This is a genomic window from Enterococcus sp. 12C11_DIV0727 (assembly GCF_002148425.2).
Lineage (GTDB): Bacteria > Bacillota > Bacilli > Lactobacillales > Enterococcaceae > Enterococcus_L > Enterococcus_L lemimoniae.
On the sequence record NZ_CP147248.1, the window covers coordinates 1,277,912 to 1,335,582 of the forward strand.

The 57,671-nt window shown below is 35.6% G+C and carries 50 protein-coding genes (2 of these 50 running past the window's edge); 12 read left to right on the top strand and 38 right to left on the bottom strand.

Translation table 11 applies throughout. From position 1 onward, the window contains the following. The 7 genes from A5866_RS06135 to A5866_RS06165 all read right to left on the bottom strand — a co-directional run. Positions 1 to 880 carry the 5' portion of a hypothetical protein gene (locus A5866_RS06135; RefSeq protein ID WP_086444074.1) on the bottom strand. Its footprint begins 452 nt before the window's first position, so only the first 880 of its 1,332 coding nucleotides appear in the window; it begins with the start codon at positions 878 to 880; its stop codon lies off the left edge, out of view. A 242-nt stretch (positions 881 to 1,122) separates the two neighbouring features. Further along, positions 1,123 to 2,367, bottom strand: a complete 1,245-nt coding sequence (locus tag A5866_RS06140; protein ID WP_086444073.1) for an MFS transporter — start codon at positions 2,365 to 2,367, stop codon at positions 1,123 to 1,125. A 131-nt stretch (positions 2,368 to 2,498) separates the two neighbouring features. Continuing rightward, entirely contained in the window at positions 2,499 to 3,866 is a 1,368-nt protein-coding gene (gene allB, locus A5866_RS06145) for an allantoinase AllB (protein ID WP_086278834.1), read from the bottom strand. A gap of 257 nt (positions 3,867 to 4,123) precedes the next feature. Beyond that, a complete protein-coding gene (gene allW / locus A5866_RS06150; RefSeq protein WP_086278833.1) occupies positions 4,124 to 5,584 on the bottom strand; it encodes an allantoin permease in 1,461 nt (486 codons plus the stop codon). A 179-nt stretch (positions 5,585 to 5,763) separates the two neighbouring features. After that, on the bottom strand, positions 5,764 to 6,984 hold the full coding sequence (locus A5866_RS06155; RefSeq protein WP_086444072.1) for a dicarboxylate/amino acid:cation symporter: 1,221 nt from the start codon (positions 6,982 to 6,984) through the stop codon (positions 5,764 to 5,766). A gap of 73 nt (positions 6,985 to 7,057) precedes the next feature. Then, positions 7,058 to 8,338 carry an MFS transporter gene (locus A5866_RS06160; RefSeq protein WP_086278831.1) on the bottom strand — a complete coding sequence of 427 codons (1,281 nt, stop codon included), beginning with the start codon at positions 8,336 to 8,338 and terminating at the stop codon, positions 7,058 to 7,060. A 212-nt stretch (positions 8,339 to 8,550) separates the two neighbouring features. After that, positions 8,551 to 9,759 carry a pyridoxal-phosphate-dependent aminotransferase family protein gene (locus A5866_RS06165; RefSeq protein ID WP_086278830.1) on the bottom strand — a complete coding sequence of 403 codons (1,209 nt, stop codon included), beginning with the start codon at positions 9,757 to 9,759 and terminating at the stop codon, positions 8,551 to 8,553. Positions 9,760 to 10,763: 1,004 nt separating this feature from the next. Here A5866_RS06165 and A5866_RS06170 point away from each other — a divergent pair. After that, a complete protein-coding gene (locus A5866_RS06170; RefSeq protein WP_086278829.1) occupies positions 10,764 to 12,404 on the top strand; it encodes a PucR family transcriptional regulator in 1,641 nt (546 codons plus the stop codon). Between the two features lie 76 nt (positions 12,405 to 12,480). Here A5866_RS06170 and arcC read toward each other — a convergent pair whose 3' ends face one another. The 8 genes from arcC to allC all read right to left on the bottom strand — a co-directional run bounded on the left by arcC (position 12,481) and on the right by allC (position 21,878). Beyond that, on the bottom strand, positions 12,481 to 13,419 hold the full coding sequence (arcC, locus tag A5866_RS06175; RefSeq protein ID WP_086278828.1) for a carbamate kinase: 939 nt from the start codon (positions 13,417 to 13,419) through the stop codon (positions 12,481 to 12,483). A 12-nt stretch (positions 13,420 to 13,431) separates the two neighbouring features. Beyond that, on the bottom strand, positions 13,432 to 14,283 hold the full coding sequence (locus A5866_RS06180; RefSeq protein WP_254907531.1) for a DUF2877 domain-containing protein: 852 nt from the start codon (positions 14,281 to 14,283) through the stop codon (positions 13,432 to 13,434). A gap of 3 nt (positions 14,284 to 14,286) precedes the next feature. After that, entirely contained in the window at positions 14,287 to 15,555 is a 1,269-nt protein-coding gene (locus A5866_RS06185) for a DUF1116 domain-containing protein (RefSeq protein WP_086278826.1), read from the bottom strand. 15 nt (positions 15,556 to 15,570) lie between these two features. Continuing rightward, on the bottom strand, positions 15,571 to 17,328 hold the full coding sequence (fdrA, locus tag A5866_RS06190; protein WP_086444070.1) for an acyl-CoA synthetase FdrA: 1,758 nt from the start codon (positions 17,326 to 17,328) through the stop codon (positions 15,571 to 15,573). 154 nt (positions 17,329 to 17,482) lie between these two features. After that, positions 17,483 to 18,532, bottom strand: a complete 1,050-nt coding sequence (gene allD, locus A5866_RS06195) for an ureidoglycolate dehydrogenase (RefSeq protein WP_086444069.1) — start codon at positions 18,530 to 18,532, stop codon at positions 17,483 to 17,485. Between the two features lie 220 nt (positions 18,533 to 18,752). After that, positions 18,753 to 19,820, bottom strand: a complete 1,068-nt coding sequence (gene allD, locus A5866_RS06200) for an ureidoglycolate dehydrogenase (RefSeq protein WP_086278823.1) — start codon at positions 19,818 to 19,820, stop codon at positions 18,753 to 18,755. A 24-nt stretch (positions 19,821 to 19,844) separates the two neighbouring features. Further along, entirely contained in the window at positions 19,845 to 20,630 is a 786-nt protein-coding gene (allE, locus tag A5866_RS06205; protein WP_086444068.1) for a (S)-ureidoglycine aminohydrolase, read from the bottom strand. Between the two features lie 21 nt (positions 20,631 to 20,651). Beyond that, positions 20,652 to 21,878 (bottom strand): allantoate deiminase, encoded by a 1,227-nt coding sequence (gene allC, locus A5866_RS06210; RefSeq protein ID WP_086278821.1) that lies wholly within the window; start codon positions 21,876 to 21,878, stop codon positions 20,652 to 20,654. A 410-nt stretch (positions 21,879 to 22,288) separates the two neighbouring features. Between allC and A5866_RS06215 the strand changes: the two genes are divergently transcribed. Continuing rightward, positions 22,289 to 23,152 carry an alpha/beta hydrolase gene (locus A5866_RS06215; RefSeq protein ID WP_086444067.1) on the top strand — a complete coding sequence of 288 codons (864 nt, stop codon included), beginning with the start codon at positions 22,289 to 22,291 and terminating at the stop codon, positions 23,150 to 23,152. A 79-nt stretch (positions 23,153 to 23,231) separates the two neighbouring features. Here the strand turns inward: A5866_RS06215 and tig are convergent, their stop codons facing one another. From tig to A5866_RS06250, 7 genes are all read right to left on the bottom strand, one after another. Next, positions 23,232 to 24,515, bottom strand: a complete 1,284-nt coding sequence (gene tig / locus A5866_RS06220; protein ID WP_086444066.1) for a trigger factor — start codon at positions 24,513 to 24,515, stop codon at positions 23,232 to 23,234. A 281-nt stretch (positions 24,516 to 24,796) separates the two neighbouring features. Continuing rightward, positions 24,797 to 25,069 carry a hypothetical protein gene (locus tag A5866_RS06225; RefSeq protein WP_086444065.1) on the bottom strand — a complete coding sequence of 91 codons (273 nt, stop codon included), beginning with the start codon at positions 25,067 to 25,069 and terminating at the stop codon, positions 24,797 to 24,799. Positions 25,070 to 25,099: 30 nt separating this feature from the next. Next, positions 25,100 to 26,191 carry a hypothetical protein gene (locus A5866_RS06230; protein ID WP_339099753.1) on the bottom strand — a complete coding sequence of 364 codons (1,092 nt, stop codon included), beginning with the start codon at positions 26,189 to 26,191 and terminating at the stop codon, positions 25,100 to 25,102. 241 nt (positions 26,192 to 26,432) lie between these two features. Continuing rightward, the gene (locus A5866_RS06235) at positions 26,433 to 26,789 is read right to left on the bottom strand and encodes a hypothetical protein (protein WP_086444063.1); all 357 of its coding nucleotides are present in this window, start codon (positions 26,787 to 26,789) and stop codon (positions 26,433 to 26,435) included. Between the two features lie 5 nt (positions 26,790 to 26,794). Further along, complete coding sequence (locus tag A5866_RS06240; RefSeq protein ID WP_086444062.1) at positions 26,795 to 28,288, bottom strand: T7SS effector LXG polymorphic toxin; 1,494 nt, start codon at positions 28,286 to 28,288, stop codon at positions 26,795 to 26,797. Then, the gene (locus A5866_RS06245) at positions 28,278 to 28,652 is read right to left on the bottom strand and encodes a hypothetical protein (protein WP_086444061.1); all 375 of its coding nucleotides are present in this window, start codon (positions 28,650 to 28,652) and stop codon (positions 28,278 to 28,280) included. The genes A5866_RS06240 and A5866_RS06245 overlap by 11 nt, the downstream gene beginning before the upstream one ends. After that, positions 28,649 to 28,930, bottom strand: coding sequence for a TIGR04197 family type VII secretion effector (locus A5866_RS06250; RefSeq protein ID WP_086444060.1), 282 nt, complete (start codon positions 28,928 to 28,930; stop codon positions 28,649 to 28,651). The genes A5866_RS06245 and A5866_RS06250 overlap by 4 nt, the downstream gene beginning before the upstream one ends. A gap of 946 nt (positions 28,931 to 29,876) precedes the next feature. Between A5866_RS06250 and A5866_RS06255 the strand changes: the two genes are divergently transcribed. Then, positions 29,877 to 30,179, top strand: a complete 303-nt coding sequence (locus tag A5866_RS06255) for a hypothetical protein (RefSeq protein ID WP_086444059.1) — start codon at positions 29,877 to 29,879, stop codon at positions 30,177 to 30,179. 86 nt (positions 30,180 to 30,265) lie between these two features. On the opposite strand, the gene A5866_RS06260 is transcribed toward A5866_RS06255, so the two are convergent. Together A5866_RS06260 and A5866_RS17065 are read right to left on the bottom strand one after the other, a co-directional pair. Continuing rightward, the gene (locus A5866_RS06260) at positions 30,266 to 31,231 is read right to left on the bottom strand and encodes a DUF1002 domain-containing protein (protein ID WP_086444058.1); all 966 of its coding nucleotides are present in this window, start codon (positions 31,229 to 31,231) and stop codon (positions 30,266 to 30,268) included. A 146-nt stretch (positions 31,232 to 31,377) separates the two neighbouring features. Beyond that, entirely contained in the window at positions 31,378 to 31,983 is a 606-nt protein-coding gene (locus A5866_RS17065) for a flavin reductase (RefSeq protein ID WP_086444057.1), read from the bottom strand. A 71-nt stretch (positions 31,984 to 32,054) separates the two neighbouring features. Between A5866_RS17065 and A5866_RS06270 the strand changes: the two genes are divergently transcribed. From A5866_RS06270 to A5866_RS06280, 3 genes are all read left to right on the top strand, one after another. Next, entirely contained in the window at positions 32,055 to 32,729 is a 675-nt protein-coding gene (locus A5866_RS06270) for an ArsR/SmtB family transcription factor (RefSeq protein ID WP_086444056.1), read from the top strand. A gap of 130 nt (positions 32,730 to 32,859) precedes the next feature. After that, a complete protein-coding gene (locus tag A5866_RS06275; RefSeq protein ID WP_086278808.1) occupies positions 32,860 to 33,765 on the top strand; it encodes a helix-turn-helix transcriptional regulator in 906 nt (301 codons plus the stop codon). A gap of 67 nt (positions 33,766 to 33,832) precedes the next feature. Beyond that, positions 33,833 to 34,369 (top strand): ClbS/DfsB family four-helix bundle protein, encoded by a 537-nt coding sequence (locus A5866_RS06280; protein ID WP_086444055.1) that lies wholly within the window; start codon positions 33,833 to 33,835, stop codon positions 34,367 to 34,369. Positions 34,370 to 34,437: 68 nt separating this feature from the next. On the opposite strand, the gene ptsP is transcribed toward A5866_RS06280, so the two are convergent. From ptsP to A5866_RS06295, 3 genes are all read right to left on the bottom strand, one after another. Next, a complete protein-coding gene (ptsP, locus tag A5866_RS06285) occupies positions 34,438 to 36,165 on the bottom strand; it encodes a phosphoenolpyruvate--protein phosphotransferase (protein WP_086278806.1) in 1,728 nt (575 codons plus the stop codon). Next, positions 36,165 to 36,431 carry a phosphocarrier protein HPr gene (locus tag A5866_RS06290; RefSeq protein WP_010765749.1) on the bottom strand — a complete coding sequence of 89 codons (267 nt, stop codon included), beginning with the start codon at positions 36,429 to 36,431 and terminating at the stop codon, positions 36,165 to 36,167. Before A5866_RS06290 ends, ptsP begins: the two co-directional genes overlap by 1 nt. A 173-nt stretch (positions 36,432 to 36,604) precedes the next feature. Continuing rightward, on the bottom strand, positions 36,605 to 36,796 hold the full coding sequence (locus A5866_RS06295; protein ID WP_086278805.1) for a hypothetical protein: 192 nt from the start codon (positions 36,794 to 36,796) through the stop codon (positions 36,605 to 36,607). 331 nt (positions 36,797 to 37,127) lie between these two features. Between A5866_RS06295 and A5866_RS06300 the strand changes: the two genes are divergently transcribed. Together A5866_RS06300 and A5866_RS06305 are read left to right on the top strand one after the other, a co-directional pair. Further along, positions 37,128 to 39,383 (top strand): ATP-dependent Clp protease ATP-binding subunit, encoded by a 2,256-nt coding sequence (locus A5866_RS06300; RefSeq protein ID WP_176332543.1) that lies wholly within the window; start codon positions 37,128 to 37,130, stop codon positions 39,381 to 39,383. A 207-nt stretch (positions 39,384 to 39,590) separates the two neighbouring features. Beyond that, on the top strand, positions 39,591 to 39,905 hold the full coding sequence (locus A5866_RS06305; protein WP_086444053.1) for a DUF1827 family protein: 315 nt from the start codon (positions 39,591 to 39,593) through the stop codon (positions 39,903 to 39,905). Between the two features lie 90 nt (positions 39,906 to 39,995). On the opposite strand, the gene A5866_RS06310 is transcribed toward A5866_RS06305, so the two are convergent. The 3 genes from A5866_RS06310 to A5866_RS06320 form a co-directional block, all read right to left on the bottom strand. Then, positions 39,996 to 41,261: an MFS transporter gene (locus tag A5866_RS06310; RefSeq protein ID WP_086444052.1), complete on the bottom strand. Its 1,266-nt coding sequence runs from the start codon at positions 41,259 to 41,261 to the stop codon at positions 39,996 to 39,998. 276 nt (positions 41,262 to 41,537) lie between these two features. Continuing rightward, positions 41,538 to 42,197, bottom strand: a complete 660-nt coding sequence (locus tag A5866_RS06315) for a CatB-related O-acetyltransferase (RefSeq protein WP_086444051.1) — start codon at positions 42,195 to 42,197, stop codon at positions 41,538 to 41,540. A gap of 206 nt (positions 42,198 to 42,403) precedes the next feature. Then, positions 42,404 to 43,981, bottom strand: a complete 1,578-nt coding sequence (locus tag A5866_RS06320; protein WP_086279675.1) for a peptide chain release factor 3 — start codon at positions 43,979 to 43,981, stop codon at positions 42,404 to 42,406. 510 nt (positions 43,982 to 44,491) lie between these two features. Between A5866_RS06320 and A5866_RS06325 the strand changes: the two genes are divergently transcribed. Further along, positions 44,492 to 45,985 carry a helix-turn-helix domain-containing protein gene (locus A5866_RS06325; protein WP_086444050.1) on the top strand — a complete coding sequence of 498 codons (1,494 nt, stop codon included), beginning with the start codon at positions 44,492 to 44,494 and terminating at the stop codon, positions 45,983 to 45,985. A 51-nt stretch (positions 45,986 to 46,036) separates the two neighbouring features. On the opposite strand, the gene A5866_RS06330 is transcribed toward A5866_RS06325, so the two are convergent. The 3 genes from A5866_RS06330 to A5866_RS06340 all read right to left on the bottom strand — a co-directional run bounded on the left by A5866_RS06330 (position 46,037) and on the right by A5866_RS06340 (position 49,173). Continuing rightward, complete coding sequence (locus A5866_RS06330; RefSeq protein WP_086278799.1) at positions 46,037 to 47,416, bottom strand: hemolysin family protein; 1,380 nt, start codon at positions 47,414 to 47,416, stop codon at positions 46,037 to 46,039. A 241-nt stretch (positions 47,417 to 47,657) separates the two neighbouring features. After that, on the bottom strand, positions 47,658 to 48,803 hold the full coding sequence (locus A5866_RS06335) for an AI-2E family transporter (RefSeq protein WP_086444049.1): 1,146 nt from the start codon (positions 48,801 to 48,803) through the stop codon (positions 47,658 to 47,660). 181 nt (positions 48,804 to 48,984) lie between these two features. Next, positions 48,985 to 49,173: a hypothetical protein gene (locus A5866_RS06340; protein WP_086278797.1), complete on the bottom strand. Its 189-nt coding sequence runs from the start codon at positions 49,171 to 49,173 to the stop codon at positions 48,985 to 48,987. 220 nt (positions 49,174 to 49,393) lie between these two features. On the opposite strand from A5866_RS06340, the gene A5866_RS06345 reads away from it, so the two are divergent. Next, a complete protein-coding gene (locus tag A5866_RS06345; protein ID WP_339099754.1) occupies positions 49,394 to 51,418 on the top strand; it encodes a C40 family peptidase in 2,025 nt (674 codons plus the stop codon). A gap of 236 nt (positions 51,419 to 51,654) precedes the next feature. Beyond that, positions 51,655 to 52,089, top strand: coding sequence for a GNAT family N-acetyltransferase (locus A5866_RS06350; protein WP_086278796.1), 435 nt, complete (start codon positions 51,655 to 51,657; stop codon positions 52,087 to 52,089). A gap of 86 nt (positions 52,090 to 52,175) precedes the next feature. Here A5866_RS06350 and bph read toward each other — a convergent pair whose 3' ends face one another. The 3 genes from bph to recX all read right to left on the bottom strand — a co-directional run bounded on the left by bph (position 52,176) and on the right by recX (position 55,134). Next, positions 52,176 to 52,709, bottom strand: coding sequence for a biofilm phosphatase Bph (gene bph / locus A5866_RS06355; RefSeq protein ID WP_086278795.1), 534 nt, complete (start codon positions 52,707 to 52,709; stop codon positions 52,176 to 52,178). 459 nt (positions 52,710 to 53,168) lie between these two features. Next, on the bottom strand, positions 53,169 to 54,344 hold the full coding sequence (gene mutY, locus A5866_RS06360) for an A/G-specific adenine glycosylase (protein ID WP_086444048.1): 1,176 nt from the start codon (positions 54,342 to 54,344) through the stop codon (positions 53,169 to 53,171). Further along, the gene (gene recX, locus A5866_RS06365; protein ID WP_086444047.1) at positions 54,334 to 55,134 is read right to left on the bottom strand and encodes a recombination regulator RecX; all 801 of its coding nucleotides are present in this window, start codon (positions 55,132 to 55,134) and stop codon (positions 54,334 to 54,336) included. The genes mutY and recX overlap by 11 nt, the downstream gene beginning before the upstream one ends. A 137-nt stretch (positions 55,135 to 55,271) precedes the next feature. Here recX and rlmD point away from each other — a divergent pair, with 137 nt between their 5' ends. After that, on the top strand, positions 55,272 to 56,642 hold the full coding sequence (rlmD, locus tag A5866_RS06370; protein WP_086278792.1) for a 23S rRNA (uracil(1939)-C(5))-methyltransferase RlmD: 1,371 nt from the start codon (positions 55,272 to 55,274) through the stop codon (positions 56,640 to 56,642). Between the two features lie 83 nt (positions 56,643 to 56,725). On the opposite strand, the gene A5866_RS06375 is transcribed toward rlmD, so the two are convergent. Next, positions 56,726 to 56,983 carry a zinc ribbon domain-containing protein gene (locus A5866_RS06375; RefSeq protein WP_086278791.1) on the bottom strand — a complete coding sequence of 86 codons (258 nt, stop codon included), beginning with the start codon at positions 56,981 to 56,983 and terminating at the stop codon, positions 56,726 to 56,728. A 303-nt stretch (positions 56,984 to 57,286) separates the two neighbouring features. Beyond that, positions 57,287 to 57,671, bottom strand: partial view of a glycoside hydrolase family 1 protein gene (locus A5866_RS06380; protein ID WP_086278790.1) — the end only. The gene runs 1,040 nt beyond the window's last position; 385 of the gene's 1,425 nt are visible here — the last part of the coding sequence; its start codon lies beyond the right edge, outside the window; the stop codon is at positions 57,287 to 57,289.

A 57,671-nucleotide genomic window follows, 5' to 3' on the forward strand; every position in this document is an offset into this window, starting at 1 on the left:
ATGTGGCATTTTTTTTCTCAACTGGTTGATAGTAACTATTTTGATATTGTACTGTTTGAATAACCTCTTCAACAAAAGCATACTCGATAAACGGTGGTCTTAGGACCCCGGTCCCGTTATTCCAGGCCAATTGATCATAGCCCATCTGATCTCTAAATAAGCGTTGGTATTTTTGATTGACTGGTAACTCCCAATTGAATGGATCATTGAATAAGGTTATCTTGATGACTTGGCTTCCCAACTCTTCAACTGTCTGAACTTGTTGTACTTCCATAAAAATCGGTTTAGGAATAATTTGAGTATATAGACTTGAATAATACATCTTCCAACAAGAGGTCAAACACAACCCTTTGAAATAAACATCGTAACCCGCTAGCTGATTACAATCAATGATCACTACTTTTTTCTGATCATATCGTTTCGGCAATTGTTTGATTTCACTACCTGTTTCAAAGGTTCTTTTTTCAATATTTTCAACATTATTATATAAATATTCATCTAACGAACGAATATATCCATACATGCCATTTTTAACCATTCGAGTATCATAATAATCCTCAATCATTGTTTGATAAGCTGAAAAAGTATTACCAGCTAAAATTGTTTGTTCTCGAAGCGTTAATTTTGAGACATGGAGCTGAAATTCGCCACTTTGAGCGTCTACTTTGATCCATAGATTTTCATCTTCGGTAAGATGTTGAATTTGACATGTGATAGCTTGTAGGCTAAATTGCCGCACTTCTTCATCCCCAAAACGATAGGTTTCAGGAGTCGTTACTATTCGTAATAAACTCAACCAATCAAAAACATCTTGTTTCAATTCAGTTAATGAAACATTCACCCGAGTCATAACCATATAGATTTTCTTTGTTTTTTTCATTTTGCTCCACCTCATTCCTTGCGTTAAGTATAACGAAAAAAAAAAGAGACTTCATCTAATATACTTATGAAATTATAAAAGAGAGGATTTTTAGAGTTATTGTCAAAGAAAGTCCATTTAAAAAATTAATTTTACTAAAAATAGTATAAAAATAATGATTTCAGCCAAGCCTAAAAAAACACCTTATTTCTTACAAATCTCAATAATTTGAAAGAGATAAGGTATCTTTTTATTTAGCCATTTCAATTTATTTGTTTGCTTTTTTGATCCACAATGCGATTAATTATATACAACAAGAGTGTCCCGATACCGATAATTGCAATTGCCAAATAAAACGCGTAGAGTTTTGAGCCAGTGATATCTGAAATTTTCCCTGTTAACGACGGAACAATTACTGAAGCGGACATTCCAAAAAAGTTAAACACTCCATACATTGTTGCAACGCTGCCTTTAGGTGCTGATTCTCCTAGCCAAGAAATAATGATCGGTTCGACCGCTAACTTTCCAAAAAAACCGTATGCCATAATGCCAATTACTAAAATCATTTGATTCGTTGTCGTGACAGTCAGAAACAACACACTAGCAGCTAAAATCTCAAGTACGATAATCAATTGTACCTTTTTCATGGGAATTCCATCTGCAATCCGGCTAAAAATCAATGCACCAGGTATAGCAGTAAAAAATACTAGCGAGGAAGCCAAGCCCACTGATGTTCCAGAAAATCCTTTTTCGGTTTCTAAAAAATTGGGCAACCATGTATCGATCAGATAATATGTGTATAACGTTGAAAAATATAAAATATAGGCTGAAATCATTCGAGGTTTAAACAACGCCTTAATTGAAACGTGCTTTTTCTTTTCGGAATACTTACTAACACTTGATCCCTTTTTCGGTTTTTCTAAATGAATATAACGTAAAAACATGACGACAGCCATTAAAATCAATACGATTGTAGCAAAAATCAAGGCTTGCCATGGCAATATTCCTGTTCCAACCAAATAACTGGAAGAAATTAGCCCTAGACCGCTACCAATCGCAGTTCCGCTATTGACGATTGCAGTCGATAAGCTTCTTTTAGAAACCGGTACATATTCTGCGGTCAATGAATAAGCTACTCCATAGTATGTACCACACCCTAAACCTGCAAGAATACTTCCAATAAACACGACCCCAATATTTTGAGCCAAACCAACAATCACCGCACCAAGTCCAAACAATAAGAAACCAGGAATCAATATCTGCTTCTTCCCTAACCTATCTACAAGCAACCCTGATGGTATTTGCATACAAACATAACCTAAAAAATAAAAACTTGAAATGTGTCCTAGCTGTGCATCCGTTGCACCACCAAAATACTCACTAATGATTGGATAAATAGGGGTCAATATTGTTCGATAGATCCAGATAACGATCCAACCGATCGTTAATATATAGATAATTTGCTTCCAATAAGGCGTTCGTCTATTACTACCTTTAAGTTCATCCATAATTTGTTCTCCTTTTTAAGGTTCAATCACTAACTAAGCTGCATTTCTATTTCCCCTCTAAAATAAGAAAAATCAGACAATAAAAATAATTATTTTTATGTCTGATCTTCCCAACCACGCTATTAACTTAATTATTTCTTGATAAAGGCACCCACAAAATCAGTAGCCACTCCTGATTCTTGCGAATAGATAACATGACCTCTTAGAACTGTTTGAACAACTTGAGCACCAATTTCACGCCCAATATAAGGACTAATTTTATTACGATATTCCAAATCCTCAGCTTTTAGTGTATAAGGAGCATTTGGTTTGATCAACACAAAATCAGCATCTTTCCCTATACTGATCCGACCTTTTTGATCCAGATCATAGCGATCAGCTGGGTTCGTCGCAATAATATCCGCAAATTGTTTTAATGACATCCCTCTTTTTTGAACCCCTTCGTCAAAAAGAACATCGACATTATTTTGAACACCAGAAATACCGCCCCATGCTTCAAAAGCATTCGCTTTATCTTTTAAATCAGGCGTACATGGAGAATGATCAGATGTTACAAAATCGATTTCTCCAGTTAAAACTTTTTTCCACATACCATTTTGATTTTCTTTATCACGGATCGGTGGTGAACATTTAACAACTGGTCCAATTGCATCCAACTCATCTGTATCAAAATATAAATAGTGCGTACAAGTTTCACACGTAACATCAACACCTGCTTCTCTAGCCTTGGTTACTTCCTCTACACCTTCTGGACAAGCAATATGACAAATATGAATACGACATCCCGTTTCTTTGGCAAATAAAATGGCTCGACGAATTGGTTCTACTTCTGTAAAGACTGGACGACTGGCTACATAAGCTTTCAGTGTTGTTTCACCATTTTTATACGCAATTTCACCTAATTTATCGGTAATGGCTGCATTTTCAGCATGAATCGCCAAAACTTTACCTGTTTTAGCAACTTGTTTCATCCCTTCATAAAGAGAGTAATCATCAACATTCATAAAATCTCCATCAATGCTACGATCACCACAAGTAGCCATAAAACACTTATAAGCTGCTACGCCACCAGCATCTAGCTCTTGAATTCCGCCTTTTAAATTAAAGGGCACTACCCCGCCAAATGAGCCAACATCCGATTTCAGTTTTCCTTTACCAGTATTATATTTAATTTCCAAAGACTCACCATCAACTGTTGCTGGCACTTGGTTTAAAGGCATTTCCATAAATGAGGTAACCCCACCTTTGGCACAAGAAGCGGTTCCTGTAATATACCCTTCCCATTGATCACGATAACCACCACCAGGATCGGTAATATGCACATGAGCATCCACCATACCAGGACTGACCACTAAGCCTACCGCATCAATGACCTTATCCGCTTCTCCAAGATCACTCCCAATCGCTGCAATCAACCCATCTTTTACGGCAACATCTGTTTTAACTTCTCCCGACTCCAGAATAACTAAACCATTTTTGATTATTAGATCATAACTCATATACTTTCCTCCTAAATTTAAAAGCGGAACAAATCGGTTAATCCTCTAAAAAATTAGGAAATTAACATTGAAACGTTCTTTGTTTCACTATTAATTTATCTATTTTCCTAAGGATTGATTTGTGCAGCTAGATACTATTAAAAGCTGAATAGGCTCGATTAGGCTCGTAGAAAAATAGGAAAATACGATTGCGACGCTTTTTGTCACGAGCATATTTTGTCTTTTTCAGATTGGCAAAAGCGTAACCCGCACAACTATTATTTTTTATCAAAGAATTTTCTTAATAGCAAATATAAAACAAAAGCTGATACAAAACCTGAGATCCAAGAAATATCAGAAATTATTTTCAATGCTGGGATAAAATTACCACTTAAACAGATCACTAAAGCCACAATAGTTGCTACATAAGCAGGTTTATTCAGACCCTTATAACTATTTTGACTATTATCTGCCTTTGGATCCATATATAACTGATTCAAGTCGATCTTTTGTTTTTGAACAAAATAGTAATTTGCAATCATTACTCCTGCAACTGGTCCTAAAACAGCACCAATCGTATTCAAGAAGATAAAGATACTTGCTGCATTTTCCATCAATTTCCACGGCATAATTAGAAAACTAATCACACTAGCGAGTAAGACCCCTTTTTTATAATCAATTTTCTTAGGGAATAAGGCACACAGCTGATAGGCAGCTGGAATAATATTTCCAGTAGCATTAGTAGAGACAGTCGTTAATAAGAATACTAGCATTGCTACAATAATTGCAAATGAATTATCCCAACGGTCAACGATATTTAGAATATTCCATTCTTGAATACCATAACGAATTGATCCACCGATCAAAATCACTACACTTGAAAAAGCAAAGATACCATAACCAACTAAAAAACTAGCTGTTTGACCGATTGTTTGATCTTTGGTTGATTTTGCATTTTGAGTAAAATCTGAAACGCTAGCCCCTGGTGCTGCCCAAACAGCTAAAACAGAATTGATGATCATCAGATAGACAAATACTGGCGAAATATTATGGGCTGCACCGGCAACATCATAAGATAAAATTGGACCAAGTCCGCCGACCGCACCAATCGCCCAAATAGCCATGCCACCAAAAACAATATAGATCAGCGGACTTAAAATTGCTGTAAACTTATTAAGAATCTTCCCCCCGCCAAAACCAATCAGCATATTGACAACCCAAAATAACGTGAAAGCAATCAATCCAGGAACCGAAATCCCTAAGATCACCGTGTCTCCTCCAAGAGTCAAAAATCCCGGCCAAATTTTACCAATCAAAATCAACAACGCCAACGAACCTGTATAATTCTGTAAGCCAAACCAAGCGATTGCTGCCACACAACCTCTAAGAAATCCTGGAAGCTTCGCTCCAACATCTCCATAAGTTGACCGTAAATGAATAGCAAAAGGAATGCCATACTTTGATCCTGCTCGACCATTAAATGTCATAAATAAAGCAACAGCTAACGCACTGATTATCAAAGCCAGCATAATGTTGATAGGAGAAAGGCCTAAAAATAAAAATCCTCCGACCGCTGTGTAGTTGGGGATATTATGAACGGATCCCATCCATAAGGTAAAATAATTCAATTTCCCCATCATTCTCTTTGATAACGACTTGGGAAGTAGATCTTCATTATAGCCACGCTCTCGATAACGTTGAAGCTCTTCTTCCGTGATTTGATAATCTTGGTTTTCCATTAATTCGCCTCCTTTTTAAATGTTTTTATTACGAAAAATTTTTTTCGCTAAATAATAGTAAGCCTATCTTAAAAAATCCTAAAGAAAAACTTGACTAAAATAATTTTTACTATAAAATAACCCTTGAAAATTAGCAAGTAAATCCAATTTTCAAGGGTTTATTCCATTATTATTAATATTTATGAATTAAACACATCATAATTTAACTCTTTTTCATCAGCTGCAACTATTAATGCTACGGTTGTATCTGCATCAACATTCAGTAAGGTTCTGAACATCCCAGAAAACCAATCGATTCCCGCCAATAATGCAATACTTTCTGTTGGTAAACCCAGCATAGGCATAACTGTCGCAAGTGCTACTAAACCACCGCCAGGCACAACAACTGTCCCTAAACAAGCTAATGTTGATAACAAAACGGCTTTGACCAACTCGCCAACACCCATCTGAATATTGTAAAACTGGGCAAATGTTACGATTGCTAGCGATAAAAACATTGCTAAGCCATTACTGTTTAAAGTCATTCCCAGTGGCATCACCAATTTTGAAATCCGATCGCTGATGCCCAATTTATCACGGCCATCTTCTATCTGAATCGGTAACGTAATAGCTGAAGAAGTCGTAGTAAATGCAACAATGGACATTCTCCACATATTTTGAGCTAGTTTTTTTACACTTACTTTACAGTACAAAGCAGTTATCAATAACCAAACGACTAAAAATAGTAAGGCGCTGATTGCAAGTGTTAGTAAAAATTTCATTAATGTTAGTAAGACACCTGTACCGATAGTCCCTATAACAGGAGCAATTAGGCAAAATATACCGATTGGTGCAAGTTTCATGATCAATGTTACCATTTTCAAGATCACGTTATTAAACGCTGACACAACATCTAGTAAAATCGAGTTTTTATCTTTGTCTTTGATCAAGCTTAACGCTAAACCAAATAATAACGAAAAGATGATAACTTGGATCATATTGGCTTGTGCCATAGCTTCAATAATATTTTTAGGGATAAAATCAATGATGATTTCTTGTAAACTCTCTGTGCTGGCACTTATCGCCCCCATTTCAATGCCAGAAGTTTCTAACCCTTTACCCGGTTGAATCAATAAACCAAACACAACACCGATAATAGCAGCTAAAATAGTTGAACCCATAAACCATACAAAAACTTTTAAGCCGATTTTTCCAAGTTCTTTTGCTTCTAAACTTCCGACTGCTTCGATGACTGCCCCCATAATCAATACGACTACAGACATCTGAATCAGTCGTAAGAATAAATCTCCTATGACTTTAAATGATTCAACTTTATCTTGGAAAATGATTCCCACTAGGACGCCTAATATAGTGGCTAACATTACCTGATTGGTCATACTCATGTTACGAATTTTTTTCATGACTGGTTTCCTCACTTTTAAGATATCATTGGATGATTTATATAATCACAAGTTATTAGAAATCTAGCCTTTATTAAGCTTTTTGTTTTTTGTTAAGATTCGCTAACAAGAATAAAATGGTTCCAACCACTAATAGAATAACTGAAATATAAAAGCCCATTACTTTTGAACCAGTAGCATCTGAAATCGATCCTGTTAATGTTGGAGCGATAACTGAAGACATCATTCCGAAGAAGTTGAATACACCAAGTGTTGTACCAATTCCAACTTTAGGCGCATTTTCGCCAAGCCATGAAATAATGATTGGCTCCACTGCAAGTTTTCCTAAAAATCCATACATGATCAAGCTAATCAATAAAAATGTTGAATTAGTTGCTTGAACTGTAAACAATAACATTGCTGCAGCTAGAAGTTCTAAAATCACGATAAATTGAACTTTTTTATGCATATATTTATCTGCTAAACGACTAAAGAACAACGCTCCTGGAATTGAAGCAAATGCAACCAATGATGCAGAGAAACCAATTGCTGCACCTTCAAACCCTCTTTCAGTACCCAAGAAGTTTGGTAACCAAGTAACTGTCATATAATAGCCGTAACATGTTGCAAAGTATAAAATATAAGCGAATAACATTTTTGGTGCAAATAATTTTTTAACTGATACATGTTCTTTTTCTACAACTGGAGCGTCTTTCGCAACAGCTGCCGCTTCTGCTTCTGCTTCTGCAACTTCTGATTGTGCTAAAAATTCAGCATCTTCTTTATTATTACGAATAATTGCTACAAATGCGATTAACATTACAACAATCAATGCTACCGAAATATACATCATTGTTTGCCATGGGAATTGTAACTGAACAACTAAGAAACTTGATAAAATCAACCCTAAACCTGAACCAACGGCTGATCCACTATTCACGATAGCAGTAGAGAAACTTCTTTTTTCTTTAGGAATATTTTGAGATGTTAGAGAATACGCCGAACCATAAAATGATCCACAACCTAAACCAGCTAAAACACTTCCGATATAAATCATTGAAATACTTGTTGCTTGAGAAATCAATAAAGCGGCTAATCCAAAAACAATAAAACCTGGAATCAATACTTTTTTCTTCCCAATTTTATCTACTAAAAAACCTGCTGGAATCTGCATTGCTACATATCCAAAAAAGTAACAAGTAGAGATAAAGCCTAACGCTGTATCCGTGATATTTCCGCCTAATGATGCATTAATCTGCGGATATGCAGGTGATAAAGCTGAACGATAAACCCAGATCGTTACCCAACCAGCACATAACAAAATAACAATTTTTTTCCAATAATCCATTCCTGAACCCTTACTTTTTGCATCCATGTCTTTTCCTCCATATGTTATTTTTTATATGTCTGATAATAAAAATGTTTGTGCAATTTCACTTCAAACTTATAAAAGAATAACTTCTTATTCACTAATAATTGTAAGCGGTAGCAAACTTTCACGCATCATTATTTTTCACAAACTTGTCAAAAAGTTTGTGCAAAGCGAACAATCACTTGTTCTTTCACACAAACAATTTAACATCAATTCTATTTTTTATAGATATTTAATGCCGCTTTGACAGCTTCACCTTTGTTGATTTGGGCACCATAATAATTAAGTGCACCTTCCAAAGCTGATAATACATGCAGTACATTTGATTTTCTACTACTGTAACCCATATTGCCAATACGCCAGACTTTTCCTTGAAGCGCACCAAAAGAAGAGGCAATTTCTACGCCAAATTCGTCTAACATTAATGCTCGGACTTGTTCGCCATCAATTCCATCTGGAATCATAATTGGCGTAACAGTTGGCATCTTAGTTGATAGATCTCCATAAAAACCTAAGCCCATTGCTTTTATCCCAGCAACGATCGCTTGATCATTTTGAGCATGGCGAGCATAAACATTGTCCATACCTTCTTTGATCATCATGCGTAAGCCCTCATGCAGACCGTAGATCATGCTTGTAGCTTCTGTATGATGATTGATTCGCTCTTCACTCCAATAACGCTGTAACTGGCTTAAATCAAGATAATTACTGCTGATGTGATTTGCGTTACGGATATCTTTACTTAAACCCAATTCTTTTTGATAACGACTTGTTAACACTTTTTCTACTCGGTCATTATAAGTAATCAATGATAAACCTGATGGTACACTCACACATTTTTGTGTTCCTGCAATCGCGATATCTACGCCCCAAGCATCGACTTCAAGTGGCACACCACCATATGTTGCAACCATATCTACAACGAAGAAAATATCGTTAGCTTGACAATGTTGCCCAATTTTTTTCATTGCTTGCATTTGTCCATTAGCAGTTTCACCATGGACCATAGCAACGATTTTTGGTTGAAATTTTTTGATTTCCTCAATGACTGTTTCTTGTTCAAATGGCGCATCCCATTCTTTTTCAAGATAATGAATTTCAGCTTGTGCACGCTCACAGATTTCTCCCAAAAGATAAGCAAAACGACCATAGACTGGAATCAAAACTTTATCACCAGGTTCAATCAAGGCAATCAAAGCAGCTTCTAAGCCAGAACGAGATGTTCCATCGACAGCAAAAGCTTGTTTATTTTTTGTCCCGAAAGGAATTTTGATCATTTCTTTTACTTCATCCATAATTTGTAAAAAGGCTGGATCAAATTGACCTAAAATTGAAGCAGACATTGCTCTCAATGCTACAGGATGAGCCTCAACAGGTCCTGGCGTCATAATAGTTCTACTTGGTACTGATATTTCTGAAAACATAACGATTCCCTCTTTTCCGTTTTAGTTTCATCCTACCCTTATATCTGAAAAAGTCATTGTCACTTTTGAATAAAAAATATGAATATTCGGTTATTATGTACAAACCCTTCTTGAATCTGCATACGCTATCATTTAGAATAGGAGATATGATGAGAAATACAGCTATCTAAATTAGTAATCTTGATTATTTTTACGCCCAAGCATCACACTGAAATGATTGGTGTAACTTGATTAGGATACATATTACAATAATTTATTATCTAGCTTCAAGAGCTAGCCTTTTGGGAAAAAGATAAAAAAATAGATGAGGTAAAAAGCATCTCAGGTATTTTTTCCTATTTTCCTGTCAAGACTGAACGAACTCTTTCAGCTTTAAATGTTATCTAGCTACATGGGCTTGCCTCTCGGAAAAAAGATAAAATCTGATTGTGGCAAAAAGCGCCACCCTCATATTTTCCTATTTTTCTGTCGGTGTTGAACGAGCCCATTATACTTTTAAATTTATCTAGCTACGCAGGCTTGCTCCTCGGAAAAAAGATAAAATCTGATTGTGGCAAAGAACGCCACCCTCATATTTTCCTATTTTTCTGTCGGTGTTGAACGAGCCCATTATACTTTTAAATTTATCTAGCTACGCAGGCTTGCTCCTCGGAAAAAAGATAAAATCTGATTGTGGCAAAGAACGCCACCCTCATATTTTCCTATTTTTCTGTCGGAGCAAAACGAGCCCTTTATGCTTTTAAATTTATCTAGCTACGCGGGCTTACTTCTCGGAAAAAAGATAAAATCTGATTGTGGCAAAAAGCGCCACCCTCATATTTTCCTATTTTTCTGTCGGTGCTGAACGAGCCCATTATGCTTTTAAATTTATCTAGCTACGCGGGCTTACTCCTCGAAAAAAAGATAAAATCTGATTGTGGCAAAGAGCGCCACTTTCATATTTTCCTATTTTTCTGTCGGAGCAAAACGAGCCCGCTTCGCTTTTAATATTAGGAGGGAATCCATTGACCACTTTAGAAGATTTGTTAAAAATACCAAGATTTTCCGATCTAAAAATATTAACTAACCCTACAAATGCCAATACCATCGTTGAAAGTATTGAAATTTCTGAGACACCTGATGTGGCCAATTTTATTCCGAAGAAAATTTTTCTTTTAACGACTGCGATGGTTTACAAAAATAATCAAAAAGAGCTTTTTACTCTGATTGATTCTTTAAAAGAACAAGAAGCAGCTGGGATCGGTATCAAGGTTGGACGTTTTATTGAAACAATTGATCCTGCTATTATCGATTATGCTAATGAGATCAATTTCCCTGTTGTTCAAGTACCTAGCAATCAGCCTTTAGGGGCTTTGTTGCACCAATTGCTAAACTACTTGTGGGATACTAAAACAGAGCAGCTAAGTTATGCGTTAGATATTCAAAAGCGCTTTTCTGATTTGTTGATTCATGATGTAAGTATTGCTCGTTTTATCGCAGATTTTGGTAAAATGATCAATACACCTGTGATTTTATTAAGTCCTTATCGTAAAGTGATCGCTCATTCAAAACATTTTACTCAGACGTCAAAGCCTGCTGAATATTATGTTGAACAACTCGTTAGTAAATATGACAACTGGAATGAAGATAGTCATACCTCCTTTATGATCAAGGATCTAAATCAAGAACCATTGCAGATTGTCGGATTTTCAGTTACAGGGAATAGCTATTTTCCACATCACTTACTAATTTTAAATCCACAGCAAGTTCCTTATCCAATGTCGGAGTTTGCAGTTGAACAGGCCTGTTTAGTCTTGTCTTTTATGTTGTATAAGAATCAAAAAGTTCAGGAATCACTAGATTTTCTTAAGAGTGATTTTTTAGGTCAACTCGTTGAATACCAACAAACACCTCATCAGTCCAGACGTGATTGGCTCGATCTTGGTACCAATTATGGATTAAAGAAAAGTACACAGTATCAGGTTGTTTATTCTGCATGTAGTCAAACTACTGCTACTGCTACAAAGATCAAATACCAACAAGAAGAAAGTGATGTCGCCTTTCAATGGCTACAAGAAACATTACCACCAAGGATCAAACATGTCAGTATTTTTAAAGTGAAAAATACAAATCACTTAGCGATTTTAATTCAAAGCAGAGTAGAAGATCTAGAAAAAATCTTAACTGAACTATCGCTGGCGCTCTCTGAAAAGCTACCAATCACTTTGACCTTTGCTTTAGGTAATCTGTATGAAACAATCGAGCAAATCGCTAGTTCTTTTATTGAGGCTAAAACAGCTTATGAAGAAATGCTGACGATGACAGATGGCTCACTAACTCATCGTTACCATCCTAAAGGGATGAAGAGTTTATTTGAGAAAATGAGTCTTGAAGATATTCATTATTTCTGTGAAACAACTTTAAAAGAGCTTGCGTATCCAATTGAAGACTCTTTCATTGAGCTTCGAAAAACATTACAGTGCTATTTAAGTTTTCAATGTGAAATTTCAAAAACTGCTAAAGAGATGTATTTACACCGTAATACGATTAAATATAGAATCGATCATTGTGCAAAGTTACTTGGAAAAAGCATTCAAGACCCAAATAATAGTTTGAATTTACGTTTGGCTTTAGAGTTATCCGAACGATCTAATCAACATCAATAAAAAAATAGAAGTTGAATGAGGAGGCTAGGACAGAAGCGTTTATCCATTCCTCTTTCAACTTCTATTTTGATTTTATCTAGCCTGTGATTCTTGTGCCAGCTCTCCCTAGTAAAGCTTGGTCAGCTTCTTCTAAAGAACAGATGATGGCAGTTTTACCTTGTGCAGCAAAACCAATTGCAGCTTCCATTTTTGGTCCCATACTTCCATCTGCAAAATGACCTTCATCCATATATTGTTGCGCTTGTTTTACAGAAATCGTTTCTAATTTTTCTTGATTCTCTTTGCCATAATTGATGTAGACATTACTTACGTCTGTCAACATCATAAAGACATTGGCATCGATTTGCTCAGCTAATTTTTTACCCGTACGATCTTTATCGATAACAGCTTCGATTCCTTTTAACAAGCCATCTTGATCACGAACAACAGGAATCCCCCCGCCGCCGCCTGCAATAACAATCGTGTTGCGATTTAGTAAATTAACGATTGCATCTACACCATGGATAGCTTTTGGTTGTGGTGAAGGTACGACACGACGGTAACCACGACCAGCATCTTCCATCATCACCCAATTTTTCTCTTGCTCCATTTGTTTAGCTTCTTCTTCTGAATAAAAAATTCCGATCGGCTTGTTTGGATTTTGAAATGCTTCATCATCCGCTGACACTTCAGTTTGAGTTAATAATGTAATCACATTGCTCGTCAAACCTTTTGTTTCCAACGAATTTTTCAAACTTTGCTCTAACATATAACCAATAAAACCTTGTGACTCTGCATTACAAACATCTAAAGGAAATGGTGGAACCACGTCTTTGGCTTCTTCATTTTGTCTTAAAATATTCCCAACTTGTGGACCGTTACCATGTGTTAAAACGATTTCATAATCGATTTCTTCTATCTTTGCAACCAATTCAGCACTTACCTTAACATTATCTAGTTGTACCTCAAGTGTTGCTTCTTGGTTTGGCTTTAAAATTGCATTGCCTCCCAATGCGATTACGACACGATTTGCCATAAAAATCCTCCTTCATTTGCTCCTATAAAATTTGATTGTAGTAATTAAGCCGGCCAGTAAATCAACACCTGATGTGTGACCTACGCTCATGATAGCTTCTGCGGCATGTGCTATTTCTTCTTCATTACTATTTGTTGTTAATGCCGTTACTAAATTCCGTACCGGCTCACTAAAACGGCCTGATAATGCGCACAACAAATAATGCTTGCTGATATCTGTTGTTAGAAACTGTTCTGTTAACAGTTCAGTAAGTAAATTTATTAATGTGGAATTTTCTTCTTTTAATAGAATTCTTGCAGCTAGATGACCGACGACCATATCATCACCAGATGGTGTCAACCCTGGACCTCTACCTATAAGAAAATCAAGACCTGATTCTTGCTGTGATTGCTCTTCTAAACATAAATACTGAATGGCTTCACTAAATAGATTTCCAACTTTTACAAAATTAGCCAATGTGTTTTGACTGCCAGTTTCTTTTGCTACTGTATTTGTATATGAAAGCAGTTTTTCTAAACTAATTGTCAACACTTCTTCAGTTCGCTCTATTTTAGACGAGTAGGGTTTCCCATGCATCAGAAATAGATGTTCGTTAGAAAAATGGAGACTATTTTGCTGCCAGATTATCTGTTCATTGATCTCAACCGTTTCTAGTAAATTGGTAAAATCAGTTGCATCTAAATAAATTCCATTCGGCATAAAAGGATAGTTAGTGGTCGTGATGACCACTAACTGTTGTTTCCTCTCATCTTGAAGATTGAAACTACTTTTATATTTGCTGTGAACGTGCCATTTTTGTACCCCAATGTCATTGGTTAACAGATTTTCATCGATAAAACGAGCATTAACAAACAATGTCTTCACCTTTTATTCTGTAAAACCTAATTTTTTTGCATAAGCTAAAACAGCTTTTTCAAAACAATCGATTGGCGGTGTTACTGTTCCTGCACCAATCTGACCTAAACCAGCTTTTTTATTCGCAATTCCTGTATTGATAACTGGAAGAATTCCTGTTTCAACAACTTTTCTAGCGTCAATTCCAAGACAAATTCCTTTAAAGTCCCATGTCGGAACTGGGAAGTTTGGATTTGTATCAATACAAATCTCTGTCATTTCATTACTGGTATTCAATGCATCATAGAAGCCACCTGAACCCACAAAACGTGTTACAGCAGGTGCTGCGATCATTGCCATACCCCCAACACCAAATGTCTCTGTAATCGCACTGTCACCCATATCTGGTGCTGCATCTGCTTCACTGAAGCCAGAGAAATATAACCCTTGAGGCGTGTTAACAGGACCGGTAAACCATTCGTCACCCATACCTGCAATACGGATTCCAAATTCATGTCCATTTCTACACATAGCTGTAACGATCGTACCTTCTTGTATTTGTCTTGCCCCATCCATAACGGCTTTCGCTGAAGCCATCATAATATTTAAGAAAAATTGATCCGTGTCTGCTAAAAATTGAACCACTTCTTCACGTTTTGTTTGATCGATTTCAGTCAACCCAACAATGATCGGTGCCATTTCTTTCAAAAATGCTAATGATGCTGCAATATTACGTTGGTGAAATTCATCCCCCATAGCAATTGCTTTAGCAACCAACACATTGATGTTCAAGCCGTCTTCTTTTGTTTTTAAAGCTGCACTTAAAACCGGTGCCAACGTGTCTCTCATCCATCTTAAACGAGTGATTACTTCATCAGAATAAGCACCAAAACGTAATACCGCACCGATTCCTTCGTTCATTGTACAAAAAGCACGATTGCCATCTGTTTTATTTTCAACAACTAAAACTGCCATGTTAGCAGAAGTAATTCCGCCCATTGGTCCAACCGCATTCACATGATGACATGGAATTAATCTTACTTCACCAGATTCTAGCATTTTTCTAGCTTCTTCTTCGGTTTCACACCATTCTTCAAATAATGCTGCTCCGACACAAGCGCCTTGAATTGGGTCAACCATTTTATCGTAAGTGATTGGAGGTCCTGCATGAAGTAGGACTTTCCCTTCATTTAATTCTTGGATTACTGATTTTGCTGGAACTACATCTAATAAGAAAGGTGAACCAGCAACGATTTTTGCTGCTACTGCTTGGTTTGCTTCATCGATTGTTTTGTATACCATGTTTGTCATCCCTTCTTATTTACCTAATTCTACTTTATTTAAAAACTGTAGTGCTTTTTGCAAGGTGATATTTCCACCTGCAACTGGTTGCCAGTCATACTGAACGACTTTACCACCATGATTGATGATGGCCTCTGAGAAACTACGTAAACCAACGTTGATAAAGCCTTGATTTGTCAACAACGCTAACATTGCTTCTGTTGGCTCAATCGCAACTGGCGTTACTGCTGGTGCTGCTTCGATTGCTTTATCCGTTTGAGCTAATGGATGATCTAGGATCGCTAAAGCTAAACGAACTGCTTGTGCATTACTGTCACAAAGAATTACGCCAGCATCTTTCATTATTGTTTCTTGCTCATGAATATTTTGAGGATCTTCGTCCGTTCCTACAATCGTACTGATCACAAATAATTCTCTGCCTTCAGCTTTTGCATTTGCTTTGATTTCTTTGATGGTTGGTGCTAATTCTTGTGCCATATTAGCATGAGAACCGTAACCTAATACGACATCTAGTAAAATAATCGCTGTTTCAGGATCTTTTCCAGCTTCTTCTAACATTTCTTTACGTTTTGATGGATCAATCATTGGATGAGGTTTACCTTGCGTATAAACGTCATCTCCTAAGTCAATGATCTCATGTCCCTGATTTTTTAAGATAAAGCCTTCTGGTGCATGTTCGTCACCTGTCAAAGCAAGACCTTCTTTAATCAGCATTGCCGCTTCATAAGCAAGAGTTCCGCCGGAGTATAAGCCTTTAACATATTTTTGTTCAGGTTTGAAAGAATGAGCAGGAACTGTTAATGTTTCTTTCACAGCTTTAACATTTTCTTTATTCAATAATTGAACAGCCGTTTGAGCTGCTTCTTCTAAAGTATAAGCACGATATAGATTTTCTTCATGAGACGTTGGTTTTTCGCCTAGGAAAATCGTTACAGCTGGTTTTGAGATGCTTCTTAAAAGATTTAAGACTTCATCACGAACTTCTGGTGCAGGTGGTTTTGAGATTACAACAACCACTTCTGTGTTAGGGTCTTTTTCTAATGTCATGATACTATCTTTTAAAGTGATTCCGCCAATTTCAGCTTTTAAATCACGTCCGCCAGTTCCAATCGCGTTCGTTACACCGCCACCTAATTTGTGGATGATCGTTGTTACTTCTTGAATACCTGTACCGGAAGCTCCAACAACGCCGATTTTACCTTTACGAACAGCATTTGTGAATGCCACAGGAATCCCATTGATAATGCCCGTTCCGCAGTCTGGTCCCATTAATAGCAAACCTGCATCATGTGCTTTTTCTTTTAAGCGTTTTTCATCTTCAATCGCAACATTATCGCTAAAACAGAAGACATGTTTGCCTTCATCTAAAGCTTTTTCAATTTCAAGTGCTGCATGGGTACCAGGAATAGAGAAAACAACTACGCCAGTATCTTTACCAAGCTCAAAGGCTTTATCCCACGTTTTTACGACTTCTTCACCTGATGTGTCGCCGCCACCTTTTGTCTGTTCCTCTAAAAATACATCGATTTCCTTTAAAACTTGATTGATCAATGAATCATCTTCAATGTCTAACACGATTACCATGTCATTGGAAGAAGCTTTTTCTAATTCATCGGTGTATAAACCACCCGTTTTGAAAATATCTTTGTTAGCAGGTGTTCCCATCATAACAGAAACATTATGAACGCCATCGATTGTATTTAATTTGTTGGTTAATAACATCAAGACGATTGAATCTTGATAGCTATTTGCTTTAATAATTGTGTGCAGCATTGAAATTCCTCCATTTATTTAAAAGTGTAGTGGGCTCGCCATGTCTCGACTGAAAAATAGGGGAAATTGACAGTGATGTATTTTGTCACATTCAATTTTCATCTTTTTTTCCGAGAGACTAGCCCGCAAAGCTAGATATTTTGCTTTGTAAAATTTATTCCGCAAACTTATTTTTGTGATCATAACGATCATAATGAATATCATCGCTGATCAAATATTCGTAAATATCATCTACGATTTCAATTCCATTTTCTTCATAATTTTTTTCACGGGCACGTCCTCGTTCCCCGGGATAGTTCACTTCTGTAAAACCAGGACTTGGACTGATTTCTTTTAATTCATCCAACATTGTTGAAATATTCTTTTTAAAGACGTCTAAACCAATGAAGAAATCTGGATTGATCACAATGTGAAGCTGACCTAATTCGCGGCCTTTAGATAAATCATGATACATGGAAGAAACGTGTTTGCCAAATGGCACGCCTAGCAAAATACCAGATAAGATATCGACCATCATCATCAAACCATAGCCCTTAGGTCCAGCAATCGGCAACAATGCATTGACTGCTGTAGAATCGGTTGTCGGGTTCCCTTTGGCATCTACTGCCCAAGAATCTGGTATAGCTTCTTTTTTGGAACGAGCATGTAGGATTTTCCCCCATGCTTGAACGGTTGTTGCCATATCAAATGTAATCACACGATCGTCATTACTAGGTGCAGCAAAGGCAATTGGATTCGTCCCAAAGTAAGGTTCACTTCCTCCAAATGGTACAACCATTGGATCAGATTGGCAAACAGAGAGGGCTACCATATCTTGTTCTGCAGCTCTTTCCACATAATAAGCAAGCGCTCCACTATGAGAGATATTGCGGACTCCAACAACAGCTACACCATTTTTCTTCGCCATTTCGATTGCGAGATCCATAGCTTTTTTTGCTGCAACAAAACCAGAACCATTATCGCCTTCAAACATACCACAACTTGGAGCTGTTTGTTTAAAAGAAAAAGTAGGATCGTTGGTGATACCACCTTTGGCAATTCGTTCCGAATAATATTCCACGCGCATCGCACCGTGAGAATGAATTCCCCGTGCATCTGCAAATGTCAAAACATCACTTACGATTCCTGCATGTTCCTCTGACAAACCAGCTTTTTGTATTTTATTTTTGATTAGTTGATGTAAATCCGCTTTTTTTACTCTTATTTAAAACGCCTCCTTATTTTAAAGTGAAGCGGGCTCGTTCAGCTCTGACAGAAAAATAGGAAAATAAGTTTGTGACACTTTTGGTCACAGACATATTTTATCTTTTTTCCGAAGAGCTAGCCCGCGTAGCTAGATAACATACGGTAACAACGTTCCGCTTCGCTAATACTTGTACAAACCAACAACATTTTTTATACTATATCTTAATTCCAAAACAATTCTATTTTTTTTCACCAAAAGCATTTGTATTTTCATAGCGATCATAGTGAAGTGTATCGCTCTTTAAATAATCATAAATATCTTTTACGATATCAATACCCTCAACCATTGATTTTTCATAGTTGATTTGATTGATTTCACCAGGATAATAGACTTGCTCAAATCCGTCTGCTGCTGGAATTTCATGTAATTCTTCCACCATACCGTTCACAGATTCTTTAAACATCTCTAAGTCAGTGAAACGTTTTGGATCGATCAGAATATACATTTGACCAACATTACGTCCTTTGCTGATATCGTCATACATTGAAGAAACGTGTTTACCAAATGGCAAGCCTAACAACATGCCAGATAAAATATCCACCATCATCATCAAACCATAGCCTTTTGGTCCAGCAATCGGTAATAGTCCGTTAACTTTATGAGGATCCGTTGTTGGTTTACCGTCTTTATCAACAGCCCAAGTGTTCGGAATCTCTTTATTTTTAGAACGTGCATCTAAGACTTTACCCCACGCTTGAACAGTAGTTGCCATATCAAATACAACTGGCTCATGATCTTTTCTAGGTGCTGCAAAGGCAATTGGATTCGTCCCAAAATAATTTTCTTTTCCGCCAAATGGTACCACCATCGGATCTGATTGGCACATTGCGATTGCAATCAAATCTTGTTGTGCAGCTTTTTTCACATAATAAGATAACGCTCCGCTATGGCTGATTTTAGAGATTCCAACAGCCGCTACTCCTGATTTTTTTGCCATATCAATAGCATAACCAAGACCAACATCTGCAACAAATTGGCCCGCACCGTTCTTACCGTGAACAATCCCAGAACTTGGCCCAGTTTCCTCAAATTCAATTACTGGATCAAGCGTCACGCCGCCTTTATCGATTTGCTCTGCATAATATTCTACCCTAACGGCTCCATGTGAGTGGATACCGCACGCATCTGCAAATACCAAATGTGTCGCCACTTCATCTGCATGTTCTGGCTTTAAACCAGCTGTCGTTAATTTTTTTTCGATCAAATCATGCAATTCTTCTGGTTTCACTACAACAGTTTCATTCATTCTTAAACTTCCTCTTCATCTAAATTAAATTTCTGGATCACGGTTGCAATCTTTTGAGTAAACATACATTAACGGCTCGTCACGTCCGACAGCATATGCTGCTTGTTGGACATATGAACTCATAAAAATGTAATCCCCTTTTTCAACAGGCATCCATTCGTTATCTAAGTTATACATTCCTTGTCCAGAAAGTAAGTAAGCTCCATGTTCTTGATAGTGTGTTTCGATATAACCATGACTTGCTCCTGGTTCAAATGAAAGAATGTGGAAGTTCATATCAAAACCTAAATCCTTAGGTAAAAAGTCCCATAAAAGAACATCTTTCATACCTTCATATTCGATTGGTTCCATATCATTTACATTACCAATTACTTTGTGAGCTTCATATCCTTCTAATGGTTGATAACGTTTTTTGTATAAGAATATTTCCGTATCAGTTTCTTGACCATTTTCTAAATACATCAATGTACTAGCTGGTAAATAAGCATAGCCACCTTTTGTTAATTTGTGTGTTTCAGTACCGTCATTTACGCTTAAAACCCCATCAATCACATAAACGATCGTTTCAACACCTTCACCACCAAAACCACGTTGATTTTTACCCTCTTTATGCATAGTAATGATATAATCGACAAAATTTGCACCTAATTGTTTTGACCCTAAAATGGAACAATCACAGTTTTCAAAACCTGGAATTACATTATTTACTAACCCATCGTGCGGGATTAAAGCGTAATTATTTTTTTTGATTACAGCTCTAGATGATAATAAACCATCAAGATAGCCTGTTTGATTATTTTTATAACCCATTTTTATTTCTCCTACTTTCTTTTATTTATAAGCTAATTCATATAATGTGCTAGCTAGTACTTTCACCCCATTCACTAAATCATCAATATCTGTTGCTTCTGCTGGATTATGGCTAATACCATTAATACTTGGGACAAAAATCATTGCTGTTGGGAAGTTTGGTGCAATGATTTGAGAATCATGACCTGCTCCACTATGCATTACTTTGTATTTCATATTTTCAGCTTTAGCCGCTGTTTCGATCGCTGTTACGATTTCTTCATTCATTGGAACTGGCGCTTCATCCATCCATAAATCGATATCGATTTCTAAGCCATGTTCTGCTGCGATATCTCTCATCAATTGCTCGATTTCTTTTGTAAATGCATGTAACTCACCGCTGTCTGTATGACGGCAATCCATTGTAAATAGCACTTCTCCTGGAACAACGTTTACTGTATTTGGTTTAGGTTCAACTTTACCAAACGTTAATACTAGTGGATCGCCTACTTCTAACGCACGATCGATTGCTTGCGAACAAATTTTAGCAAATCCGTAAACCGCATCCTTACGGTAGCCCATTGGAGTTGTTCCAGCATGGTTTGCTTCGCCTTTCAATACAATTGTATAACGTCTTTGTCCTGCAATATTATTGACCACACCGATTTGCAATTGCTCTTTTTCAAGCACAGTCCCTTGCTCGATATGGATTTCTACAAATGCTTTGATGTCATCTCTAGCTGCTTTACTTTCGTCTCTAAAGTCAAAGCCATGGCGTCGCATTTCTTCGACAAATTTCAATCCTTCAAAGTCAGCGATTTCAAGAACATCTTCTTTCTTCGCTTCACCAACAAAGTTTTTACTACCCCAGAATACTGTAGGGAAACGGCTACCTTCTTCTTCGGCCATTGAAATAACTTCTAATGAACGTTTTGGTTTGCCGTGTGTTTCTAATAAATATTGGATCGCAACATACGCTGCAATGACCCCAAATTGACCATCTAAGTTCCCACCATTCACAACCGTATCGATATGAGAACCTGATAAGATGGTTTCTTCTGGATGTTCCGTTCCTTCTACTCTACCAAAGAGGTTACCGATCTCATCAAATGAAGCGGTCATACCAATTGCTTCTAATTTTTCTTTTACAGATTTTTGCGCTTCCAACCAAGAATCAGAATACAATAAACGTGTCATCCCACCGGTTGGGTCATTGCCAATACTAGATAAGTGATCGATATTTTCTTGTAAAACTTTTTTTAAATCCATTTGATACATCTCCCTCTTTTATTATCATAATCATTGTAAGCGGTTGCCCGTTTTCATACACTATCCACATTTCACAAATTAACTACTATCTTTGTGCGCATTAAACATAAAGACTGAGGCTATTTGGGTTAAAATAGAAATAAGTTAGTGAAATTATTTAAATTTATAGGCTGATTACTCTGAAAAATGATAAAATGCAGATGGTGTAAAAAACATCTCGATCATTTTTTCTATTTTCCTGTCAGAGTTGGACGAGCCTACTACGCTTTTATTGTTATCTAGCTACGCGAGCTAACTCTTCGGGAAAAAGATAAAAATAGTTTGTGGCGAAAAGCACCACAATCGATTTTTTCTATTTTCCTGTCAGAGCTGGACGAGCCCGCTACGCTTTTAATTTAGGAGGACCATTAATGAGAAAACAAACATTTCTTTACAGCACACTCGAAGATTTAGATTTATCTATGACCTTTTACTCAAACCCAAATGACTCTTCAGCTAAAGCCACACTCCTCTACTTTCATGGTGGTGGACTTTTATATGGCACTAGAGATGATTTGCCAGAAATTTACTGCGAGCTTTTAGTTGAGAGTGGTTACAACTTGTTGACTGTTGACTATCCATTAGCCCCTGAGGTCAAGCTTCCTACTATTGTTACTTGTTTAAAAGAAGCTATTGATTGGTTCTTGCAAAATTATCAAACAACGTTAGGGTTGAAAGATTCGACTTATTTCTTATTTGGACGGTCTGCTGGTGCTTTTCTTACTTATTTATTATCTGCTCGTTATCCGCAACCAGAACAAAAAGGTTTGATTAGTTTTTATGGTTATTATGATTTAACAAATTCAGCTTTCAGTCAGCCAAGTAGCTATTATAATCAGTTTCCTAAGATTGCTCCTTTAACTGCACAAGCACTAATATATCCTAAACCAATCACAGAAGTTTCTATTAATGAACGTTTTTCACTTTATTTGTCTGGTCGACAATTTGGTAATTGGCTAAGTTATCTTGTGAACTCTCCTAGTGAAAAAGAGACCTTTAGTTTAACAGATACAGAGCTTGCTAAACTTCCACCTGCATTTCTAGCTCACAGCTCAGCTGATCAAGATGTCCCTGTGGAAACATCGCGTATTGCCCGCACTAAGTTAGTTAATGTTACTTATGAGGAAATTGAACATTTACCTCATGATTTTGATGGCGATATCACAAAACCTGAAGGGCTTCAAGTTTACCAAAACCTGATTGAATGGCTTGATAAAACAATAAATACTATTTGATTTTAACATAAGTATTCTTTTCTAAATATAGTAAAAAAGACATTCCCAATTACTCAGGAATGTCTTTTAAAATTACTTTTTATTTTTCAGTTGCAGTTTCAGTAATCACTTCTACTGCACGTTTCATGCGGATGTCGTGTTTTAACATGTCTTCTGTTAAGACTTTTTTCACTTGATCAATCGGCATGTTGTATTGTTCTGCTAATTCATTGATTTCTTTATCCATATCTTCTTGAGATACTTCGATATCTTCTGCTTTAGCGATCGCTTCGATTACAAGGTTTGTTTTCGTGCGAACTTCTGCTTCTGCTTCAAATTGTTTGTGCAAGTCAGCTTCTGTTGTTCCAGTTAATTGATAGTACATATCTGGAGCGATTCCTTGACGTTGCATGTTGTTTAAGAATTCATCCATTGAACGGTGAACTTCGTCATGTACCATTACATGTGGAAGATCAACGATTTCAGCATTATCAACAGCTTGACGGATTGCAGCTTCGTCTTTTGCTTCTGTTGCAGCAGCTTCTTTAGATTCTGTTAATTCGTTACGATATTTTTCTTTTAATTCGTCTAATGATTCTACTGAATCATCAACGTCTTTCGCAAATTCATCATCTAATGTTGGTAATTCTTTTGCTTTCACTTCGTGAACTTTCACTTGGAAAACAGCTTCTTTACCAGCTAAATCTTCTGCTTGGTAATCTTCTGGGAAAGTTACTTTTACTTCAACATCTTCGCCAGCTTTTTTGCCAACTAATTGTTCTTCAAAACCTGGGATGAAAGAGTTTGAACCTAATTCAAGAGAATAGTTTTCGCCTTTTCCGCCTTCAAAAGCTTCGCCGTCTTTAAATCCTTCAAAGTCGATCACGACAGTGTCGCCTTCAACAGCTGCTTCGTCTTCTTTGATTACTAGTTCAGCTTGTGCTTCTAATTCACGTTGGATGCGTGCATCTACGTCTTCATCTGTCACTTCACGGTCTTGTTTGTCAACTGTTAAGTTTTTGTATTCGCCTAATTTTACTTCAGGTTTTACAGTCACTTCAGCAGTTACGACCCAATCTTCACCTTTGTTCATGCTTTCAACATCAATTTTAGGTTGAGAAACAGGATCGATTCCAGCTTCTTTCACAGCTGCTTCGTATACTTCTGGTAATACTGCGTTCAAAGCATCTTCATACAATGCTTCTTCGCCGTACATACGGTTGAATACTTGACGTGACACTTTCCCTTTACGGAATCCAGGTACGTTAAGATTTTTTTTGACTTTATCGAATGCTTGTTTCAAGCCTTTTTCAATTAGAGTTTGATCAACTGAAAAAGTTAACACACCATCATTGGTGCCTTTTTTTTCAAATTTCGCAGACATTTGTTTCCCTCCGAATAACTTAATTTTATACATGAATTTATGTTATGCATACCTTTAAATAGTACACTATCACTAGATAAATGTAAACATTTTAGGTGAGAAGAAGTCGAATAAATCAGATTTTTTCTTTACAATTACATTTAAAAATAATTCCTTACATCAGTTTTTGCTCCATCAATAAATGAATCATGATAGGATCTCTGCGATAATTTCAGATAAAATATAAATAACTCCGTTTAAATTTTTTATAAAAAAATCATTGTTTTACTTAGCTATATAGTTTATCTAATAGACATTCCTGTGGTAAATATTTTTTTAGTTAGCCCTTTTATTTCATCATGATTGCTAATATAGCTTTTTGATTCAGAATATCCTAATTCGTTTAGGACATATTTAACTTTATTAATTGCGCTTTTATCTACTAGTTGAATCAGAGTTATTTTATTATTATTGAAAGTAAAAATTCCATATTTTTTTGTTTTTATTATATAGAATTTTGAAGTCTCAAAATATTCCTCTATAAAATCTACCGTATTTATTATTGAATTTTCCATAAAAACATAAATTCTATTTTTTTTAAAATCTCATTGATTGTATAACATTTTTATTAGTTTTGTTTGACAGAAAACAATAGGTAATGAGGTCTGTGCTATGAGGTCCTTTCCTTCTTCTAAATCAGAATACCTTGACAATAAATATCCTTGATTCAATTGGATCGACATATTAGAGCAAAACATAAACTCTTCAAATCCACCAAGTAAGTGATAAAACATCAAAAAATTTTTCTGAGGATTTTGATTTATTTTATTTTTTAGCTCTTTTATGCTTTCCAATTCTGGAGTAGTTTTATTATCCTTACTATTCTTTTCTAACATCGGGTATGCAGATAAAACATCTAAATTATTATAGATAATATCTGTATATACTTTTAATTCTATCCCTTCAACTCTTTTTATAATTCTGTCAAGCACGAGAGAATCTTGATATATTTTTAAAATTATACTTCTTGTATCATCTAAAGAACGAGATTTTGCTGATGAATTAATAATACTTAATATTATTTCTGAATCCAAATCCTCTTCATCTTTTTTTAGAAAAATATTCTCTGTTAATTTACTGAATCGAGCATTGGGATTAAAATTGAATCTTTTTTCTTCGTCACTGAACAGTTTGTTAATATTCTGCTCAGTTATTTGTTCCCATAGAGGAATTTTTGTAACGTCAATATTCAAGCTAAGTATACCAATCTGAGTAATAAGCTCAATTAATTTCTTTATTTTCCCTTCTTTTTTTAATTCAAAAATATATTGATCTCCTACTTTTGAATACATACTATAATAATATTTATAATATAAGCGATTGTTACTTCTTAAATTATTTACAGCCGCAATATAAGCATCTTTTCCTTGAAAATCTAAAATTGTTAGCATTTCAACATAAGTTGCCATCTGCTCTTGCATTTTTTTAATACTCTTTACAAAATAAACTAGTAACCAATTTTTTGAATTATCTACTACATTACTTTTTTCAAGCATCATAATAAGATCACCTAATGTCGATCCAGTGATTGTTCTCTTGTGAGTATCTTCATGTTGAATAACGCTATGTTTTTCCTCATTTGAAACCATACAATTAATTAATATATCATTGTTAAATCCGTATTCACCTTGAATCATTTCCCCTTCTCCTATCTTTATTACTTCGTTATTCTTTCTTGTGCCCATTTAATAGTCACTAAGCAAGTTTTTATTCATATTTTCTAGTATTTTTCCTATTATTATAGCAGATTGCTAGATACGATAATTTCCATATAAAAATACGGCATTAGTGATTAGTTTCTCACTAATGCCGATAAAATAGTCTCAGTTTAACTGATTGTACATCAAATAAACAGTAGAGTATCTTTTTATTTTTTGATTATTCGTATTCAATATAGATTTTACTCAAACGATTATTTTCCAAAAATGAAATAATTATTTTAACTACTTCCTCTAAATCATCTTTCATTGAAGTTTGATCAATTTTATTAATATCAAAACATTTTAATTGGCTAACTGCAAGAGAGTTATCTTCTATTAACCATGGGGAATCATCATACCATCCCTCATGGTTAAAGTATTCTTTCACAATCCCCTCTTTTTCTACATTACAATCTAATAAGTTATCTAAAATAATCTCAAAATAGCCATTCCAAATTACAAGTTTATTATCATTAGCAACAAAGGAAAGCTCTGCTTCGCCTTCAAAACCTTCATAAAACCTATTATCAATCATTTAATTCATTCCTTCCAATGACCCTTATCTAAAATTTTTATTTGTTCTGGAGTAGCATTTCCTGCTTTTCTGGCATTTATAGCATCATACCATTTATATCCTTCCACCCACTCATTATCACCAATTTTAAAGAAAGTTTGTGGCTTGTTCCCTCCATTTCCAGGCACTGTTCTTTGAACTACCCATGTATTACCCTGTTCTACAGGTGCTCCTGGAGTTCTTGTATGCCACCTCACTTCATACTTAAATTGACCATCATTCCACTTGTAAGTAATTTGTTCATAACCAGCATTCATTGTCTTGGCATTTATTTTTGCGCTGTCAGGAATACCTATAGGTGCTGTCTGCTTATATTGATTGGCTAACTTTAACTGCTCTGTCTCAGTTAAAGTAGAAAGTTTTGGAACATTAGCCCCACTGGCTTTCTTACCCTTAGGTGTAACCTGCCCTGCAGTCAACGGGTGCTTCGCATAATAGCCGGCAATCCCCATCGCCGCAATCATACTTGCAACTGTTGCCCAACGTTGCGCTTTTTCAAGATCTGTTAATGACTTACCCGTATCATAGTTTTTCCCATCTCGTAATTCAATCGCTAATTTCGTTAAATAATCAGGCTCTTCTTTGCCAAAAACCGCATCTCTGCCGTAAAGTTCGATCTGATTTTTGATCCATAAATCATAGGCTTCATTCACTTGGAAGTCTTCTTGCGTGATACGAGTTGGATCAATGACCCACATCCATCTTTTCGTCCCATTAATATCGACAAGCATATACTTGCGTTTATCCAATTCGCTTTGTAATTTCAAGCCGTCCGCTTTTACTTGTTTTCCCCAATTATCTCGTTTGGCTTTTACTCGATTTTCCAGCTCTTTTGCTCGAGCTTTCCATCGTTCATTGATTGGTTTCGCCCAACTCATATTTAAACGAGTCATATCAAACGTTCCTGTCGCTGGATTCCATGCCTTACAATTGGCAACTTGATTCAAGCCTGCACTAAATTCCGCTTCACATGATTCATAATCAGAAAAAATAGTTGCCGAATGCGCATTGTATTCATGAAACTTCCTCAATTTTTCTTGGCGTTTTTCAATAGTCTCACACGCATTGATATAACGCCGCTCTAAATCTGGGCGCATCGTTTTGGCGGTGCTCATCTGTTGTTCAACATCTCGTTTTACTTCTTCAAAACGAGCGATTTGTTCTAAAATTTCATCTTCAATCGTATCAATGCCACAAACCATGCTCTGATAGTCGCTTAGCAAGCGTTTATTCGCGCTTTCCAGCGCTTCACCTGTCATTATAGCAGATTGACACAGCGGTGTGTAAGCCACCATAAAATAGCTTTTAGCCGAATCATATGCTTTACTGGATAAGGGCGCTGATAAGAATGATTGGATACTTGTTTGTAGTGAAGCAATGGCTTGACTTGCTTGATTATTCATCTGAGAAGCTTGATTTGCTTGCGCTTGAACTTCACCGATATAAAAATTAAGTCCCATTTGACTCTCCCTCCTTTCGCTTCCAAAAAGAAGTTTGTTCTTCACTTACTGATTCTTCTTGATCTAACAACAATCGATATTCTTTTTCTAGCTCAACTTGTTGCTCTTCAAGTTCTTGTTGCGATTTTTTAGCTAGATAAAGACTTTCGTCTCCTCGGTCTTGGTAAAAAACCCGTTCTTCGGCTTCACAACTATTCAAAACAAATTCATACGCTTGTTGCTCTTTTCGCTGTAAGTAGAAAAAAGCTTCTTGTTGTTCTTCTACTTGGCGTTGTTCTTTCTTGATACCTAGTTGATTCTCTTGTAATTGTTCGATACGCATGCGGAACTGGTAATTTTTTTGGTCGTAATCTATATCATTCATCGAAACCCTCCCAAATTGGTTAGTTGAGCAATATTCTGATCAACTTTTTCAAATTCTTTCGCAACAGAATGAATATTATTTCCAGCAGAAACAACGCTAGAAGATAGAAGTTTTAATCCCTGTTCATATTTATTCATTGCTTGTTTTGCATTTGCGTTGCCCAAGACATTGGTTCCTGATGAAACGGTTGATGCACTGATACTATTTAATGCACTAGCTGATTGACTAAAAGAAGCTGAAATTCCTGCTGCAATGCTTATGTTACTTGAAATTGCCATATGTACACACCCTTTATTTTTGTGATTATATTACAATTATAACGAACAGAAATTAAAAAAATAAATAACTTTTTAGGTAATTAAAAAAACTTTTTAAACATCTTGGATTTCTTTTAGGATTCATTAGATAACAAATGATATGAAATTAGGTTCCAAAGTGAGTTATAGTTGGAGGGTTTAGAAAAAAATTTTGTTATTTTTCCTTATATATAAGAGAGAGGGTTTTGGGTGTTATTTAATCATGAAATGTAAGATTTTTTATTGCGAACAGTTGTTTTTTTCGGTATACTAATAGCCATAGGACAGAAATAATTAACAAGGGAAATAGCACTCATTCACTTAGCACGAAATGAGTGAATTAGATGTAGTTTCTCCTAACGATAAAACTAAATAATTGGCGCTTCCTGATCTGGCTACCAACCAAACTAGTGAAGTTTTGATTAAACAGCGTAACCTGCTTAAACAAATCGCCAATAGTGTAAGTCAAATTCTTATTTTTACATTCTTTTGTCTACTAGAAGACCGCAAATCTTCTCTTTCCAAGTACAAACGAGTAAAAATAACTGTTTTTTGATATGCCTATTGTCAACGATTGCAGGTGTAACTGTAGTCGTTTTTTTATTGCTATCTTATAAAATTTGAGAAAAAGAACAAAATAAATAGGCACTTCATCTACCAGTACCACCCAGTAAATGAAGCCCTGAATAGACAGCGTAACCTATCTATCCAAGTTGCCTGATTACTAGTACCGTAGCACTAGCTTCTTTATTGTACCTAATTTTTGTAAGAATTTCTAGACAGTTTTTGAAATTTCTTTCAAATTGGGCTAAGAAACACGCTATAGTCTGTTAGTCATCCCAACGATAGAGACGGCAATCTCTATCGTTTTTCTTTTTCTCAATTGTTGATTGTGGCTTAACTAAACAATAAAAAGGAGAACGTACTTATGAAAAATTCTGCACTTTGTATTAAAGCTGTTCCTTATCAGGATATTATTGATCTTAGAGATACGGTTGAACGATTGCAATCATGGCAAGAACCGTTGGCGGTTTTGGAGAAGTATTTTACGAATCCGAATACTCCGATTAATAAGAAACAGGTTGTGAAAGATTATTATGCTTGTTCCCAATTGTTTCAACTCTTTAAAAATAATTATGATTCACTTACTGAACAAGTGAACAAACAAGTTCTTACTATGAACACACTAGAGAAAATGACAGTTTTGGAAAGCTCTGTTAAAATACTTTAATTTCTACAAAACAATTAAAATAGATGAGTGTAAACCAATAAATAGTTTTCACTCATCCATCTTTTATAAAAAATATTAAGGCAACATTATTTCCCAGTAACCGAATCCCAAAGTCCACTAAAGAAGCCTTTAATATTTTCCCAAAGTCCTTTAGATTTCTCTTGAATTTGTTCTTTCGTTTTAGACAAATCGAGTTGATTTACAAAATCTTCAAAAATATTTTTGTCTTTCATATCGCTCATCAACGTCGTTAATTCTTTCACCTGATCAGATGACATCACATCTTTGATCCCTTGACTTTGCAAAGCACTTTCAACTGTTTTTTGAATATCTGCTTGCGTCAGATTTTTACCATCAGCCGTTTTTGCTGCTAATTCTTTTTTCGCTTGTTCTTGTGCCGCATTCAAGGCTTCATCGGAATAGCCATCTTTGTCTTTATTTTCTTCCGTGATCTTAGAGAGTACGTCCATTTCGTCCTGTGCAACGCCTACACGGCCTCGATTGATGATCCCACCAGATTCTTCAACGATTTTATAAACACCTGCTAAAGCACCTGACCCATCGATTGGCACAGCTGATGCAACAGTTAATTTAGCATCTGTGATTCCTGCTGTCAATGCTGCATTTTGATACTGGGCTTCTGTGATTTTCGTGATATTTTTAGGTGTAGCAATATCTACAGAGATTCCAGCCCCTTTTTTCTGTGTTTCCATCCGAACAGAACTATACACTGCCCATTCTGGTGTGAAGCCCCCATCAGGGATAAAACTCATCAAATCTGATCCATTTGTTGTATAGGTTGGCGTTTCGCCCTTTGCACCAAGTGCTTTTAAGGTATAGTCTTTTTGTTCTTGAGTTAAAGCATTTCCTAAAGCAACTGCATTGATTTGAAGTGCTTCTTCAGAGCTGCTTGTTGCTGTTGATGATTCACTAGTTGATGTGCTATCAGTTGAGCTTTGTTGTGTCGCAAAAGCAGTCGTTCCACTATAAACACCTGTAGAAATTAAAAGTAAGGTCATCGCAAGTGCCAGTTTTTTTTGTTTATGTTTCATAAAAAAATCCTCCTATAAAAGTATTTCTTGCTTACTACTATACAACAATATTTTTTAATATACTTTAAGGAGGATCGTTTTTAAGAAAATTTTAGGAGATATCTTGTGTTTTTGTTATACCAATTTCTAATTATTGTAAGTTCCTTCTAAATAGTACTATCAAATTCTTGGAACCGAAAATTCTTACCGATTCCTTGCGTTGTCGTTGTATATTCTCTAAATTTATAAATGAGCGGATGCCACAGATCAACATTTATGTATCGCTCATCATGCAAGATTTTTTCATCAATAAAAATTCCTTTTATCGTACACTCTACGATTGCAAACTCTTCTCTGAGCGAAATAGTTGCGACCGTTGCTTCTATTTGAATTGGACATTCCTTGATTCTCACTGTTTGAACCTCTTGGCCAGCTAGCTTAGTGAAGTTCCCTAAACCAAATTTATCTGCACAATATGAATAGCCTGCCTGCTTTTTATACTCTGGAATTTGTTTAGTCCCTGTAACTTGCGCAATTTGTTCAATATTTTTCCAAAGTGTTTCATCAGCAAGATTAAGCGTCACTTCACTTCCAAGTTTGAGATTCAAAAATCCCTTATTATGCAAACCGATCCCTAGAACAATTGACTTGCCTAATGTCCAAGTAGAGCTGATTGGTGTGATGTTGTCTCGAGCAGTCTCCAAATCTTTCGTTGTCATCAACACAACTGGAAATCCATAATAAAAACTTGTCTTTTCTACTTTTTTAAACATATCTTTCACCTCTAAATATAGTATACTAACGATAAACCTCGATACGTATCGAACTGTCAAAGGAGAAAAAAATGAATGGTTTTCCAGATTTACAGCAGACAACAAAACTATTAGCCGATCAGTCACGCTTAGAAATTTTAACGCTTCTGATGGATGGAAAATTTCACACGGTCCATGAAATCGCGCAAGCAGTGAAAATAAAAGACCATACAGCTTCATACCACTTGAAAAAACTTGAGGCTTTGAAATGGGTGACCTACTACAAACAAGGCCGCCATGTTTATTACCAACTGATAAATCCTGCGATAGCAGAACTTCTAGAAAGCTTGATGATGATCAGTCCTATCAAGACAATCAACTCTTATAATCAAAATAAAGAATACCAGGAATTGAAATGTGGTCGAACCTGTTACAACCATCTGGCAGGGGCTTTAGGTGTCTCATTTTTTGATTTTCTGGTTGCAAAAAATTATCTGATCTTAGCAAATAACCAAGTCGAACTCACGCATGAAGGTATACTCTTTTTGAATCGTATTGAAATAGACACTAGTGAAGTGAAAAAAAGGGCTGGGACCTTCGCTAAACCCTGTTTAGATTGGACTGAGCGAACGTTCCACTTAAGCGGAAATTTAGCTAAAGCTTTTCTTGAGATGATTATTAGGAAAGAATATATTTATCAGAGTTCAGACAATCGAAGTGTCACTTTAACTCGATCAGGAAAACATTTTTTTCAGCAGTTTTCATAAGTCATCAATAAACTTTGTATAATTTCTATCTTTTCTGTTCAAAATACTACCTTTCTTAAATCTAAAAATTTGTTCTTCTCTATACGGTAGTAGTTTTTTACGTATATTTAAAATAAGTAGGTGACATATCATGAAACTAAATAGAATGTTTGAAATCGTCTATCTTCTACTAGAAAGAAAAAAGATCACAACAACGGAGTTAGCGAAACATTTCGAAGTCTCTAAACGGACGATTTTACGTGACATAGAAGCATTATCTATCGCTGGTATTCCAATCTACACAACTAAAGGAAAAGGCGGCGGGATTTCGCTACTTGATCACTATGTGTTAGACAAATCGATGATTTCAGCTGACGAACAAGACCAAATTCTCTTTGCTCTTCAAAGCTTAGCTGTGACACATCACTTAAATGCTGCAACGACTTTATCAAAACTACAAACTCTTTTTAAAAAGACTGACACTAGTTGGATCGAAGTCGACTTTTCACGTTGGGGAAAAACTGATCCCGACAACCAAAAATTTGACCTTTTGAAGAATGCTGTGCTTACAGAAAAAGCCCTTTCTTTTTCCTATGCAACCTCTTACGGATCAACAAGTTTAAAAATCGTTTATCCATTAAAACTGCTCTTTAAATCTAAAGCCTGGTATCTACAAGCTTACTGCACTTCAAAACAAGATTACAGAACTTATAAAATCAATAGGATTACTGATTTGGAAATACTTGACGAAGCTTTCTCGAGAAGTAGCTACACAGTTCCTGCTATTGAAGAAAAAGATAGCCCTACTTTATTGCATTTAACTCTTTTGTTCACAGAGGAGATTGCTTTTAGAGCATATGATGAATTTGATGCGCAGGATATCCAGATCAACCAAGACGGTTCTTTGCTTGTAGATACACTATTGCCGGAAGATTATTGGTTATACTCTTTTCTCTTATCTCTAGGTGCTTCAGTCAAAGTCCTCTCACCAGCACATGTAGAAAAAAAGTTACTGACTCAGGTCGAAGAGATAAAGAAAAATTATTTAGATCTATAAAGTGACAAACAGCTGTCACCTTATCTATGCTACTATGAAAGTATAAATGCAAAGGAGAGTGTATATTATGCCCAGACCTACAACTAAAATAGACTTGATCACAACAGCAGACGAACAGTTTTCAAAATTATGGCAGCTGATTGATTCTATGTCTGCTGAGAAACAGAGTGCATCATTTGTCTTTAGTGAAACCTTTTTGGAAAAAAGAAAGGAAGCTCACTGGAAACGTGATAATAATTTGCGGGATGTGCTGATTCATTTATATGAATGGCATCAATTGCTTTTAAATTGGGTAGACTCTAATCAAAACGGTGAAGCAAAGCCTTTCATACCCGCTCCCTATAATTGGCGAACTTATGGTAAACTCAATGAAGAATTTATAGAAGAGCACCAAAATACCTCCCTGAATGAGGCAAAGGAGCTTCTAAAAAATAGCCATGCTGAGGTGTTAAAAATGATTGAGACATTCACAAATGAAGAATTATTCGCTAAAAATGCGTTGCCTTGGACTGGAACATCTACACTAGGAAGCTACTGTGTTTCCGCAACTTCCAGTCACTACGAATGGGCAATAAAAAAGATCAAGCAGCATAACAAATCATAAAAGAATTCTTATACAAAAAAAGCTTCTGTTGTTTAGAAATATTTCTAAACAACAGAAGCTTTAAATTCTTATTTCGTATAATCCTTAACCAAGTCAATAACTTCTTCCATTGTATCGCAGTCATTCAACGCACGATCCGCAAGTTCAGCCATTTTCTTAGTGTCTAGACGTTTCATTAAGCTACGAGTTTGAAGAATAGATGTCGCACTCATTGAGAACTCATCTAACCCCATCCCTACCAATAATGGTACAGCCATTTGATCGCCACCCATTTCTCCACACATACCAGTCCATTTACCTTCAGCATGAGATGCGTCAATTACGTTTTTGATCAAACGTAAGATTGATGGGTTATATGGCTGGTACAAGTAAGAAACACGTTCGTTCATACGGTCTGCTGCCATTGTGTATTGAATCAAATCATTTGTTCCAATACTGAAGAAATCAACCTCTTTGGCGAATTTATCCGCAATTACAGCTGCTGCAGGAATTTCGATCATGATACCGACTTGAATCGTATCAGAAACTTTTGTTCCTTCAGAAACTAATTTTGCTTTTTCTTCTTCAAAGATTTTCTTCGCTGCTCTAAACTCTTTTAACGTTGCAACCATCGGGAACATGATACGTAAGTTACCGTGAACAGAAGCACGTAATAATGCGCGCATTTGTGTACGGAACATTTCGTCGCCACGTTCAGACAAGCTGATACGTAATGCACGGTAGCCTAAGAATGGGTTCATTTCATGCGGTAATTGAAGATAAGGTAATTCTTTATCTCCACCGATATCCATTGTACGAACCACGACAGGTTTGCCGTTCATGCCTTCAAGTACTGCAGTATAAGCTGTATATTGTTCATCTTCTGTTGGGAAATCTGGAGAATCCATGTAAAGGAATTCTGTACGATATAAACCAACAGCTTCAGCACCATTGTTGTGTACGCCTTCTAAATCTTTAGGAGTACCAATGTTTGCAGCGAGCTCGATGTGTTTACCATCAGCAGTTACTGTTTCAGCATTTTTTAGTTTTTCCCATTCAACTTTAAGATCAGCATACTCTTTGCCTTTTGCTTCAAATTCAGCTTTTTCAGCATCAGTTGGGTGAACGATAACATCGCCATCGATTCCGTTAACCGCTAAAATATCGCCTTCTTTGACTTTGGCAGTGATTTCTTTTGTTCCTACGATTGCAGGAATTTCAAGAGAGCGAGCCATGATCGCTGAATGTGATGTACGTCCGCCAATATCTGTAACGAATGCTTTTACATACGTACGGTCCAATTGAGCAGTATCACTTGGTGTTAAGTCATGGGCAACCACAACAACTTCTTCGTTAATCATTGAAGGATTAGGAAGCGTTACACCTAGTAAGTGAGCTAAAATACGTTTTGCAACGTCACGAATATCTGCTGCACGTTCTTGCATGTAGGCATTGTCATCCATTGCTTCGAACATACCGATATACATATCAGTCACTTCTTTTAATGCTGATTCAGCATTTACTTTGTTATCTTGAATGTTTTGTTTGATTTGACCAATCATTTCTGGGTCAGCTAAAACCATTAAATGTGCGTCAAATACTTGTGCTTCTTCTTCACCAAGGCTTTGCGCTGCTTTTTCTCTGATTGCTTGCAACTCAGTCGTAGATTTTGCCAAAGCAGCATCCAAACGACCTTCTTCAGCAGATGTATCATCTACAGATTTTTTGTCGAAAGATAAATCAGGTTGAACTAACAGGTAAGCTTTAGCAATAGCGACACCATCACTTGCGGCAATTCCTTTTAGCATTTCAGACATTATTCTGACAATCCTTCTTTTTTCATTGTGTCTACGATTGCTGCTAATGCATCAGCTTCGTCAACACCGTCAACTGAGATAGTTACGTCTGAACCTTGGCCAACGCCTAGAGACATAACGCCCATGATTGATTTAAGGTTAACAGATTTACCTTTGTATTCTAAGTTGATATCTGAGTTGAATTTACTTGCAGTTTGTACTAATAATGTAGCTGGACGAGCGTGAATCCCTGTTTCTGCTACGATGTGAAAATCTTTCTTTTCCATATGAATCGGTCTCCTTCGTAAGTAAAATATTTTTTTATGTTAGGGTTTTCCTTTCTTGACACGTTTCAAGTGAAACTAGAATCGAGAAAATGCCCTTTCAATTTTTAAGATTACCATTTTTTGTGAGTAGATACAACACTTTTCACCTATTTTTTATCGATTGAAACCATCAATTAATTTTCTTCCTTCATATAACGATATATAATTCGTCCATTTAATCCAGCTTCCCCGACAAAAGACATTCGATCTGGTAAATTTTTCCAAACTTCTCTAAAGGCTGTAAAGTCTTGCGGTTCTATCACTAATTCAGAAATAGTGCCTTCTTTTAAGGCATTGATTTGTTCTTCAAATGGATTTTCATACATTGATCGATCACAGCTTTCACTTTTATTTTTATCCTCTAGGTATTGTATGACAAAAAAAGATAATTGTCTAAATTATACTTATTCATTATACAAATAAACTTAGATAACTTTAGAAAAATATAATAATTTTTATTATAAGTAAATTAAGCGTCTCACTCACTTTGTTTGACTGTGCTATTTATCGACTCAATTTAGAGTTCAATTGCTTGATTCTTACTAAAAAGATGCTATAATAATTTCAAAGGTCAAAAATGGTCAGCGAACTATTTGACCTTTTCTAGAGGCCTTTGATACAAAATCAGTCTTATTTTGAAAGGACGTGTTTTATCCTATGATTTGTCAAAATTGTCAACAAAATCCAGCAACGATCCACTTATATGCAAATGTTAATGGTCAAAGAAAACAACTGGACTATTGCCAAAGTTGCTATCAAAAATTAAAAGCACAAGCAAATGATACTCAACCAACAATGTCTCAACAAGATCCATTTGGTTTTGGAAGCTTAGATGATTTATACCGCTCTTTATCACGTCAAATGCAAGAACAACAAGGACACCCTAATGGTCAAACTCCGCCGACCCAATTTGGCGATGGTAACGGTTTTAACGGTGGTCAGCCCCCTAGAGGTGGTGCTGGACAATCGAATGGCTTACTAGGTGAATACGGCATCAATATCACACAAGCCGCTAGAAATGGTGATGTTGATCCAGTTGTCGGTCGTGATGAAGAAATCAAACGTGTGATTGAGATCTTAAATCGACGTACGAAAAATAACCCTGTCTTGATTGGCGAACCTGGTGTTGGTAAGACAGCAGTCGTTGAAGGATTAGCACAAAAAATTGTGGATGGTGATGTTCCGCAAAAACTATTAGACAAAGAAGTCATTCGTTTAGATGTTGTTTCATTAGTTCAAGGAACAGGTATTCGCGGTCAATTTGAAGAACGTATGCAAAAATTGATCGAAGAAATCAAGCAAGCAGAAAACATCATTTTATTCATTGATGAAGTACATGAAATCGTTGGCGCTGGTGCTGCTGGTGACGGCAATATGGATGCTGGAAATATTTTAAAACCAGCACTCGCTCGTGGTGAGTTGCAAATGGTTGGTGCAACGACATTAAATGAATATCGTATCATCGAAAAAGATGCTGCTTTAGAACGTCGGATGCAACCAGTCCGTGTAGATGAACCAACTGTCGACGAAACGATTGCTATTCTTAAAGGGTTGCAAAAACGCTATGAAGATTATCATCATGTAAAATACACTGATGAAGCAATCAAAGCCGCTGCAACTTTATCCAATCGTTATATCCAAGATCGTTTCTTGCCTGACAAAGCAATTGATCTTTTAGATGAATCTGGCTCTAAAATGAACTTGACGATCCAAATTGTCGATCCTAAAACGATTGAAATGAAACTTGCAGATGCTGAGCAACAAAAACAACAAGCCTCTGCTGAAGAAGATTTCGAAAAAGCGGCCTATTACCGTGATCAAATCAATAAGCTGCAAGCAATGAAAGAAAAACAAATCAGCGATGAAGAAACGCCAGTAATTGGTGAGAAAAATATCGAGGCCATCGTTGAACAAAAAACAGGAATTCCTGTCGGTGATTTAAAAGAAAAAGAACAAACACAGTTGAAAAATCTAGCGGTCGACCTAAAAGCTCATGTCGTTGGGCAAGACGATGCAGTTGATAAAGTATCCAAAGCTATTCGCCGAAATCGCGTTGGTTTAGGAAAACAAAATCGTCCGATTGGTTCTTTCCTATTTGTAGGACCAACTGGTGTTGGTAAAACAGAATTAGCCAAACAATTAGCATACGAACTATTTGGTTCGGAAGATTCTATGATCCGTTTTGACATGAGTGAATACATGGAAAAACATAGTGTCTCTAAATTAATCGGTTCCCCTCCAGGTTATGTTGGTTATGACGAAGCTGGACAATTAACAGAAAAAGTTCGCCGTAATCCATACAGTTTGATTTTACTTGATGAAATTGAAAAAGCTCATCCAGATGTATTGCACATGTTCTTGCAAATTCTTGATGATGGACGTTTGACGGATGCTCAAGGTAGAACTGTTAGTTTTAAAGATACAATCATTATTATGACAAGTAATGCTGGTACAGGTAATGTAGAAGCCAATGTCGGCTTCGGCGCTGCTCGTGAGGGGCTTACAAAATCTGTTTTAGGGCAGTTGAATAATTTCTTCACACCAGAATTCTTGAATCGTTTTGACGGTATCATTGAATTTAAAGCCTTAAGTAAAGAAAACTTGATGAATATTGTTAGCTTGATGTTAGATGAAGTCAACGGTTTACTTGCTCATCAAAAAATCCAGATTGAAGTTCCAACGGATGTCAAAGAAAAATTAGTCGATCTAGGCTATGATCCTTCGATGGGTGCTCGTCCATTGCGTCGAACCATTCAAGAACAAATCGAAGATGGCATTGCTGAATACTTCTTAGACCATCCAGAAGAACATCAATTAGTTGCTAAGCTAGATGACGATGGAAAAATCATTGTTACAGGAGAAATTACGATAGATCCTAGTGATACCAGCGAAGCAACTCTAGAAAAAGAATAAAAAGTGAAGTCAATCAGGCAAACTGATTGACTTTTTTGTGTTTTTTGAGACAAATTTCTTTTTATTTCGGTTAAAAAAATTTATAATAAGAGTGAGTGAAATTTATATCAAATTTTAAGAAAGATTATTCCAACTCTATCAAATCTGTGAATACTCTGTTTTTTATTATTATCATAAAAAATAATTACTTAAATTGAGGTGAAAAAAATGAAATTAGTCAATGTAACCAACAGCTACAAACAGTTAGTCAATAAACAACTAGAAAATACCGATGCATACTTTGTTAAAGTTTATTCAGCGGGTAACACGACCGTCGTTTATACAGAAGCTGCTCAACATGCTGAAATATTGATCGTAAATAAAAAACGTGCCGTTCGTAAAACAGAAATCAATGAAATTCTGACTTACGTTTTAAAACGGATACCAAAAGAAAAATATAACCGTAATCAAATTTCGATCATTGAACTAAAAGATGTTATTGAAATTTCGATTCCGATGACTTCTAACCTTGTTGAAAGTTAGATAAATTCAATAAAAAAGAGCGAAATAAAACGGACTATCGTTTTATTTCGCTCTTTTTATTTCTTTTAATTAAACACTTCTGTCCTCTTTTTACTCCTTACTGTAACTTACCTCACCGATTTCAGCATCTGTTGAATTTTTAAATAGATACCAGCATAGTCCTGAAACTAATAACACTGACACTGCAACGATCATCACCTGAAAAAACACATTCGTCGTAGTCGTTTTAAACAAGAAACCAATTATGATTTGACCAACTGGAACTGCACATTGTGAAACAGCCATAATCGTGGCCATTATTTTACCAATATTTTCTTTTGGTGTTATTCTTTGAACCATGGAAATCAAGTAAATAGAAATAAGGCTCATCATCATTCCAATTGGAATTCCAGTTATGATAAATACTGCAAAGCCGATCATATTTCCCATAGGATTTCCTGCAAACATTAAACCAACGTTCATTAAAATCAATAATAGACCAGATAGCGTAAACATTTTATAAAGATTATTTATTCGTAATTCCTTTGTGAAAACCCCAGTAAAAATCGCTCCAAGAATTGTTGATAAACTAATTACTGATAACCCAATCCCATAAACTGTATCACTTGCTTGTAAAACAACTCTTAATACAATGGGAACCCCTACAATAAAAAAGGCCGATAACGTAAAGTTGATAAGTGCCGCAATCAAAATAGAATTGAAAATAATTCGATTATTACGAACTTCTCTAAAACCATCCTTTAAATCACCTGTTAATGTACTTAAAACACCAGACTCCATTGGTCGCTTTTCAAAAGGAATCCGTAAAAAAGTTTCTATAATTGCCGCTAGAATAAAAAATACAGCACTTCCTACAATCAATTTTTGAGCACCTAATATACTATATAAAATACCTCCAATAATAGGGGCAACTACATTTGACATGGATAAAACAGCATTAACCAACCCATTTATTTGCTCCAATTGGTCCTTTTTTACTAATAGAGGGATACTCGCAGTTACTACGGGTGTATCAAAACTACCAACAATTGATAGTAAAAATAACAGCAAACCAATCATAACGATTGAATCAGTCAAGCCTAAAATAAAAAATAATATTACAGCTAACACTGCATTCGTAATATCCATTAAAACCATTAACAAACGACGATCAAATCGATCTGCGATCGCTCCACCAATCGGAGCAAACAAGACTGGAATACTGGAAATGGCAAGAATCGTCGCAAATATATCCGCCCTTCCTGTTTTATCCAATACATAAAGCGATAAAGCAAATCGTAAAATCGCTCCGCCGAAAACTGATATAACCTGTCCCAATACCAAATACAAAATATTTTTATTCACTTTCCCCATCATTTTTTCTCCCTATCTACCTTATTTATCAAGCTAAAATACCTTGATACCTAAGTTTACCATTCTGACTTTATACAACACTCAGGCTAAAGTCTTGTATTCACTAAGACTATCGCCCTATCTTAGACTGGAATTAAATTTAATATAGAGACACAAAAACGTTTAAGGAATAACCTCATGAGGTTATTCCTTAAACGTTTTATATTCCAGTAAAAGATAAGAATAGTCGCAACTTTTTCGTAATAAGCTGAAATTACGGTAAACACTTTTTTTCGGTCTCTACTTTAAAATATATCTTTTATAATACGTATACAGCTCTTTGATAGAATCACTCATCAAAATATCTTTTGCTGACTCCACTTGTTCTATCGTCCAATCAAACCATCTCAGTTCTAAAAGTAATTTAATTTCCTCATCTGAAAATCTCTGTTTGATCACTCTCGCTGGATTACCGCCGACAATCGTATATGGCGGAACATCTTTAACAACCATAGAACCAGCTGCAATCACGGCACCTTCACCAATTGTAACACCTGGCATGATCATCGCATTCATCCCGATCCACGCATCACTTTTAATTACTGTGTTCCCTTTTGGTTCATAAGATTTCTCTACATGGCTAGCAAAAGGATATACAGTGATCCAGTCTGGATGATGATAGTGATTACCACCCATTAAAATCGTAGCCCCTGCTGCAATACATACATAATTTCCAATAATCAATTTATCTAAATGCCAGCCCATCTCTTTGATAGGATCGAAGGCTGCTCTTGTCAATGGATCTCCCCATAAATAACGAACACAACCATTCTCGAACTCTTGACTGCCATAATAGCCAGAGTAATAAGAACATTTGCCTACTTCAATCAAAGGATTTGTCACCAAATCCTTTAAGAACATTGTGTCTGACCACTTTTCAAAATTGTGATTATTTGTCATTTTTTCTTCCTCGCTTCTAAGTTTGATTTTTCTTTTGACTTAGAAGCTTACTACCACTGAAACATTTTTTAATTGTCTTAAACGACGACTCATATTTATCACTCCAATAATGAAATTGATTATATGGTTATGTCTCTTTAATGTCAAATACTAAAAAGAACGTTCCTATCAATTTAACATTGATAAGAACGTTCACTAATATTCGCTTACATCAAACTCTTCAATTCAACGTCTGGATACTTATCTGCAAACCAACGCATCGCAAACTGATTTTCAAATAAGAATAACGGTTGATCAAAACGGTCACGAGCTAAGATGTTTCGGCTAGAACTCATGCGTTCATCTAAATCAGCTGGATCGATCCAACGAGCGATTTTTGAACCCATCGGTGTCATGATTACTTCTGCATTATATTCATTCAGCATACGATGTTGGAACACTTCAAATTGTAATTGTCCAACTGCTCCGATGATATATTCTTCAGTTAAATAAGTTTTGTACAATTGGATCGCACCTTCTTGAACCAATTGGTAAATGCCTTTGTGGAATGATTTTTGTTTCATCACATTTTTGGCACTGACTTTCATAAATAGTTCTGGTGTAAATGATGGTAGTTCTTCATACTGAACTTTTAATTTTCCTTCGTACAATGTATCACCGATTTGGTAATTACCGGTATCATAAATTCCAATAATATCTCCAGCTACGGCTTCCTCAACATTTTCTCTGGCATCAGCCATAAATTGTGTTACATTACTTAACTTGATTTTCTTACCTGTTCTACCAAGAATAACGTCCATGCCCCGCTCAAATGTGCCTGAACAAATCCGGACAAAAGCAATACGATCTCGGTGAGCAGGATTCATGTTGGCCTGGATCTTAAACACAAAGCCAGAAAATTCTTCTTCATAAGGGCTAACTTCTTGTCCCTCTTCTGTTTTATGACCATATGGTGAAGGAGCAAACTGTAAGAATGTTTCCAACATTGTTTGTACCCCAAAATTGGTTAAGGCAGAACCAAAGAAGACCGGTGTTTGATCCCCACGTGCGATTTTCTCCGTATCAAATTCATCGCCTGCTTCAACTAATAGCTCAACTTCTTCCAATACTTGTCTATAAACACTGTCTTGGTGTAATGGCAAATCACTTGGAATATCACCATCCACTAATGGAATAAAGCGTTCACCATTATTATTTTCAGGTCGATAAACTTCTACACGTTTGTTGTAGATATCATATAACCCATGCAGCCCTTTTCCCATACCGATTGGCCAATTCATTGGGTAAGATTCAATATCTAACAATTCTTCTAATTCTTCAAGTAACTCTAACGGTTCACGACCATCTCTATCTAATTTATTGATAAATGTAAAAATCGGAATTCCTCGTTTTTTAACAACTTGGAATAATTTCTTTGTTTGTGCCTCGATCCCTTTGGCGCTATCGATTACCATGACGGCACTATCGACAGCCATCAAAGTTCGGTACGTATCTTCTGAAAAATCTTCGTGTCCAGGTGTATCTAAAATATTGACACGTTTTCCATCATAATCAAATTGCATAACAGAACTTGTTACAGAAATTCCTCTTTGTTTTTCAATTTCCATCCAGTCGGATTTTGCAAAATTCCCTGTTTTCTTCCCTTTAACCGTTCCAGCTTGACGGATCGCTCCTCCAAAAAGTAAAAGTTGTTCTGTGATCGTTGTTTTACCAGCATCCGGATGGGAAATAATCGCAAAGGTACGGCGGCTATCTACTTGTTCTTTTAAATGTGGATTATTCATTTGTTGCTCCAATCTATTATTATTTTCTAAGAAAAAAGTCATTATTTATTTAAAGGATCTCTACATCGGAAAATTCTCCCTACTCTTTATTATTCAACTAGTGTAGTATATCATGGAATTACCGTAGTTTTCAAAGTCTTTAGCTAAGTTTCAAAAAAAAATCGAAGAGACCAAAACAAAACTCAACGAATTTTGTCTTGATCTCTATTAATTGGGGAAGAAATTGATCTTAATAATAATTTTGCTAAAAAGCTAGCATTGCTTCATAAGAATTGCTTTACACTTAACTAAATTAAGTATAAAGTTAGCTATTCAAATGTGCAAATGTCTAAAATTTCAGACTAACTCAGTTATTTTCAGCTTATTATCGTTATTTATTAAAACCAAATAGCTTATATTTCAACATATTTATCATTAAAAGCGTTATTATATTATTTCTTTTTTTACGAATTATTCAAATTAGGTCCATACCTTTTACTTTATTGACAAATTTATTTTAAGGAGGAAAAAATGTTAGCAGCAATGATGTTGGAAGATACTGCTAAACGAAAACTGACACTTTTTAAATTGTTGGCTACTTTTTCTAATCAGCAGTATAGTATTAACTTTTTTGAAAAAAGACTTGATTATTCTTATAGCCGTGTAGTTTATCTGCTGGAATTAATTCAACAAGACCTATCTAAGATTACTGGCGAAGAGGTGAAGATTCTTCAAGTAGATGGTGTTCGTTATAATCAAAAGATTAAATATGATAGCTACTATCAATACTTGATTACTCAAAGTATTCCTTATCAGTTACTAATTTCTATCCTTTTTTATCCCAATGACAATCTTACTAAATTTTGTCAAAAACATTATCAGAGTAGAACTACTGTTGTTCGAAAATCCAAACTATTAAGTGATTATTTTAAACAATTCAACATTAAACTGAACACTTCTAAACTATCTCTTTATGGTGATGAACGTATCATTAGAATTACATTATACACACTGATTTGGCTGGCATCTCAAGGAACAAATTTACCTAAAATAGATAATAATCCCATTGATTATATAGAAATAACCAAAAAGATCAGTCCTTATTTTCCAGATAGCTTTAGTTACTCGGCGGACAAACAAATCACATTGATCTTAGATATTATTTATCTACGAGTCAAATCTGGTCACCTAGTGACAGAAAAAACGACGATTGCTCCTTACATTCCAACGAGCCCAGCTTATGCAAAAATTTTCTTTGGTGATTTGATCAAAGAGACAAACATCTTGGAAGCAGAAGCCCAATATGCTGCTTATTTATTGATTGCTACACCAAACTTTTTTAGAAATAATGATCATCGTCTAACCTTATTGTCTGATTATTTAAAAAATCAAACAAATTCTGCTACTAAATTGCTAGAAGAATTTTGTGCTGTATTTAAGGAGGAATTTATGCCCAGTGACTTTTCATGGGAAGATGCTCCTATCCTATTTGGAAATATAGCAAATATTATTTTTTCGACCACAATCAGCGAAAAAACATTTCCAACATTGTTTCACCTGATCAATCATTCTTCATACTCCAAAAATGAATATTATTATCAGTTATTGACCCATTTTAAAGCTTTATTTCATAAGATTACGAAAAGAAAGAACTTTGGTTGGCTTAAAGAGAATATTGAACAACTATCAGATACGTTAGCCGCTTTACTAGTTCCTCTTTATGAATCTTACCGAGTCAATAAGATTGTCCGTATTGCGTTGATTGCAGAATCTAATTATCTACTTATTCAGCCTTTAACACAGTTTATAGAGGAATTACCTTTTGTGCAATTAGTCGCTTATAGTCATGGGAAGTTTTCTTCGTTTGACTTTGTTGTGGCTACTTCCTCCTATTTAATACCAGAAGAATGTCGTGTACCTGCTTTTGTCTTTCGCTTTTCAGCCGATAATGACGAACAATACATCGGTCTTTATCAAGCAATTAAAGCAGTCCATAATCAAAAAGGTATTGATCCAACGTACTAAAAAAGAAGGAGCAAAAATAGCTAGGCTATTTCTGTTCCTTCTCTTTTATTTTTATCTTCTTGGTTCGTCATCCTCTAATTCTTTACGGAAAAAACGACGATTTTCTTCTGGTTCTTCATCAACAACATCTTCATCATGGAAGACAACTTTTAACGCTAAAACTCTCGTTCCTTCCATTTCTTCAGATGTTAAAGTAAGGTTGCCAACATCAAATGAAAGCTTCTCTCCTTCATCTGGAATCGTCCCTAAGGCTGTGATAAGATAACCAGCCATTGTATCCACATCACTCATGTGCAAGTCGGTTCCAAAGGCCTCATTGAACTCATCAATCAGCATTCTACCTTGAACTAAATACTCATGTTCATTGATTTTTGCATATAAGTTTTCGACTTCATCTGTCTCATCATCGATTTCTCCAACAATTTCTTCTAATAAATCTTCTAATGTTGCCAAACCAACAACGCCACCATATTCATCTAATAAAATAGCCATTTGGTTTTGGGTTCTTTTTAGTTCATATAATAAATCATCGATAAAAATCGTTTCTGGGACAAAAAGCGGTTCTTGGATAATATTTTTTAATTGAATATTGTCAAAACCAAATTTATGGGCTGCTTTTAATAAGTTTTTAGTATGAAGGACACCCACAATTTTATCTTTATCTTCGTTATAAACAGGAATTCTCGAATAATTCTCTGATAATACTGCATCAATATTTTTTTGAATATCATCTTCAATATCAATCATAAATGCATCTGTTCGTGGTACCATGACTTCACGGGCAACTTTAGTATCTAAAGAGAATACTCCTTGAAGCATTTCCAACTCATCATTATCTAAAACACCTTCTGATTCCAGCATATAGCGCATTTCATCACGGGTCATTTTTGAATCAGCATCGTCAAATTTCATTGGTGTAAGCTTTGAAAGTAAATCTGTTGAAGCTGACAATAACCATACGAATGGTTTAGCAACAACACCGATTACACGTACGAACCCTGATGTAGCTTGCGCTACTTCTTCTGATTTATTCATTGCAATTCGTTTTGGATACAACTCACCAAAAACGATCGATACATAGGTCAATAAAGCTAAAATAATAATATTCGCAATATTTTTTGCAGCAGCACCGCCACCAAGTACTGGTGCTAATTTTGCTGATAATGAGTCAGCTAACGAGGCCCCAGATAAAATATTGACTAACGTAATACCAACTTGGATTGTTGATAAAAAGCTTGTCGGGTCTTGTAAGACTTTCAGTAATTTCTTAGCCTTTGCATCGCCTTCTTCAGCTTTTTGTTCGACACGATTCTTATTTACAGAAACTACCGCGATTTCTGATGCTGCAAGAAAAGCGTTGATCAACGTTAAAACGACCAACAATAAAATTTGCGCGATAAGCGACTGACTCTCGGGGTCAGCATTATTCATAATGTTTTCTCTCCTTAAATGTCTGCGGGAATGACTAAACGAGCTAATTCAATAAAAATAGACGCCATGAACAGATTTTTGTTATCTTATTCGTACTATTTTTTTCAAAAATTTAGTTCGTATTTCAAACAAATCCCAAATCTAGAAAGGGTTGCTTTCTTTGTTTTAAAAAAACGTGACTACATGAGGTAGTCACGTTAAAATCGTATCACAAACACGAGCTGATTTCAATATTCAGCAACTATTTTTCCTTACTTTCTGGCGAATTTATTTCGTCAGGCAACTCAAGGATTGGTTGTTCGTCTAGTTTATTCTGATGAAACATTTGAAAAATATGGACAACGATTGTTTTACACACTGCGTAAAACGGTACTGCTAAGAATATCCCTAAAAGTCCAGCGATATTCCCAGCAACTAGTAAAATAAGAATAATTGTCAATGGATGGATTTGCAATGATTTACCGATTACGTTTGGATAGATAATATTCCCGTCGATTTGTTGGACGATCAATACAACCAAACAACATAGTAAGGCTTTAAAAGGTTCATCAAAAACGGTCACAAAAACCGCTGGAGCCAGTCCGATATATGGTCCTAAATAAGGAATCAAATTGGTTATACCAGCAATCACACCAAATAAAAATGCATATCGAACACCGATTAATGAGTAACCGATAACAGTAAAGGTGGCTACGAATAAACATTCAATTGCCTGACCACTAATATAACTTGATAATGTTTTATTTAATTTTCCTAACAACTCAACAATGTCATTCTGACGCTTTTTAGGTAAAAAACGTTTGATTCCTGGGACCATCCGATCCCCATCTTTTAACATATAAAACAGAATAAATGGCGCAGTAACAATAATGATTGTGGTCGATGCAACGGTTGATACAATCGAGCCTAAGCTACTAGACAATCCACTAATAAACTGTTGAATAATGTTACCATATGAAATATCTAACTGCTCAATATATTTCGTTAAATCAAAATCTTTAAAAATCGGTAACTCCGCCATTTGATACACCCATGCCTCCACGCTTTTAAAAACATCTGGCATATTAGAAGCTAAACTAGATAATTGGGAAATCAGGCTAGGAATCACACTAACTAAAAGCAATACAAGTGCTATGATCAATAGTAAAAATACGATCAAAATCGCAAAGATTCGTTTCATTTTGGTTTTCATCAATAAATTGACGATTGGATTTAAAATATAATACAAAAATCCGGCTACCAAAACTGGTGCGAATAAGGTTGAAAAAAATGTCCCTATCGGCGTAAAAATAAAATTGATCTTTGATGAAACAAAAATCAACGTGGCGATGACTAATAACTCTGCCGACCAAAAAAATAACTTTGATTGTCTTAATTTTTCAAACAAAGAGGATCCTCCTTTATCAATAAAAAATGATTGCTTGTTAATAGATTTTAGCATAATTGTTACTAAATAGGATAGCACTATTTTTCTGTACTAGTTTGCTTTCTAAAATGCCGATTGAACTTATATAAAAAACATCCGTCAAATTAGCTGTCCGGATGTTTCTAGTGATTGTTTGATTTGGTTATTTTTTAAAGAAGCCTTTGACCTTATCGGCTAGTCCTCCTGCATCAACATCAGGGATCATTCCTTTAATTTTTTCATATTGTTCACCAATATCATCTTTGTGTTCTTCAAGGAATTGCTTAGCCTTTTCAAAATTTCCTTCACCAATCAACTCTTTGACTTTTTGCACAATTTCATCTGGATTCATGACGCCCACAACCTTTCTTTTTTGTTATTTCTACTGTACACCGCTGTTATTATTTTTACAAAAGTTATACATCAATTTCTCTTAAAATCCTACTATCTTTTTTTAGATATAATCAATATAACAGAATTGTCAATTCTCTTTCAAAAAGAGAACAGCACATACAAATAAAAGGGTATGGTATAATGATATTAATTCCACAAACGAAAAAGGAGTTTTTTTTATGTTTATAAAAAATAATATGTATCTTATGTTGGCGGTCACTTTTATCTCATTATCAACTAGCACAGCAATTTTCACAGAAACTGTTTCAGCTGAGCAAACATCAACCGAAATTTCTGAAAGTACTACCCTATCGAAAGATTCAACTACAGGAAATACCATGGAAACTGCTAGTAGTTCTTCTAGCACAAAAGAAACAGTAATTAGTAGCGCTGATGAAGCTAATCAGATTAATAATGTTGAACAAACCAGTCCAATTCCTGTTACTGACGATGAAGAGGAATTAAGAAAACAATTTGAAGCAGATTACAGAAGTAGTGTTATGTCATTTGAAGAATATAAATCATTCATTGAAACGTTGAAAAAATTGACTCCTACTCAATCTGATCTGCCCGCTGCCCGCGCTTTTAGTGCAGGAACCCAAAGAGATCAAATTGTAGCAGAAGCAAAAAAGCATTTAGGAAAACCTTATACACAAAAACATCCTGATCGATTAGGACCGAACAAGTTTGATTGTTCTGGACTGACTCGCTATGTATTTTTGCAAGTAACGGGGAAAAATATTGGTGATTGGACTGTACCACAAGAAAAATCAGGAACAAAAGTATCTATTTCTAAAGCAACGATTTCGCAATTACAACCAGGGGATCTTCTTTTTTGGGGAAATACTGGTGCTACCTATCACGTAGCACTTTACATTGGTAATGGACAATATATTCATGCTCCAAACTATGATACTAATGTTGAAGTATCTCAGATTTGGTGGTCAGAATTTCCACCTAGCTTTGCCTTAAAAATGAACTTATCAGATCCTGTCGCTCAAGGAGAACCTATTAATGATGGCTCGTATGTCACCATCACTAAAAAAGGATACGATATCTATAATTCATTTGACTGGTCAATAAAGACTACTTCCGACAAAATACTTAATAACACCTACCAAGCTAAAGTAAAATATAACCATTCAAACGGTATCACTTATTTTTCTTTATATGACAGCAATGGAACTTGGCAAGGCTATGTCAATTCCAAGGCCGTAGAAAAGGGCGCTGGGAAACAAGGCGCTTGGATGAAAAATGATGACTTTGTCACCGTTACAAAAAATGGCGGTACTATTTGGGGCAATATTGATGATTTTTCTTCCGTAAAAGGTAGTACAACTAGTCTTTATCAAAAAACCTATCATGCTCAAGGTCGTTACAATCACTTTTCGGGACAAGTTTATTATTCTTTATATGACAGTAATGGCGCTTGGCAAGGTTTTATTAACAAAAGAGATGTGGAGCGAGGTGCTGGGAAACAAGGCGCTTGGATGAAAAATGATGACTTCGTCACCGTTATAAAAAAAGGCGGTACTGTTTGGAGTAACATTGATGATTTTTCTTCCGTAAAAGGTAGTACAACTAGTCTTTATCAAAAAACCTATCATGCTCAAGGTCGTTACAATCACTTTTCGGGACAAGTTTATTATTCTTTATATGACAGTAATGGCGCTTGGCAAGGTTTTATTAACAAAAGCGATGTGGAGCGAGGTGCTGGGAAACAAGGCGCTTGGATGAAAAATGATGACTTCGTCACCGTTATAAAAAAAGGCGGTACTATTTGGAGTAACATTTATGATTTTTCTTCCGTAAAAGGCAGTACCACTAGTCTTTATCAAAAAACCTATCATGCTCAAGGTCGTTACAATCACTTTTCGGGACAAGTTTACTATTCTTTATATGATAGTAAAGGTATCTGGCAAGGGTTCATCAACAAGAGAGATGTGGAACGAGGTGCTGGGAAGCAAGGCGCTTGGATAAGCAATAATGAACAAGTGACGATTGCAAAAAAAGATTACACTATTTGGGGAGATATTAACACTTTTTCTTCAAAAAAAGGAACTACTAATAATATATACAAAAAAGTTTACCATGCACAAGGACGTTACAATCACTTTTCAGGTACAGTTTATTATTCTTTATACGATAATAATAAAAAATGGATTGGGTTTATTAACAAAACAGGTGTATCTGTTAATCATTAATTTAATAATTTTTTCCACTCTCAAAAAATAATCCAAACCATCAAGGAGTCACAATAAAATATTGTGACTTTTTTAACAGTTAACTATATATTGCTAAAATTGAAGAATTGATAACTATTCATTTCATAAGAAAATATTCCAAAATAATTAATTTTTCATTTTCCTATTTAAATAACTCTAACAACTCTCTTTATTTTAAGTTACAATAAACAAAATACTTATGACAGAGGTGCCAAATGAAAATTGTTCACACTAAAGATACTATGAGTGATATCTACTTAGATGCAGTTAAAATTCGTCGTCAGGTGTTTATGTTGGAACAAGGAGTTCCTGGTGAAATTGAAATCGATAAATATGAAGCAGCTTGTATTCATTTTGTTTTGTATGGCGATAACAACGAATCTATTGCTACTTGTCGTTTATTACCGCTTGCAGAGGGAATGATAAAATTACAGCGCATGGCCGTTCAAAAAGAGTTTAGAGGTCATGATTATGGTCGCGTGATCGTAGAAAGCGCTGAGCAATTTGCAAAAGAGCAAGGATACAACACAATTACTTTAGGTGCTCAAATTACCGCACTTGGCTTCTATGAAAAAATGGGGTATATCAAAGAAGGTGAAATGTTTCTTGATGCCGCTATTGAACATTATCAGATGAATAAACAGTTTTAGTTTATTTAGCCAAATAAAAAGTCACCCAAGAAAAACTTAATCAAGTTCTACTTGGGTGACTTTTTTCATTTAACATCTTACATTGGCTATTTCTTTGATAGCTCTTGGTATCGCTTATACCAAATATCGACATAGGCTTCAGAAAATGGGCCTTTTTCATTATTAATCCAATCCACTAACGTCTTAACATTTTCTTTTAGAATAAAATCAATATCTTCAGGATACTCCATTATTTTGCTATGAAATTCATATTCATCGACATCTAATAAGCGTTTTTCCCCATCAGGAAAAACTTTGATATCCAAATCATAATCAATATATTTCAACGCTTCATCATCTAAAAGATAAGGTGACGCCAGATTGCAGTAATAAGAAACCCCCTTTTCTCTAATCATCGCTATTATGTTGAACCAGTATTTTTTATGAAAATAAACAATAGCTGGTTCACGAGTAACCCAACGCCTACCATCAGACTCTGTCACCAAAGTATGATCGTTGACACCAATCAAAGAATACTCGCTTGTTTTTAATACCATAGTATCTCGCCATGTTCGATGCAAATGTCCATCGTGTTTGTAACTTTGAATCGTTACAAATTCACCTTCTTTTGGAATTGCCATAGTCCCCCAACTTTCCCTAGTACGAAAAATCGCTTCTCAAAGCTGATTACTCTTCGTTTGGGTGTTCATTACACCGATATCATTATAATTATATCATAATTTTCAGCTTTGCATACTAAGTAGTTTGTTTTCTCACAGCGATGAGGAATATCTTTTGAAATATAGGGCTTGCTTTTAGTTTTTTTATAAAGTTGAAATTGAGATGTTTTTAAAGAAAGGCTAGCTCTGTCCCCAACACTTAACGTAGAGTACCAACCTATATTTCAATCTACTAGCTCTAAACAGAGCTAGACCGTGAAATTGATTAAAATACATGACATATCTCCACCATTCCACCACTAAAACTAGTATAACATTAAATCAAAATGAGAAAAAGCCTATTTCTACCGCTATTTTCAGCAAAATTCTGGTGCGAATCTCCTAGGCTTTTTATGTGCACTTGGGGTTTGCACCAAGAAATTATTCTTTTTTTCTAAATTCTTTTTTGTACAGATCTAACATCTTTTGCTGGGGTTTTGGAAAAACATAGTTTGAGAATGTTTCTTTTGTTGCCCAAGTTTGGTTTTCATTTTTAGCTGTTAATCCTGTTTGACGCCCATAGAAAACTAGGATATGCCATTTTAAATGACTGAAAATATGTGTTACTTCACCTAAGGTTCGCTTTTGCCAAACAACTTGTGAATGATCTTCGAAAATTTCTGGATTTTCTTCAGCAACTAACAGTGGTTCTTCAAAATCAAGTGATAGTTGCTGATCATCTTTCACCCACATTTTCTGTAGAAATTCAAAGCGGTCTTTGCTGACTTCTGCAATTGGAAACAACCACATATTCGCTAGTAAGCCTTTAGAATCACGCTGTTCTAATAAAAATTCTTGCTGATTATTTTCAATGATTCCTCCGATATAATAAACATCTTTTGGTTTCATTTTTTTTGATTTAACTGGAAAATTTGTCATCGTATTATTTTTGTAACTCAAGCAATACGATTGGATTGGACACTCTTCACATTTTGGTGATGTCGGGGTACAAATACCTGAACCCAGATCCATCATTGCCTGATTAAAATCACCTGGCCGCTTCTGATCAATGATTCTATACATTGCTTCTTCAAACACTTTTCGACTGCTTGGTTTGGCAATATCATCACTGATCTCAAACAAACGGCTGACCACCCGCATAACATTGCCATCGATCGCAGGTTCGGGGATTTGAAAAGCAATACTGCCAATCGCACCAGCCGTGTATGGGCCAATTCCTTTTAGTTGGAGAATTTCTTCAATGGTTTGAGGCATCTGACCGTCAAACTCAGTCATGATCTGTTGCGCTGCAACTTTTAAATTTCTTGCTCTTGAATAGTAACCTAACCCTTCCCATGCTTTCAATAAACGATCATCTGGTGCCTCAGCTAAGTCTTTGATCGTTGGAAACCACTCCATAAAACGATAATAATAATCGATCACCGTATCCACACGAGTCTGTTGTAACATGATTTCTGAAATCCAAATACGATATGGATCTAAATTAACACGCCAAGGTAAATTTCGCTTTTCTTTTTCATACCAATTAATAAACTCTTCTTGAAAAGCCTGTAGTTCAGTAGCACTCCAAGTTTCCCAATACTTCTCATACTTCATTCTCTAATTCCTTTTCATCAAAATATTGCTGAATCAAATCTGAGTCAAAACGTTTTTGAAACAGCCCTTGTTTAACTTTCATCACACGTTTATAGGGATCCAATTTACGGTGTTTTTCCCATAATTTATCTCCTTCTTTTCTGATCACATCTAATTCTTGTTCTTCATCTTTTTCAAAGGATAGCTCTTCAAGTGCTAAATCAATCACTTCCCGATTGAACCCTTTTTGCATCAAGTGCATTTGAACTTTTTGTACAGCATCTTTAAAACTCTTTGTTCGATAACGTCTCATCGCTTTTTCAGCTGTTGCTTTTGCTACTTCTACTTGATCATCCATAGTATAAAAAGTTAACCCATGTTGAATGTCTTCTTCATTCAAGCCTTTTCGTTTTAGTTGTTGTTCGATCATTTTGGGTCCTTTATCACTTGTTCGCATTAAGGTACGGACATAACTTTCACTAAAAATTTTATCGTCTAAGAGGTTCATTTCTTCCAGGCGGATCACAATTGTTTTGCGATCTTCTGGCAAGATTTCTTTTTCCTTTAAATAATCTAAAATTTCTTTTTTTGAGCGTAATTGATAACTCAGATAATTTAAAGACATTTGTAAACCAACATCATAAGAACCTGATTTTTTTATTTGTTCGATCTCAGATTCTGTTAATTCTTGGCCTTTTAATAGGCGCTGACGAACTAAGGTATCCTCTGAGACCCGTAATTTTTCTCCTGAAGACAGCCAGATAAGATAAAACTGACCTTTGTCTTTGGTGATTTTTGTAATTGTTTCCATCTTTCTCCGCCTTTCTAGTGAGAACATATATTCTACTATAACATACATTTGCTAGAAGCTAAACTAGGCAAATTGTGCTAAAATAAGAAATATCGTTATATTTGATTAACAGATCTTCGGATCAAAAGGATGGAATTATGACCACACAACTTTTAAAAGAGGGACAAACGATCCCTTTAAAAATAAAACGTTTAGGAATCAACGGAGAAGGTATTGGCTATTATAAAAAGACGATTGTTTTTGTTCCAGGCGCTTTACCAAAAGAAGATGTCTCAGTGGAAATCACTAAAATAGCTCCACGTTTTGTGGAAGGACAATTAAAAAAGATAGTAAAGGCAGCACCTGAACGGGTTGTACCACCCTGTCCTGTTTATGAAACATGCGGTGGCTGTCAGCTGCAGCATTTAGCTTATCCGGCCCAGCTACTTTTCAAAAAAGATTTATTGAAGCAATCATTAAATAAATTCAGACCAAGAAATTTTGAAAACTATTCAACACCTAAAACTATGGGAATGAAAAATCCTTGGAATTATCGTAATAAAGCGCAATTTCAACTACGTAAAATCGATGGTGAAGTTGAAGCTGGTCTTTATCAAGCTGATTCTCATCGCCTAGTTCCTATCGATGATTGTCTAGTTCAACAACCTGCGACAACTAAAGTCATGAACGCCTTGGTAGAATTGCTGAACAAATACCAGTTGCCAATCTATAACGAACGGAAAAACAGTGGCATTTTCCGAACACTCATGGTGCGTGTCGGTATTAAAACGAATGAAGTTCAGGTCGTTTTTATCACACAATCCGTAAAATTCCCACAAAAAAAAGCCTTGATCGATGAAATTACGCAGCACTTACCAGAAGTGGTATCGATCATGCAAAACGTTCAAAACAAAAGAACTTCAATCGTCATGGGTGATGAGACAATCCATGTTTGGGGCAAAGAAAGTATTGAAGAGAAGATCAATGAAATAACCTTCGATTTATCTCCTAGAGCATTTTTCCAGTTAAATCCTGAACAAACTGAAGTGTTATACAGCGAAGCTGTGAAAGCGTTGGATTTACAGCCCAACGAAACAGTTGTAGATGCTTACTGTGGTGTTGGAACAATTGGTTTAAGTATTGCTAAACAAGCGAAAGAAGTTCGTGGAATGGATATTATTCCAGCTGCGATCGAAGATGCAAAAATGAATGCTGAACGCTTAGGTGTCACAAATACCCATTATGAAGTAGGAACAGCCGAAGAGTTGCTACCAGAATGGTTTCAGAATGGTTTTAAACCTGATGCGATCATTGTTGATCCACCAAGAACTGGATTGGATCAAAAGCTACTAAAAGCAATCTTAAAGCAACCTCCGAAGAAGATGGTTTATATCTCTTGTAACGTATCCACACTTGCAAAAGACTTGGTTGATTTAACTAAAGTCTTTGATGTGCAATACTTACAATCTGTAGATATGTTTCCACAAACTGCACGTTGCGAAGTGGTTGTGAAATTGACTAAGAGGTAACATGCTAAAATAAGAAAAACCGAAGATTAAAAATCATGAAAAAGATTTTTAATCTTCGGTTTTTTAGTGATTCTAAAGCTCAACTATTTTTTCCAACGATCTAATTTTTTTAATTGAAATGGATAAAATGTTGATAAAAAGAACTGACCAATACCACTACCGCTTCCTCTGCAATTCTTTTTTCCTCTTGCTAACATCTGATCATAGGTAATATCTGGTTCAATAAATTGACCATTTTCATAACATAAATGACAATATTTTTCTGATAATGACCCCCTTGATTCTGTCCCATGGGTACTTTCTTCCAGTGGCATACCGCAGCTTTGACAAAATTTACTCATAATTTCACCTCTATGATACACCAAGTTTTATGAATAAAATTCCTTATGGTAGAAATGTCGGTTTGGTCATAGAAGTAACTGATCCTGATAAATTAACTCATTATTTCACTAAATTATCGGAAGATGCGACAAATGTCATGTCTTACAAAAAACAGACTGGTCGGAATTATTCGGTCAGGTAACAGATAAGTTCGGGATTAATTGGTCGTTTAATTTGATTTAAATTTTTAAGCTAAAAATTAATTGCAAAGAAGTGACAGAGACAAAACTCTATGAGCTGTATCTTCGTCACTTCTTTTATTCTTAAAGCTGTTCCCCATTACTTGCAATCACTTGCTTCATCCAAACGTAACTATCCTTTAAATAACGTTTTTGACTTCCCTTTCCATAATCATCTTGATCTACATAAATAAACCCGTAGCGTTTACTCATTTCCGAAGAAGAGCAGCTAATAATATCGATGGGTCCCCAAGCACAATATCCCCTAAGATCAACACCGTCTTTGATTGCTTCTTTCATTTGCTCGATATGTGCTCGGTAATAATCGATGCGATAGTCATCGTGAACACTACCATCTTCTTCTAACTGATCATAACAACCAATACCATTTTCAGTGATATAGATTGGACATTGATAACGATCATAAAAGGAATTTAATAACGTTCTTAACCCAAGTGGATCGATCGTC

What these genes read in the sequence shown, in the direction of transcription:
- A5866_RS06270 (WP_086444056.1), top strand. Translation starts at nt 32,055, where the DNA reads ATGAATGGTTTTCCAGATTTACAGCAGACAACAAAACTATTAGCCGAT.
- A5866_RS06165 (WP_086278830.1), bottom strand. Translation starts at nt 9,759, where the DNA reads ATGTTTTCAGAAATATCAGTACCAAGTAGAACTATTATGACGCCAGGA.
- A5866_RS06300 (WP_176332543.1), top strand. Translation starts at nt 37,128, where the DNA reads ATGATTTGTCAAAATTGTCAACAAAATCCAGCAACGATCCACTTATAT.
- A5866_RS06225 (WP_086444065.1), bottom strand. Translation starts at nt 25,069, where the DNA reads ATGGAAAATTCAATAATAAATACGGTAGATTTTATAGAGGAATATTTT.
- recX (WP_086444047.1), bottom strand. Translation starts at nt 55,134, where the DNA reads ATGGAAACAATTACAAAAATCACCAAAGACAAAGGTCAGTTTTATCTT.
- tig (WP_086444066.1), bottom strand. Translation starts at nt 24,515, where the DNA reads ATGTCTGCGAAATTTGAAAAAAAAGGCACCAATGATGGTGTGTTAACT.
- A5866_RS06185 (WP_086278826.1), bottom strand. Translation starts at nt 15,555, where the DNA reads ATGGTATACAAAACAATCGATGAAGCAAACCAAGCAGTAGCAGCAAAA.
- A5866_RS06345 (WP_339099754.1), top strand. Translation starts at nt 49,394, where the DNA reads ATGTTTATAAAAAATAATATGTATCTTATGTTGGCGGTCACTTTTATC.
- A5866_RS06250 (WP_086444060.1), bottom strand. Translation starts at nt 28,930, where the DNA reads ATGGCAATTTCAAGTAACATAAGCATTGCAGCAGGAATTTCAGCTTCT.
- A5866_RS06350 (WP_086278796.1), top strand. Translation starts at nt 51,655, where the DNA reads ATGAAAATTGTTCACACTAAAGATACTATGAGTGATATCTACTTAGAT.
- arcC (WP_086278828.1), bottom strand. Translation starts at nt 13,419, where the DNA reads ATGGCAAATCGTGTCGTAATCGCATTGGGAGGCAATGCAATTTTAAAG.
- allW (WP_086278833.1), bottom strand. Translation starts at nt 5,584, where the DNA reads ATGGAAAACCAAGATTATCAAATCACGGAAGAAGAGCTTCAACGTTAT.
- A5866_RS06325 (WP_086444050.1), top strand. Translation starts at nt 44,492, where the DNA reads ATGTTAGCAGCAATGATGTTGGAAGATACTGCTAAACGAAAACTGACA.
- ptsP (WP_086278806.1), bottom strand. Translation starts at nt 36,165, where the DNA reads ATGTCTGAAATGCTAAAAGGAATTGCCGCAAGTGATGGTGTCGCTATT.
- A5866_RS06240 (WP_086444062.1), bottom strand. Translation starts at nt 28,288, where the DNA reads ATGGGACTTAATTTTTATATCGGTGAAGTTCAAGCGCAAGCAAATCAA.
- A5866_RS06235 (WP_086444063.1), bottom strand. Translation starts at nt 26,789, where the DNA reads ATGATTGATAATAGGTTTTATGAAGGTTTTGAAGGCGAAGCAGAGCTT.
- A5866_RS06295 (WP_086278805.1), bottom strand. Translation starts at nt 36,796, where the DNA reads ATGTATGAAAATCCATTTGAAGAACAAATCAATGCCTTAAAAGAAGGC.
- A5866_RS06230 (WP_339099753.1), bottom strand. Translation starts at nt 26,191, where the DNA reads ATGATTCAAGGTGAATACGGATTTAACAATGATATATTAATTAATTGT.
- A5866_RS06330 (WP_086278799.1), bottom strand. Translation starts at nt 47,416, where the DNA reads ATGAATAATGCTGACCCCGAGAGTCAGTCGCTTATCGCGCAAATTTTA.
- allD (WP_086278823.1), bottom strand. Translation starts at nt 19,820, where the DNA reads ATGAATGAAACTGTTGTAGTGAAACCAGAAGAATTGCATGATTTGATC.
- A5866_RS06290 (WP_010765749.1), bottom strand. Translation starts at nt 36,431, where the DNA reads ATGGAAAAGAAAGATTTTCACATCGTAGCAGAAACAGGGATTCACGCT.
- A5866_RS06260 (WP_086444058.1), bottom strand. Translation starts at nt 31,231, where the DNA reads ATGAAACATAAACAAAAAAAACTGGCACTTGCGATGACCTTACTTTTA.
- A5866_RS06160 (WP_086278831.1), bottom strand. Translation starts at nt 8,338, where the DNA reads ATGGATGCAAAAAGTAAGGGTTCAGGAATGGATTATTGGAAAAAAATT.
- allB (WP_086278834.1), bottom strand. Translation starts at nt 3,866, where the DNA reads ATGAGTTATGATCTAATAATCAAAAATGGTTTAGTTATTCTGGAGTCG.
- bph (WP_086278795.1), bottom strand. Translation starts at nt 52,709, where the DNA reads ATGGCAATTCCAAAAGAAGGTGAATTTGTAACGATTCAAAGTTACAAA.
- A5866_RS06320 (WP_086279675.1), bottom strand. Translation starts at nt 43,981, where the DNA reads ATGAATAATCCACATTTAAAAGAACAAGTAGATAGCCGCCGTACCTTT.
- A5866_RS06340 (WP_086278797.1), bottom strand. Translation starts at nt 49,173, where the DNA reads ATGAATCCAGATGAAATTGTGCAAAAAGTCAAAGAGTTGATTGGTGAA.
- A5866_RS06140 (WP_086444073.1), bottom strand. Translation starts at nt 2,367, where the DNA reads ATGGATGAACTTAAAGGTAGTAATAGACGAACGCCTTATTGGAAGCAA.
- A5866_RS06255 (WP_086444059.1), top strand. Translation starts at nt 29,877, where the DNA reads ATGAAAAATTCTGCACTTTGTATTAAAGCTGTTCCTTATCAGGATATT.
- mutY (WP_086444048.1), bottom strand. Translation starts at nt 54,344, where the DNA reads ATGAAGTATGAGAAGTATTGGGAAACTTGGAGTGCTACTGAACTACAG.
- A5866_RS06275 (WP_086278808.1), top strand. Translation starts at nt 32,860, where the DNA reads ATGAAACTAAATAGAATGTTTGAAATCGTCTATCTTCTACTAGAAAGA.
- fdrA (WP_086444070.1), bottom strand. Translation starts at nt 17,328, where the DNA reads ATGCTGCACACAATTATTAAAGCAAATAGCTATCAAGATTCAATCGTC.
- A5866_RS06375 (WP_086278791.1), bottom strand. Translation starts at nt 56,983, where the DNA reads ATGAGTAAATTTTGTCAAAGCTGCGGTATGCCACTGGAAGAAAGTACC.
- A5866_RS06305 (WP_086444053.1), top strand. Translation starts at nt 39,591, where the DNA reads ATGAAATTAGTCAATGTAACCAACAGCTACAAACAGTTAGTCAATAAA.
- A5866_RS06280 (WP_086444055.1), top strand. Translation starts at nt 33,833, where the DNA reads ATGCCCAGACCTACAACTAAAATAGACTTGATCACAACAGCAGACGAA.
- A5866_RS06215 (WP_086444067.1), top strand. Translation starts at nt 22,289, where the DNA reads ATGAGAAAACAAACATTTCTTTACAGCACACTCGAAGATTTAGATTTA.
- allC (WP_086278821.1), bottom strand. Translation starts at nt 21,878, where the DNA reads ATGGATTTAAAAAAAGTTTTACAAGAAAATATCGATCACTTATCTAGT.
- A5866_RS06315 (WP_086444051.1), bottom strand. Translation starts at nt 42,197, where the DNA reads ATGACAAATAATCACAATTTTGAAAAGTGGTCAGACACAATGTTCTTA.
- A5866_RS06245 (WP_086444061.1), bottom strand. Translation starts at nt 28,652, where the DNA reads ATGAATGATATAGATTACGACCAAAAAAATTACCAGTTCCGCATGCGT.
- A5866_RS06155 (WP_086444072.1), bottom strand. Translation starts at nt 6,984, where the DNA reads ATGAAAAAAATTCGTAACATGAGTATGACCAATCAGGTAATGTTAGCC.
- allE (WP_086444068.1), bottom strand. Translation starts at nt 20,630, where the DNA reads ATGGGTTATAAAAATAATCAAACAGGCTATCTTGATGGTTTATTATCA.
- rlmD (WP_086278792.1), top strand. Translation starts at nt 55,272, where the DNA reads ATGACCACACAACTTTTAAAAGAGGGACAAACGATCCCTTTAAAAATA.
- A5866_RS06310 (WP_086444052.1), bottom strand. Translation starts at nt 41,261, where the DNA reads ATGATGGGGAAAGTGAATAAAAATATTTTGTATTTGGTATTGGGACAG.
- A5866_RS17065 (WP_086444057.1), bottom strand. Translation starts at nt 31,983, where the DNA reads ATGTTTAAAAAAGTAGAAAAGACAAGTTTTTATTATGGATTTCCAGTT.